This window comes from Streptosporangium minutum, from assembly GCF_002149035.1.
GTDB lineage: Bacteria > Actinomycetota > Actinomycetes > Streptosporangiales > Streptosporangiaceae > Streptosporangium > Streptosporangium minutum.
This window is the reverse complement of the sequence record NZ_NGFP01000001.1, coordinates 57,059-107,883: the sequence shown is the minus strand read 5'-3', so window position 1 is coordinate 107,883 and position 50,825 is coordinate 57,059. Positions and strand designations below refer to the sequence as shown.

33 protein-coding genes and 1 pseudogene (1 of these 34 cut by a window edge) are annotated in these 50,825 nt (G+C 68.1%); 6 read left to right on the top strand and 28 right to left on the bottom strand.

The genetic code is table 11. From position 1 onward, the window contains the following. Positions 1-894 precede the first annotated feature (894 nt). Positions 895-1,149 (top strand): hypothetical protein, encoded by a 255-nt coding sequence (locus tag CA984_RS45760; RefSeq protein ID WP_165781047.1) that lies wholly within the window; start codon positions 895-897, stop codon positions 1,147-1,149. Between the two features lie 37 nt (positions 1,150-1,186). Here CA984_RS45760 and CA984_RS00425 read toward each other — a convergent pair whose 3' ends face one another. From CA984_RS00425 to CA984_RS00410, 4 genes are all read right to left on the bottom strand, one after another. Continuing rightward, on the bottom strand, positions 1,187-2,746 hold the full coding sequence (locus tag CA984_RS00425) for an MFS transporter (RefSeq protein WP_086566524.1): 1,560 nt from the start codon (positions 2,744-2,746) through the stop codon (positions 1,187-1,189). Positions 2,747-2,881: 135 nt separating this feature from the next. Next, on the bottom strand, positions 2,882-3,688 hold the full coding sequence (locus tag CA984_RS00420; RefSeq protein WP_086566522.1) for a DUF2267 domain-containing protein: 807 nt from the start codon (positions 3,686-3,688) through the stop codon (positions 2,882-2,884). Positions 3,689-4,240: 552 nt separating this feature from the next. Continuing rightward, positions 4,241-4,513: a GlsB/YeaQ/YmgE family stress response membrane protein gene (locus CA984_RS00415; protein WP_086566519.1), complete on the bottom strand. Its 273-nt coding sequence runs from the start codon at positions 4,511-4,513 to the stop codon at positions 4,241-4,243. 99 nt (positions 4,514-4,612) lie between these two features. Beyond that, on the bottom strand, positions 4,613-5,737 hold the full coding sequence (locus CA984_RS00410) for an epoxide hydrolase family protein (protein WP_086566516.1): 1,125 nt from the start codon (positions 5,735-5,737) through the stop codon (positions 4,613-4,615). Positions 5,738-6,104: 367 nt separating this feature from the next. On the opposite strand from CA984_RS00410, the gene CA984_RS00405 reads away from it, so the two are divergent. Further along, positions 6,105-7,460 carry an NsdA family TPR-like regulatory protein gene (locus CA984_RS00405; protein WP_479725524.1) on the top strand — a complete coding sequence of 452 codons (1,356 nt, stop codon included), beginning with the start codon at positions 6,105-6,107 and terminating at the stop codon, positions 7,458-7,460. 185 nt (positions 7,461-7,645) lie between these two features. Here CA984_RS00405 and CA984_RS00400 read toward each other — a convergent pair whose 3' ends face one another. The 9 genes from CA984_RS00400 to CA984_RS00360 form a co-directional block, all read right to left on the bottom strand. Next, positions 7,646-8,485 (bottom strand): GNAT family N-acetyltransferase, encoded by an 840-nt coding sequence (locus CA984_RS00400; RefSeq protein WP_086566511.1) that lies wholly within the window; start codon positions 8,483-8,485, stop codon positions 7,646-7,648. Next, on the bottom strand, positions 8,482-9,273 hold the full coding sequence (locus CA984_RS00395; RefSeq protein ID WP_086566509.1) for a class I SAM-dependent methyltransferase: 792 nt from the start codon (positions 9,271-9,273) through the stop codon (positions 8,482-8,484). Before CA984_RS00395 ends, CA984_RS00400 begins: the two co-directional genes overlap by 4 nt. A 69-nt stretch (positions 9,274-9,342) precedes the next feature. Then, complete coding sequence (locus tag CA984_RS00390; RefSeq protein ID WP_086566507.1) at positions 9,343-10,314, bottom strand: 3-oxoacyl-ACP synthase III family protein; 972 nt, start codon at positions 10,312-10,314, stop codon at positions 9,343-9,345. Between the two features lie 2 nt (positions 10,315-10,316). Then, positions 10,317-11,156 carry a TauD/TfdA dioxygenase family protein gene (locus tag CA984_RS00385; RefSeq protein ID WP_086566505.1) on the bottom strand — a complete coding sequence of 280 codons (840 nt, stop codon included), beginning with the start codon at positions 11,154-11,156 and terminating at the stop codon, positions 10,317-10,319. A gap of 15 nt (positions 11,157-11,171) precedes the next feature. Continuing rightward, positions 11,172-12,374, bottom strand: coding sequence for a 5-aminolevulinate synthase (gene hemA / locus CA984_RS00380; protein ID WP_086566503.1), 1,203 nt, complete (start codon positions 12,372-12,374; stop codon positions 11,172-11,174). 312 nt (positions 12,375-12,686) lie between these two features. Continuing rightward, complete coding sequence (locus CA984_RS00375) at positions 12,687-13,904, bottom strand: MFS transporter (protein ID WP_086566501.1); 1,218 nt, start codon at positions 13,902-13,904, stop codon at positions 12,687-12,689. Between the two features lie 319 nt (positions 13,905-14,223). Next, a complete protein-coding gene (locus CA984_RS00370; protein ID WP_086566499.1) occupies positions 14,224-15,390 on the bottom strand; it encodes a glycosyltransferase family 4 protein in 1,167 nt (388 codons plus the stop codon). Then, on the bottom strand, positions 15,387-16,259 hold the full coding sequence (locus CA984_RS00365) for a sulfotransferase family protein (RefSeq protein WP_086566497.1): 873 nt from the start codon (positions 16,257-16,259) through the stop codon (positions 15,387-15,389). Before CA984_RS00365 ends, CA984_RS00370 begins: the two co-directional genes overlap by 4 nt. Positions 16,260-16,390: 131 nt before the next feature. After that, positions 16,391-17,614: a DUF2804 domain-containing protein gene (locus CA984_RS00360; protein ID WP_341351693.1), complete on the bottom strand. Its 1,224-nt coding sequence runs from the start codon at positions 17,612-17,614 to the stop codon at positions 16,391-16,393. 228 nt (positions 17,615-17,842) lie between these two features. On the opposite strand from CA984_RS00360, the gene CA984_RS00355 reads away from it, so the two are divergent. After that, the gene (locus CA984_RS00355) at positions 17,843-18,259 is read left to right on the top strand and encodes a hypothetical protein (RefSeq protein WP_086566495.1); all 417 of its coding nucleotides are present in this window, start codon (positions 17,843-17,845) and stop codon (positions 18,257-18,259) included. Positions 18,260-19,215: 956 nt separating this feature from the next. After that, positions 19,216-20,004 (top strand): DUF2637 domain-containing protein, encoded by a 789-nt coding sequence (locus tag CA984_RS00350; protein WP_165781046.1) that lies wholly within the window; start codon positions 19,216-19,218, stop codon positions 20,002-20,004. Between the two features lie 400 nt (positions 20,005-20,404). On the opposite strand, the gene CA984_RS00345 is transcribed toward CA984_RS00350, so the two are convergent. The 6 genes from CA984_RS00345 to CA984_RS00320 all read right to left on the bottom strand — a co-directional run bounded on the left by CA984_RS00345 (position 20,405) and on the right by CA984_RS00320 (position 37,522). After that, entirely contained in the window at positions 20,405-20,647 is a 243-nt protein-coding gene (locus CA984_RS00345; RefSeq protein ID WP_133061490.1) for a hypothetical protein, read from the bottom strand. A 495-nt stretch (positions 20,648-21,142) separates the two neighbouring features. Further along, the gene (locus CA984_RS45265) at positions 21,143-22,024 is read right to left on the bottom strand and encodes a hypothetical protein (RefSeq protein WP_133061489.1); all 882 of its coding nucleotides are present in this window, start codon (positions 22,022-22,024) and stop codon (positions 21,143-21,145) included. Beyond that, positions 21,933-26,660 (bottom strand): hypothetical protein, encoded by a 4,728-nt coding sequence (locus tag CA984_RS00335; RefSeq protein WP_133061488.1) that lies wholly within the window; start codon positions 26,658-26,660, stop codon positions 21,933-21,935. The genes CA984_RS45265 and CA984_RS00335 overlap by 92 nt, the downstream gene beginning before the upstream one ends. After that, entirely contained in the window at positions 26,624-28,198 is a 1,575-nt protein-coding gene (locus tag CA984_RS00330) for an AAA family ATPase (protein WP_133061487.1), read from the bottom strand. The genes CA984_RS00335 and CA984_RS00330 overlap by 37 nt, the downstream gene beginning before the upstream one ends. Before the next feature lie 650 nt (positions 28,199-28,848). Next, the gene (locus CA984_RS00325; protein WP_133061486.1) at positions 28,849-33,462 is read right to left on the bottom strand and encodes an ATP-binding protein; all 4,614 of its coding nucleotides are present in this window, start codon (positions 33,460-33,462) and stop codon (positions 28,849-28,851) included. A gap of 388 nt (positions 33,463-33,850) precedes the next feature. After that, positions 33,851-37,522, bottom strand: coding sequence for a hypothetical protein (locus CA984_RS00320; RefSeq protein ID WP_086566543.1), 3,672 nt, complete (start codon positions 37,520-37,522; stop codon positions 33,851-33,853). Between the two features lie 309 nt (positions 37,523-37,831). On the opposite strand from CA984_RS00320, the pseudogene CA984_RS00315 reads away from it, so the two are divergent. Beyond that, positions 37,832-38,386, top strand: a pseudogene (locus tag CA984_RS00315) (transposase); the annotation flags it as partial. A 318-nt stretch (positions 38,387-38,704) separates the two neighbouring features. On the opposite strand, the gene CA984_RS00310 reads toward CA984_RS00315, so the two are convergent. The 9 genes from CA984_RS00310 to CA984_RS00275 form a co-directional block, all read right to left on the bottom strand. Beyond that, a complete protein-coding gene (locus tag CA984_RS00310; RefSeq protein WP_086566477.1) occupies positions 38,705-41,065 on the bottom strand; it encodes an AAA family ATPase in 2,361 nt (786 codons plus the stop codon). Between the two features lie 87 nt (positions 41,066-41,152). Further along, positions 41,153-42,094: an ISAs1 family transposase gene (locus tag CA984_RS44340; RefSeq protein WP_341351692.1), complete on the bottom strand. Its 942-nt coding sequence runs from the start codon at positions 42,092-42,094 to the stop codon at positions 41,153-41,155. Between the two features lie 26 nt (positions 42,095-42,120). Further along, positions 42,121-43,239, bottom strand: coding sequence for a hypothetical protein (locus CA984_RS00305; RefSeq protein WP_086566474.1), 1,119 nt, complete (start codon positions 43,237-43,239; stop codon positions 42,121-42,123). Between the two features lie 16 nt (positions 43,240-43,255). Then, positions 43,256-45,304 carry a methyltransferase, FxLD system gene (gene fxlM / locus CA984_RS00300; RefSeq protein WP_086566472.1) on the bottom strand — a complete coding sequence of 683 codons (2,049 nt, stop codon included), beginning with the start codon at positions 45,302-45,304 and terminating at the stop codon, positions 43,256-43,258. Positions 45,305-45,340: 36 nt separating this feature from the next. After that, on the bottom strand, positions 45,341-46,402 hold the full coding sequence (locus CA984_RS00295) for a lanthionine synthetase C family protein (RefSeq protein ID WP_086566470.1): 1,062 nt from the start codon (positions 46,400-46,402) through the stop codon (positions 45,341-45,343). After that, entirely contained in the window at positions 46,399-48,423 is a 2,025-nt protein-coding gene (locus tag CA984_RS00290; RefSeq protein WP_207620608.1) for a lantibiotic dehydratase family protein, read from the bottom strand. Before CA984_RS00290 ends, CA984_RS00295 begins: the two co-directional genes overlap by 4 nt. Before the next feature lie 62 nt (positions 48,424-48,485). Beyond that, positions 48,486-48,659, bottom strand: coding sequence for an FxLD family lanthipeptide (locus CA984_RS44335; RefSeq protein WP_108724510.1), 174 nt, complete (start codon positions 48,657-48,659; stop codon positions 48,486-48,488). A gap of 68 nt (positions 48,660-48,727) precedes the next feature. Then, the gene (locus tag CA984_RS00280; RefSeq protein WP_086566464.1) at positions 48,728-49,048 is read right to left on the bottom strand and encodes a hypothetical protein; all 321 of its coding nucleotides are present in this window, start codon (positions 49,046-49,048) and stop codon (positions 48,728-48,730) included. Between the two features lie 960 nt (positions 49,049-50,008). Beyond that, the gene (locus tag CA984_RS00275) at positions 50,009-50,452 is read right to left on the bottom strand and encodes a recombinase family protein (RefSeq protein ID WP_207620606.1); all 444 of its coding nucleotides are present in this window, start codon (positions 50,450-50,452) and stop codon (positions 50,009-50,011) included. Positions 50,453-50,609: 157 nt separating this feature from the next. Between CA984_RS00275 and CA984_RS48990 the strand changes: the two genes are divergently transcribed. Next, positions 50,610-50,825, top strand: the beginning of a protein-coding gene (locus CA984_RS48990; RefSeq protein ID WP_341351691.1) for an ElyC/SanA/YdcF family protein. The gene runs 1,569 nt beyond the window's last position; 216 of the gene's 1,785 nt are visible here — the first part of the coding sequence; its start codon is at positions 50,610-50,612; the stop codon falls past the right edge of the window.

Below are 50,825 nucleotides of genomic sequence, written 5' to 3'. Positions count from 1 at the left end.
GCTCTTGCCCTCGGGGGCCGGGACGGAAGGCGTCGGCGGCGGGGGGACCACCGCCTGCCAGCCGGTGTCGGAGGGCTGGGGGGTGGGATTCGCGACCAGGGCCTGGGGTTCGGAGTGGTCTCTCGTGGCGAGCCAGAGCCCGGCTCCGGCGAAGATCGATAAAATCGCCCCGGACAGAATAAGCTTCCGCCAATCGAATGCGGCAAGCCGCTCGGGGTGCCAGTCCGGCGACTGGTCCGATTCGCGCTCGGGGGAAGCGCCACCGCGGCCAGAGGGCCCAGCCTGTCTATCTGGGAAATCTGATGCACGCCATGACATAGGTCCAAATATTAGACTGACCGTGATCTATTGGGAAGGTAAAGGGGCTGAGTAATTGGCACTTATGGCTATTGGTTTATAAATAATACATAAGCCACGATAGGGTCTGTCCGAAATTAGACCCGCGCCGACCTGTGGTTGTGGCGCTAACAGGCCATATCTGGACTTCTCTAGAGATTTCCATGCATCCCGTGCTCTCGACCGGTCTTCCGTCTTTCCTGTTGATCTGTTATTTCCCTGGGGCGGGGTTGGTGTTCGCCTCATGTTGAGTTTCCGGTTCCCTGGCCAGGTGTCAAGAGGACAGATCGTGCGGGCGGAATCGTTTTCGTGGAGCGGATTGCCGCCGGCGCTTGCCGGTGTCCGATATGAATGGCCTTCATGTATTCCTCCCCCTCGGTAGCGCGCCCGGGGTGGGTAATAGGGACGCCGTCTTTCCGGGGGGCATGTGTGCTCGAACCCGGGTTTCGGACAATCCTTCCGCCTGATCCGGCGCACGGGGACCGGACGGGCGCGGCGTAGTCTGGAAGACGGCGCCGAGCCACTGCGCGGCGCCCACTCCGCCTGGACGGCAGATCAATGGTGAACAGTGAGCCCACGTGCGAGCTCCACCTCCGAATGGCCGGACAGGCCCACGACCTGATGCTGCGCCTGCACGGCGACCCGCCCACCGAGGACGATCTGGCGGGATGGATGCAGAAGGGATCGGTGGTCCGGCTTGAGGTCTCCGAGCAGGGCAGCCACCAGATGGCGCACGTCATGCTGGTGAACTTCAGCGGTGTCGTCTTCGCCTGGCTCGTCCCCTTCAGATCCGGCAGAGGCGTGAGTTTCTGACCCCCGCGGGAATCGGCCGGCGGGTGCCCGGGGGCGGCTACCGGGCCGCGACGGGCCCGTCCTGGGCTCTGCCCTGGTCGTCCAGGTCCACCTCGGCGATCACCTTGGGGACGCCGCGCAGGGCGGCCGGCGCGGCCACCGCGAGGAGGGCCAGCAGGACCGCACCGGTCATCACGGTCATCTGCATGCTGTCGACGAACGTCTGCCGGGCGGTCTCGGCGACCGTCTCCGCCAGCCGCGCGGGCAGGGCGGCGGCGGTCTCCAGCGCCCCGCCGAGCGACTCCCGGATCTGGTCCGCCGCATCGGCGGGCACCTCGGCCGGGAGCCGCAGGTTGTTGCGGTAGGCACCGTTCAGCACGCTCCCGAGTACGGCGATGCCCAGCGCTCCGCCCATCTCCTGGGCGGTCTCCGCGATCGCGGACGCCGCGCCCGCGCGCTCTCTGGGGACCGAGGCGAGGATGGTGTCGTTGGTGACGGCGAAGGTGAATCCGGTGCCCATGGAGGCGACGATCATCGCGGTCACCATGTACGCGTAGCCCGTGGCCATGTCCACCTGGCCGTACAGGACGAATCCGGCGGCGCTCAGCCCCAGCCCCAGGGCGACGACCCGCGCCCGGCCGATGGCGGTGACCAGCGGGGCCGCCAGGGCCCCGCCCGCCGCCGCGCCCAGCCCGCCGGGCAGGCCGGCGAGTCCCGACATGAGAGGCGACCAGCCCAGGACGAGCTGGAAGTACTGGGCGAAGGCGAGCGACGCGGCGAGCATCGAGAAGATGCACACGACATTGGCCCCGACCGCTCCGGAGAAGGCGCGGTGGCCGAAGAGCCGGACGTCGATGAGGGGCTCCGCCAGCCGGGTCTGCCGCCGGGTGAACAGGACGAGCGAGACGAGGCCGGTGGCGGCGGCCACCCAGACGCCTGCCCCGGCGACGCCGTCGTGGGCCGCGGACTTGAGGGCGTAGACGGCGGCGACGACGCCGACGACGGAGAGCGGCACGCTCACCAGGTCGAGCCGCCCCGGCCGCGGGTTGCGCGACTCGGGCAGCACGACGGATCCGACGACGACGATCAGCACGGCGACCGGCACGTTGACGAGGAAGACGGAGCCCCACCAGAAGGAGTTGAGGAGCGCCCCGCCGACCACGGGACCGAGGGCGAAGCCCAGCGCGGAGACGCTGCTCCAGACGCCGACCGCGGCGGTCCGCTCCCTCGGGTCGGTGAAGACGTTTCTGATCATCGACAGGGTCGACGGCATGATGGTGGCCCCGGCGACGCCGAGCAGCGCCCGTGCCGCGATGAGCCACTCCGGAGTCGGCGCGTAGGCCGTCAGGGCGGAGGCGGCCCCGAAGGCCGTCATACCGACGAGCAGCAGCCGCCTCCGTCCGATCCGGTCGCCGACATTGCCCATGGTGACCAGGAGCCCGGCCAGCGCGAAGCCGTACACGTCGACGATCCACAGGAACTGGGGGGCCGAGGGACGCATCTCCTCGACCAGTTTGGGCGCGGCCTGGTGCAGCACCGTGAGGTCGATGGCGAGCAGCAGCATGGCGAGGCAGGCGATCACCAGCGTGCCCCACTTGCGTGGTGAGGGAACGGTCATGCACGGAGCTTCGACCACCGCGTTGACGGAGCGCTGACCGAACGCTGACGGTGCGGCCGGTCCGGTGGACGCGCGGGGGCGGCGGGCGTGAAGGCCGCGACACGCCGCCGCCCGGCGCGGGTGGTCCTGACGAGGTTAACCCGGTTGCAGCAGCGGCCGGTACTCGTCGGGGAGCCGGGCGATCGCGTCGTGGTACCCCTTCTCCCCGACGGCTCCGCGCAGCACCGCGAACACGGCTCGCACGTCCTTGGTCGCGTTCCCCCGGGTGACCCCGGCGCGCTTGGCGACATCGTGCAGGAAGACGTCGGGCGACAGCGGCACCGCCCCGCCGCGGCTGCGGGCCCCGCCCCGTCGCAGGGCGGGACGGAACTGCAGGGGCAGCAGCGGCAGCAGGTCGTCGGCCTGGCCCGCGGACAGCCGCAGGCCGAGCATGTCCAGCACCGCCTCTGTGGCGCGGTGCGCGTGGTCGCGGTCGGTCGCGGCGAGTTCCGCGACGCGGTCGAGGAACTCGTCGTAGGAGAGGCCGCCCGCGAACGGCGGCTCGTCCTCGGCCGGCGGAGGCGCCGCCGCCATCGCGGTGTCCATGAGCGGACAGAAGTCCTTGGGCAGCTCGGAGCGGAGGTCCTCGAACTCGTCGGGGCCCACCGCCCTCCACAGCGCGGCGAGCACGCCGCGCGCCTGCTCCGCGGCGGTCCCGGCGTCGATCCCGGTGTGCTCCGCGACACGCCGGACGAACTCGTCGACGTGGAACCTCTCGGGGGGACCGTCGGGTTCGAGGCACGGGCGCAGCCGCTCCGGAAGGCGTTGACCGAGAATTTCGGCCTCGCCGGGAGTCACGCGCCGTGCGAGCAGGCGGAGGGTCAGGCAGGCGACGCTCTCCGCCTCCTCGCCCGAGATGTCGGCGACCTGCTCGACGATCGTGATGAACTCCTGGTAGTCCATGGTGTCCTGCCTCGGCCGCGGGGCGGCTGTCGGAGAGGGCCGGCCGACGGTGGCGGCCGGTGTCACTGAATCCGGGGATCGCGGGGTCCCGTGCCCGTACCGCGGCGTGGGCGGCGGGCCACCGCGAGGACCACTGCGACGGGGTCGTCCACCGGCGCGCACGGCCACCTCTCACACCGGGGTCGTGCGGCACTCCAATCCAGTTAACGCCTCCGCCCGATACGGGAGCAAGTGGGTCGGCACCGCCGCTGACCTGCCATCCCGCAGCCCGGTCCCCGCCGCCGCGTCCGCCGCCGCGTTCCCGGAGGCACCCGGTACGGCGGAGGCCCCGGGTCCGTGCGGATCCAAGGGGCCGTGAATCGCTCCCGGTACGGCGGAGGCTGCGGCCCGGTCGTGAATCGCTCCTGGTACGGCGGAGGCCCCGGCCGGGTCGTGCATCGCTTCTGGCATGGCGGAGGCCCCGGTCCGGGCGCGAATCGCGTCCGGTCCGGGGCCGCCAGATGCCGCCGATCGGTCGTCCGTCCCACGGTCACCCGTGGTGCGGCGGATCCTTTAGCGGACGTGGCGCCTGCCGTACAGGCTCACGGTCAGGATCACGCCGACCGCCGCGAGACCGATCTGGATGAGCAGCTCGATCCAGTCGATGCCGCTGGTCGAGGCCACGCCCAGGGCGCCCGCGATGGCGGTGCCGATGAGTGCGGCGACGATGCCGATCACGATGGTCAGCCAGATCGGAATGTTCTGCTTGCCCGGGACCACCAGACGGCCCAGGGCCCCGATGATGACTCCGATGACGATGGCGGTGATGATGCCGGTAACCGTCATGTTCACACTCCCTGTAGGTCGGCGTAGGTCGGCTGACGGACGAGTGCCCTGGGAAAGGGAGCTGACACGTAACAGATCGGTTGCGGCCGTGTTCCGGCGTCAGCCGAGCTTGCCGAAGAACTCGCGGATGTCGCTCACCAGCAGCTCAGGCTGCTCCAGGGAGAGGAAGTTGCCGCCGCGCTCGAACTCGGTCCAATGGACGATATTGCTGTCGCGCTCGGCGAAGCGGCGGATCGCGACGTCGGTGGAGAGCGCGACGGCCACTCCGGTGGGGACGGTTCCGCGCTCCTTGGGAGCCCACGCGCTGGGGTCGTGAGCCATCTCGTAGTAGAGGTTGGCCGAGGAGCCCGCGGTGCCGGTGAACCAGTAGACGCTGACGTTGGTCAGCAGGTGGTCGCGGCCCACGGCGTCCTCGGGCAGCTCGGCGGCCGCGTCGGTCCACTCCTTGAACTTCTCCGTGATCCAGGCGAGCTGCCCCACCGGCGAGTCGTGCAGGCCGTAGGCGAGGGTCTGCGGGCGGGTGGACTGGAGGACGTTGAAGCCCATCATGTCGTCACGGAAGTTCTGCAGCCGGGCCAGGCGCTCCTGCTCGGCCCCGGTCAGGCCGGCGAAGTCGGCCGGGTCCTCGGAGGGGAAGGTGACCAGGCCGTTGAGGTGGACGCCGATGACGTGGCCGGGTGCCTGGCGGCCCATCTCGATCCCGATCCAGGCGCCTCCGCCGCCGCCCTGCACGCCGTAGCGGTCGTAGCCGAGGCGGGCCATCAGCTCGACGAACGCACCGGCGATCCTGCCGGTGTTCCAGCCGGGGCCGCTGAGCGGGCCGGAGAAGCCGACACCCGGAGTCGAGGTGACGATCACGTGGAAGTCCTGCGACAGCGGCTCGATGACGTCGGCGAACTGCGTGAACGAGCCCGGCCAGTCGTGCATGAGCAGCAGCGGCGTGGCGTCGGGGTTGGCCGAGCGCACGTGCGCGAAGTGGATGTCCTGCCCGTCGATCTCGGTGATGAACTGCGGGAACTCGTTCAGGCGGGCCTCGGCCCCGCGCCAGTCGTAGCCGTTGGCCCAGTAGTCGGCGAGTCCCTTCAGGTAGTCCACCGGCACGCCCCGGCTCCAGCCGGCGCCGGGGATCTCGCCGCTCCAGCGGGTGCGGGCGAGGCGCTCGCGAAGGTCGTCGACATCGGCCTGGGAGATCTCGATGCGGAAGGGGCGGATCTCGGTGCTCATAAATGTTCCCTTCGAAGCAGTCTGTGCTGACTTCAGTCTATCAGAACGGAATACTTCATTCCACAACTTTGAGCCCGTCCGGGCGGTGTTCCGCGACCTGTCTGGGCGGCGGTGGCGGCCGGGGCGGCGCCCCTCCGGCCGTCGCGGGGCCGGAGAGATGTCCGGCGCGGAGGCGTCTGGCCGGAGCGGTGGCCGGCGAGGGGCCGGACGGCGTCCGCGGGGTCCCGGATGTCCGCCGGTGGCGCCGCCTTGCACCTCGGGAGCTTTTCCGGAACCGTGCGTGCCCGGCGGGAAAGAGAGCGGGTGTCGATCCGTATCAAGATCGAGTAATCTATACTAAACCGGTGGGTTGTGTCCGGTATGCTGGATGTGGATTAAGCTCACGGTGCGGCAGCGGTGGGTGAATCCGGCAGCAGCGCAGGAGGAGGCGTCTTTCGTGTGCGCTACCACGCAGCTCCAAGGCTTCCTGGACCGATTGGGCTGGTCGCCTGAGCAACTCGCGCGAGAGATCAACCATGTTCGCGGCAGCGAGGGCGTCAGCCCGAAGGCGCCCTATCACTGGCTCAGAGGGGCTTTCCCGCGCCGCGACATACCTCACGCGGTGGCCAAAGTCCTGTCCGAACGTCTCGGCGAGACGATCGACGTCAGCATGATCTGGCCTGACCGATTCATGTCAAGCCTCGGCTCCCGGGTGATCGGGCCTTCCGGCGACCCTCCGGGCGCTTCCCCGGACCATTCCGATCTCACGCCTTTGATCAGGGATTCCTGCGATTCGATCAGGCTGGCCAGGCGCGTCTCGGTGACCAATATGGACGAGGCCGCCCTGGAACGGGTGGACAGCGAGCTCACGGCCATCTCCGTCTCGTACTTCCACGTGCCGCCGAGCTCGCTCATCCACCGGGCGGTTCTCCTGCGCGACCGCATCGCCACGTCCCTGGCGGGGCCCCAGCGGCCCTCCCAGAAGCGGGAACTGCTCTCACTCGGGGCGAAGAGCTGCGCGCTGCTCGCGTGGATGGCCGACGACCTCGGCGACCCGAGGGCCGCCCAGAACCACGCCTCGGCCGCGTGGGAGCTGGCCGAGCTGGCCGACCACCATGAGGCGCGGCGCTGGGTCCGCCTCACGCAGGCCAGGCAGGCCTTCTGGATGGGCGACTACATGGAGGCGGCCCAGCGCACCGCCGAGGGGCTGACGTACGGGGCGGACGACGGCCTCGACGCCTTCCTCAAGCTCCTGCGGGCCCGCTCGTGGGCCGCCATCGGGCAGGAGAAGGAGGCCCAGCACGCGATATCCGGCTGGATGGACGTGCGACGCGACGTCCCCGCGCGTGAGGGCGGCCTTTTTGTGCTGCAGAAGGACAGGCAGTCCTATCTCGTCGGCGCCACCTACCTCGCGCTGAACCAGCCGGACCGGGCGCTGCAGGGGTTCTGCGGCTTCTTCGACCACTTCGAGGCGCTCGCGCCGAACCGGCGCTTCTACGGCGTGGAGGCCCTCACCCGCATAGACGCCTTCCGCGCCCACCTGCGGTATGGAGAGGTCGACGAGGCGGCCGGGGCGGTCGGGCCCGTCTTCGACCTGAAGCCCGAAAAGCTCATCAACATGATCCGCGTCGCGCTGCAGGAGACACTCGGCGAGCTCGGGCGGCACGCGGGCGCGGCCCCTCGCGTCCGGGCTCTCGCCGGCCGGATGGAGAGCCTCCTGTCCCAGCCCCCCGTGACGCGCTGACCTCCGCGACGCGCTGCCCCCCGTGACGCGCTGCCCCCCGTGACGCGCTGACCTCTGCGACGCGCCGGCTCTCCCGTAGCGGCGCGCCGCCCGGGGGCTCCTCGTCTCGCCGTCGCGAGGAGACCCCCGGGCGCGCACACCGTCCCGGCCGCACCCCGGGACGTCTCTCGCCCGGACCGCGGTGATCAGCCGATCGCCCTCGTCACCGGTGCGAACAGCCGGGCGCGGTCGCCGGGAGGGTCGTCGCCGTAGACCATGACCGTCGTGCCGCCCGCATCCCGGAGGCCGTGCTCCTCCAACCAGGCCCGCAGCTTCGGCCGGTGGCCGTAGAGGTCGATCCGTACCGGACCCTCGATCGCCGGGGCCAGGCCGGACAGCAGGGCCGCCGCGGTGTCCGAGTCCTCGGCGATCACCGGCCCGACGACGGGACCGTCGACCCCGCGCCAGACCCCCGCGAACCCGCGGATGCCCGCCGGCCCTCCGACCAGCCGGATCTGCTCGGCGACCGAGAACAGGCAGGCGACCACCTCGGTACGGCGGGCACCGAAGACCTCGGCGTCCAGGGCGATGATCTCCGGAAGGTCGGACGGCTCCGCCTCCCGCGACCACCGCCCCGGCTGATCGCCCGGCCGCAGGTGCCCGGCGTACCTGGTGCACGTGCCGGTCGCCCGGAAGCCGAGGCCCTCGTACATCTGCCGGCCGTACTCGGTCGCGGTCAGCCAGACGCTCGCGGTCCCGGCGCGTTCCGTCGCGTATCTCATCAGCAGCCCGCCGAGACCCCGCCGGCCGTGCCGGTGCGCGACCAGCAGGCCGCCGAGGTTGGCCAGCCGGTCGCCGTACCGGACCAGCGCGATCACCGCGGCCAGCCCTCCGCCGGGATCGTCGATCCCGTACACCTCGCCGAAGGCGAACAGCAGATCCCACGCGCGGTACTCGGCGGGCCAGCCGCGGTCCTGCGCCAGGGCGAGGCAGGCGGCGAAGTCCTCATAGCCCAGCCGCCGGACCGTCTCCTGCGGGGCCGTCACGGCACGCGGCCCACGACCGACGCCACCACGCCGAACCACTCGGCCATGTGCGGGCCGTCCTCGGCCTCCAGGAACCGCTCGACCTCCTCCGCGGTGACATAGCCCTTGCGCACCAGGGTCGGCCCCGTCTGCCGGATCGTCGGGCGGATCCACTCGTGGAGCTGCTCACCCCACCCCTCCCACCCCGCGAGCGAGGGCGTCAGCCGCACGCTGACGTCCGTGAGCCCCAGGCGGGCGACGAGTCCGGGCAGGCGCCGGGTCCAGCGCATGTCGCCGCCCTGCGAGTTCATCTGCTCGACGATCGCCCGCAGGACCCCGCCCCACTCCGGATGGGCCGTGTCGTCGGAGGGGAACCAGTAGCCGTCCACGATGGCCAGCCATCCGCCCGGCGCCAGCCAGTCGGCGAAACGGGCCAGCACCTCCTCGCGCTCGGGCAGGTGCTTGAGCACGGAGCGGGCATGTATGAGGTCGAAGGAGCCCTGGGGGAAATCCTCCTCGCGGATGTCGAAGGTGCGCACCGTCAGGTTCGGCGCACGCTCCCGGTCGAGGTAGCGCGGGTCGATGTCCGCCGACACCACGCTCCCGCCCGGGTAGCGGTCGGCGAGCCAGTAGGACATGGAACCCGCCCCCGACGCCATGTCCAGGCATCGCGGGGTGGAGCCGAGGGGGAGTTTCTCGATGGCCGCGATGCTCAGCGGGTCCAGGGCGTTCTCCAGCAGCTGGAGCCGTCGCAGTTCGGTCGGGATGTCCTTGCTCAGGACGCCTTCACCATAGGGATCGTGTCGCATGTCCAACCTTTCTCTGCCGTGGGAGGCCGGGCTCCGTGCCGTGGGAGGCCGGAGCCGGTCCCGCGAAGATCACACCTGACTGTGCGGCTGGTACTCCAGGGCCGTGATGCCCCAGCTGAAGCCCATGGCGCTGGTGGCGAGCAGGACCAGGTCGCCGGGGCGCAGCCTGTTGTCGTCCATCAGCCCGCGGAGCGCGATCATGGTGTCCGCCCCGCCCATGTGACCCAGCCGGTCGTAGTTGAAGACGCTGCGGTCCGCCGGGATGCCGGTCTCCCGCAGGAGCCGCTCGTGCATGGCACGGTCACCCTGGTTGATCAGGAAGAAGGCCACGTCCGGCACCTCCCTGCCGAGCGCGCCCAGCGTCTCGCCGATGAGCGAGGCGAAGTTCTTCACATAGGCCGCGGCGAGACCGCCGCGGTGCCCGGCACGGCGGATCACGACCCGGTCGGGCCGGTGCTCGCCGACGTAGTAGTCCGACCAGCTCGGATCGGTCCGCATGGCCGAGTGCAGCACCTCGAACGCGTAGCCGTCGCGCGCCAGGAGGACCGCCGCGGCGGCGTCTCCCAGGTTGAACAGCGCCTTCGAGGCGGGATCGCCGTAGTCGACCATCGTGCCCAGACGGTCACCGATGAGCACCAGCGCGTACCCGGCGCCGCCCGCCGCGATCCGGTCCAGTCCGACCTGGATCGCCGTCATCCCGGCGTTGCAGAAGTTGGCGATCTCGAAGCAGTGGGCGCGCTCGACGCCGAGCTCGGCGGCCACTCTGGCCGCCGGTGACCAGAACGGGACGTCCCACTCGCCGGAGCCGGCGAATATCACCTGCCGGATGGCGGCGGGCTCCACCTGCGTGCGCTTCAGGACCGCTCTGGCCGCCTCGAGCGTCAGCTCCCATGACTGCTCGCCCGGGCCGAGGACCGGGAAGTCCCCGGTATGGGTGATCTTCAGGATGTCGGGGACCGGGACGCCCGACAGGGCGGACATGTGCTGCGCGCTGACGCGCGAAGCCGGGAAGGCCACCTCCAGGCCGGCTATTCCGCCCACGGCTACTCGGCTTCGATGCTGACTCGGTGCACGGTCCGCGAGACGCCGGGTTCGACGTCGGTCGCCGCGTGCAGGGTCGTGGCGGTCTTCCACACCACGAGGTCCTTGGGGGTCCAGCGGTGGGTGTAGACGTGCTCCGGGTCCTGGATGAGGCTGTCGAGCAGGGTGAAGAAGGCCTCGTTCTCGTTGGCGTCGAAGCCCTGCACCGCGTCCAGGTACTCGGGGGCGCCGTACAGGTAGCTCCTCTTGCTGAAGGGGTCCCGCCGTACCAGCGGGTGCTCGACCTTCGGGTGCCTCTCCTCGATCCAGGCCTTGTACTCGGCCGTCGACAGCCCCACGTGCTCGCTGCGGATGCGCAGGCGCTTGACCACGGTGTGCCACGCCTTGCGGCCGTCGATCTTCTCCTTCCAGTCGCCGGGCAGGCGGTCGTAGACGTCGACGGCGCTGGCGAACAGGGTGTGGCCGCTGGTCTGCGGGACGTTCACACCGTGCAGCATGGTGTACTCGGCGGGCTTCGCCACGAAGGACGAGTCCTGGTGCCAGAAGTTGCCGACCCGGGCCACGCCGATGGACTTGTTGTCCCGCACCTCGTTGGAGGAGATCATGATCTCCGGCAGCTCCGGGTACCGGTACTGCTCCAGCACGAAGGGGATCGGCTTCCCGATGCGGGCCGCCAGGTCCACGTGCTGCTCCGGCGTCAGCTCGATCCCGCGGATGATCACCAGTTCGCGCTGGTGGAGAGTGTCGACGAACTCGTCGAGAACGTCGTCCTTCCGCAGGTCCTCATAGGTGACGCCGGTCAGTTCGGTGCCGATGGAGGGGATGAGGTCGATCTTGTCCACTGCCGTCTCCTTGATTCACGCGCGGGCGAGGCACGATTCCAGGGCGTATGCGAAGTGCTCGATCTGTTCGGCTGTCCGGTACGGGGCGACGGTGACGCGCAGCCGCTCCGTCCCGAGGGGGACGGACGGGAAGTTGATCGGCTGGACGTAGATGAGGTGGTCCTCCAGGAGGAGGTCGGCCACCTTCCTGACCCGGTCGCCGCCGGGCACCGTCACCGGGATGATGTGGTGCTCCCCGTCGATGAACGGGATGTCCGCCGACCGCAGGGCGGCCTTCATCCGGAGCGAGTTGTCGGTCAGCGCCCGGCGCAGGTCGGTGCCGTGCCGTACGAGTTCGAGGCCCTTCAGCGTGGCGTCCATGCACGCCTGCGGAAGGGAGGTCGTGAAGATGAAGCCGGGCGCGTAGGAGCGCACGTAGTCCAGGGCCGCGTCGGGCCCCGCGACGTATCCGCCGACCGTCCCGATGGCCTTGCCGAAGACGCCCTGGACGAAGGTCGGCCGGGTCTCCCCGATCTCCTCGCAGATCCCCGCGCCGGTCGGGCCCTTGACCCCGATGGCGTGTGTCTCGTCGAGGTAGGTCAGGGCGTTGTACTTCTGCGCCAGGTCGCATATCGCGCTGATCGGGGACGCGTCGGCGTCCATCGAGTACACCGACTCGAACACGATCATCTTGGGCCGCGACCCGTCGTACTCGGCCAGGCAGCGTTCGAGCTCGACCAGGTCGTTATGTGGAAATATCCGTTTTTCGCAGCTCGCTCGGCGGATCCCCTCGATCAGGGAGCGGTGGTTGTTCTCGTCGGAGAGGACCACCATGTCCGGAACCGCCGACAGCAGCACGCTGAGCGTCTCGAAGTTGGCCACGTAGCCGCTGGAGAAGATGAGCGCGCGCTCCTTGCCGTGCCAGCCGGCCAGCTCGGACTCCAGCGCGACGTGCGTGGTGCTCGTGCCGCCGATGTTGCGCGAGCCGCCCATGCTGGTGCCGTGCAGCGCGGTCGACTCGATCTGCGCCCTGATGAGATCCGGGTGCTGGCTCAGGCCGAGATAATCGTTACTGCACCACACCTGGACCTCTTCCCCCATGCGCAGCGTCTGGCCCGGACTGGCCGCCATGTGCGCGGTGGGGAGGTAATGCCGGTACAGGCCGTTGCTTTTCAGCTCCCGGAGCCTGTTCTCGATGGTTTCGAAGACGTGGGGCCGGGTGGAGACTTTTGTGAGCATGCGTATCCTTCGCTGATTGTCCTTCGCCTTCGCCGCAGTCGAATTCGTCGCTGCGGAAATCGGGCGAACATTGTCGGAGTCGGGCTCGCTGGGGCTGGCGAACGCATGTGACCGGACAGCGTTGGAACAGGGTCCTGGCCGGGAGGACCGATGATCTGCGAGACGATGCGGGCGTACGGATCCGCGGCACGGGGCCCGCCGCGCGGGAGGACCGCCGTGCCGTGATGTGTCGGAAGAGGGCTACCGGGGCTGTCGCCCGTGTCGGGAGGGGATCGCCGGGGGGCGTCGCCTCTGTGTCGTGTCGGAAGGGGGCTACCGGGAGCCGTCGCCCTGGGAGGACGCCGGGACCGGCTCGCCGCCTTCCGTGACGAGGTCACCCCGTCGCCCGCCGCGCTTGTCCAGCGCGCCGGACGCGACGGTCAGCGCGAGCGCGGCGGCCGCCATGATCGCGCCGATCCAGTTGGGCGAGGTGTAACCGAGGTCGGCGTCGATGCTCAGGCCTCCGAGGTAGGCGCCCAGGGCGATGCCGACGTTGGAGGCGGAGACCGTGACCACCGCCGCGAGGGTCGGCGCCCCCTCGGCCTTGCTGATCACCCGGGTCATCAGCCCCGGGACGGTGGCGAACCCGGCGACGCCCAGCAGCGCGAAGGTGATCGCCGCCGGCACCTGGTAGCCGGCGGTGAAGGTGAACACGGCCAGCACGGCCGTGAGCGCGGCCAGCGCGGTGGCGAGGGTGGGGATCAGCGCGCGGTCCGCGTAACGGCCGCCGAGCGTGTTGCCCACGACCAGCCCGATGCCGAAGAGGGCGAGCAGGGGGGTGAGCGCCTCCTCCGAGTAGCCGGTCACCTCGGTCAGCATCGGCGCGACGTAGGTGAAGGAGGCGAACAGCGCGCCGAGGCTCAGCGCCGTCATGGCCAGCGCGAGCCCCACCTGCGGCCGGCGGAAGACCGCCAGCTCCCGGCCCACCCGGGCGTCCGCCCGGGACGGCTGCCTGGGGATCAGCCGGGCGATGCCGGCGAGGCCGACCAGCCCGATGCCGACGAGCATCCAGAAGGTGACACGCCACCCGAAGTTCTGCCCGACCCAGGTTCCCAGGGGCGCCCCGACGACGTTGGCGGCGGCACCCCCGGTGAAGACCATCGCGATCGCGCGGGCCTTCCTGCTGTCGTCGACCAGGTCGGCGGCCACGACGGAGGCGACTCCGAGGAAGGCGCCGTGGCAGATCGCGGTCGTGACGCGTCCCAGCATCAGCAGCGCGTAGCCGGGCGCCAGGGCCGACAGCAGGTTGCCGAAGATGAAGATCAACATCAGGATGAGCAGCATGCTCTTGCGGGGCATGCGTATGCCGGCCGCGACCAGCAGCGGTCCCCCCACGACGACGCCCAGCGCGTATCCGGAGATGAGGAAGCCGGCTGTCGTGATGCTGACCGACAGATCGCCGGCGACGTTGGGAAGCAGTCCCATGACCACGAATTCGGTGGTCCCGATCCCAAAAGAACTCAACGTGAGCGCGAGCAGGGCAAGCGGCATCCCAGCGGACTCCTTCGGTACGTTACTGAATGACGGGCCCCGGATATCACGGAGACAGGCGGTGGCATCCGGGCGCGCGAAGAAAGAGAGAACGAACGCTGCTTTTACCGGAAAAACTCACTCGGGCGCGGATTCAATCAGGCCGTTCGGCCGTATCGATTTCCTGCCGGCTCATGCAGATCACTCTTTAATAAGTGAACCTCACCCTCATCCTTCCGTGCAATCTGCACGGCGGTCAGTTTGGTCAGAATGAGGTCAGTTTGGTCAGAACTGTTAACTTCGAGTTCTCATGACCACGCCGCCCCCGGAGGGCGGGCGTTCAGCGCTCCGCGGTGGGGGGCTCGGCCCGCAGGAGTTCGGTGAACAACCTCTCCCACAGCGGGGTGACGGCCTCGGGGGCGTAGTCCCGCGCGGTCCGCACGGCCGCGGCGCCCATCCGCCGCCGCAGTTCCCGATCGTCGATGAGGCGGTTGACGGCCGCCGCCAGCGCGTCGACGTCCCGGGGCGGCACGAGCAGCCCGTCGACCTCCTCGGTGATGACGTCGCGCGGACCGGTCGGGCAGTCGAAGGCGACGACCGGCAGCGCGTGGGACATCGCCTCGATCATCACCATCGGCAACCCCTCGAACCGGGAGCTGAGCACGTACAGGGAGGCCTGGGCCAGTTCCTCGTCCAGCCGGTCGCTGCGCCCCATCAGGGTGACGTTGTCGGCGAGACGGTGCTCCTTGATGAGCGCGCGCAGCTCGGCCTTCTTCGGGCCGGTGCCGTAGATGCGCAGCCGCCAGTCCGGATGGTGGCGCACGACCTGTTCGAACGCCGGGATGAGCAGGTCGAACCCCTTCTGGGTGACGAGGCGCCCGGCGGCGATCACGAGCCGGTTCTCCTGTCGCGACGGCGTCTGGTCGAGGGTGTGGACCGCGTTGGGGATCCGCACGACCGGGGTGCCGGGCAGCAGCGCCTGGTAGTCCTTGCGGTCGGTCCCGGTGAGCACCGCGACCGCGTCCAGGCGGCCGTAGTGGCGGGCGATCTCCCTGCGGACGCTTTCGGGGTGGGTGGCCAGGTTCATGTGCTCCTGCGCGATCCGCACCACGCTCGCGGGAGTACGGCGGGCGGAGATGAGGTTCAGTGCCGGGCGGGTGGTGACCAGGATGCCGTCCTCCAGCGCGGAGACGTAGTCGATGACGGCCCGCTCCACCCGCTCGGTGAAGTAGGACGCCGCGAACTCGCCATGGGGAACGATCTTCCCGCGGACCCGCCGCCAGACCCTGCGGCCCAGCGAGTCGGCGCGCACGCCGCCGCGCTGGTCCGTCAGCGCGGTGACCTCGACGCGCGGGTCGATGCGGAACCTGGGGGTGTCGCGGCGCCGTACCGCGCTGACGATCTCGACGTCGTGCCCGGCGGCGGCCATCGCGTTGGCCTGGTTGACCACGGTGCGGATCGTGCCGCCCATCCCGTAGGCGTGCAGGAGCATGTAGCGGATCCTCATGAGCCCGCCAGGTAACCCCAGGTGACGGAGATCGGCCGCAGGATCTCGGGGATCTGCTCGGACGTCGGGAGGTCACGCCCTCGCTGCACGACCCCCGACTGGATCTTGTCCTTCCAGTCGCCGAGGCCCTTCTGGATCACCGCCTGCTCGCCGTAGGAGAGCATCCCGGGTTCCCACGGGACGTCGAGGAAGTCGCAGACGCGCCGGGTCTCGGTCTCCGGGTCACCGGTCAGGTCCTCGTAGCGGACCGTCAGGCCGGTGAGGGCGCGGCGGGCCCGCTGCACGGCCTTCATGTAGCGCAGGGCGTCGGCGGCGGCCTCCTCCGCGTTCCGCCGGTCCGGGGCGGCCTCGTGCCAGGACCTCGCGACGGAGGCGGGGTGGCGCAGCAGGAAGACGAAGCGGGCGTCGGGCCAGCAGGTGGCGATGCGTTCGAAGGCGAAGGCGTTGGCCGGGGTCTTGTCCACGACGAAGGACTTACCGCTGCGCACCAGCTCCCGGTGGAGCACCCGGTCCCACAGCAGGTGCTCCAGGTCGGCCCGGTTGTGGCCGAGGGCGTCCATCGCCTTCTCGGACAGCGAGGTGCCGAAGCCCACGGTCAACCGGCGCACGTGCAGCTCGTGCGGGGCGTGCAGCATCGAGTGGGCGTTGAGCACCGCCCGCAGCAGCGTGGAGCCGGACCTGACCGGAGAGAGGATGAAGATCGGCGCGGTCAGCAGCCGGTCCGCCGCCGGGTCGGCCGGCGGCCGTACAAGAGCCTTCTCCGCACCGGCGGGGGCCGCGGCGGGCGTGGGTCCTGCTTTCCCTACCCGGTTAAGCTGGAATCCGGTGAATCTGACCAGGGCGTTGTTGACCGTACGCTGCCAGTTCATGCCGGAAGAGGCTACTCATCTTTCCTGACAGTTCACTGTGTGTTCAAGTCAACACCCGTGCGAGAGGGCGGCTCGCACGCCCGCCGGCCGGAGCCTGGCCGGCTGCCGGCGGCGGTTCTCACGTGGTCCGGCTACCAGCGGTTACGGGCCTCCTCCGCCCAGCCGACCAGGCCGTCGAGGTCGACCCACGTGCCGTCGTCGGTCCGCGCCCGCCCGGAGAAATGGCCGAAGCACTGGTGCGTCTCACTGCCCACCACACCGAGGTTGGTGCGCGCCACCTTCTCGTGGAAGGGGTGGAACTCCACCTCGACCCGTGAGCCGGTGATCCGCCACGGACGCAGCCAGTCCGTCCGGTCGTAGCTCCAGGCCAGCTCCTCGCCGATCTTGTGCAGCCGTCCGTCCACGAACAGCGCGTTCTCCGTCATGCCGGTGCCGTCGGTCCACTTCCCGCCGAGCTGGATCGCCCTGCCGTGGCCGCTGCCCGCGGCCCAGTTCCAGGTGATCGAGTACGGCCACTTGCCGCGGCCGTGGTCGAGCACCGCGAACGAGTCCGTCTCGCTCACCGCGTACTCGCCGGACTCCAGCCGGATCCGCCCGCGCACCGGGCGTCCGACGTCCTTGACCGTGTACTGGAACCGGCGAGGCCCCCAGGGGACCACCACGCCGAGCGACTCGTGCCCCTCCGGCAGCGGCACGTCGAGATCCACCTCGACGCCGGGCGCGACGGCACGCAGCGAGGTGCCGTCGGGACGCTGGTCGATGTCGATCGTCACGCCGCCGCCGCGGACGGACGCTCGCCCGGCGCCGCTGCGCTCCGGCAGCACGGCACCGCGTGCCAGCGGCACCACGACGTCCTTGACGGTCTCCACGCCGGTGGCGCGGTCCAGCACGTAAACGCCGTGCAGCCCGGCGTAGTCCAGCGACGACGCCACGAGCCCGACCACGTGGCCCGGGGTGACGATCCCCCAGTATTCCCAGCGCTTGTCCCTCCCCCAGCCGCGCAGGTTCGCCCGGTGCAGCGGACGCCGCGTCCAGCCCACCGCCCCAGGGTTGAGCCGCCCGTCCGGAAGGCACAGGTCAACGGGGACGGTGATCTCCCCTTCATGGGTCAACATAGCCAGAGGGTAGCGGCCGGAGATCGTCATGTCGTGGCGGGGCGTCCCCTCCGCCCGTACCGAGACCGCCTCCGCCGCGCCGGGGCCGAGGGCCACGGCGCGGCGGAGGAACTCAGCCGGCTCCTGGACCGGCCGCCGCAGGCACTCCACGCCGGACTCGCTGTCGCCCCGCAGGCCCGCCGGGGTGTGGCAGTGGACATCGATCGCGGCACGCGGGGGCGCGCCGTAGTCGTTGATCACGCCCAGATATCCCGACCGGTCCAGTGGTCTGCAAAGAGATCGTCAAGCGGGAAGGCGTCCCTCATACCCCAGCAGGTAGCACCCGGCGAGGCCGTTTCGGCGCTTACCTAATACGCCATAAATCCCCATACGCCATAAATCCCCCTGTATATGATCATGGGGCCCTTCGTCCCCACGAGGCTCACGGGTCTCGTGGGGCGGCAATGATCGACAGAAGGAACGAACCCCATGAGAACTCGGAGCAAGATCGCAACTCTGGCGAGTGCGGCGCTGGTCTCCACCTGGCTGGTGGCCGGCGCCGCTCCGGCCAGCGCGGCCGGTCCCTGCGGCGGCGGCTACAGCCGCGTCGGCGTCTACGCCATCCCCGCCAGCGGTGCCAGGACGGGCACCCTGGAGGTCTACTACAGCTCCAGTTCGGGCAAGAACTGCGCCCTCGCCTACGGCTACGGTTCCTACGCCGGCCGGGTGACCCGCAAGGCGGTCGCGCTCGGCCTCGGCGGAGCGACAGCCTGGGCCGGCGCCGACAACGGAATGTTCGCGCACTACGCGGGTCCGGTGTACGTCTCGGCCCGGGGCAAGTGCATCGACGTCCGGGGGCAGGTCGGGGCCAAGGTGCGGCATCTGAACAGGGTGCACTGCGGCTGAGTGAGCGGGCAGTCGCACGACACCCGCGTTCGCCGGTGTGGTGCCGGGAGATCGGCGCGTCGGCGGGTGAGGTGTCCGGTCGACATGGGAGTCGGCCACGGTCTTCTCAAAGTTAGTTGATCACGGTTTGGCTGCTTGTCCGCTGTCGGCCCCGCGCCCGTGGGGATGGTCCGGCTCTGAGGCGGGCCATGGCCTCCTCGTCCTCGTCGGTCCCGTGCCTGCGGGGATGATTCCTGGACACCCTCGTCGTCGCCCAGCGGGTCGATCCTCCGGAGGCCGAGGCGCCTGCCGTCGCCTGGCGGCAGGTCGCCGAGTCCGGCCAGAGTCCGGCCCGGCACCGGGTGGCTCTGGAGGCCGGGGCCGATCCGGCGGTGGTCGCGGGCTGGACCCAGGAGGAGAGCAGGCAGGGAAGGCGGAGGCGGAGCGGCGGCTCCGGCGTGCTCCGCTGCGCTCACGCCGGCTCGACCGGGACGGGTCGCCCGAGACGATGCGTGCGCTGGGCGGCATGGTGAGGATCTCGGGCGAAGCGGAGACCGCCCGCAAGACGAGGATCTACGCGGATCGGGCCTCACGCTCACCTGCCACCTTGAAACCAGAAAGGTGCTGACCAGCTCAAGAGCCGACCAGCACCTCATAGGTGAACCAAGTGTGTCCGAGGGGGGACTTGAACCCTTCGCCCATCTCCTGAGCAGCACCGACGCTCCGTGGCTGGACCTCTCATGTCCGGAATAGGCGCGCAGAGAGGGGGCGGTGCCCACACCCACCTCAACGAGATTGGGTCCTACCTTGCGGCACACGCCCATGCCGGGGAAGCTCAGCAACCGCCAGTTCAGGATCCTCAGCAGACGATCTCAACTGCGCTCAGGGCAGCGGTGGTAAGGGGGCAGGAGCTCGGTGATCGCAGCACCGAACTCCTTCCTGCATCCCAGCAATCTGATCAACCCGGAAGCCAGGCCGTGCGCAGCGCCTCGACACCAGAAATTGCCGAGGAGGTGGTTCTGGTCGAAGGGGCTTGGGTCGAGCGTACTCATCGCGATCGGATTGGGGACCGGGTCATCCTGGGCTTTGCGGTGGTTGTCCTGCTGGCGGCTGCCGGCGCGGCTGCCTACGTCTCGTACCACCACTTCTACGGTCTGGCGATCGCTTTGGGTGAGCGGCACGACATGGCCATTCTGTATCCGGCGATGTCTGACGGTGTGATCGTCATGGCGTCGCTGGTGATGGTTTATTGCTCGCGTCGTCGGCTTCGCGTGCCAGTGCTGGCGTGGGTGGCGCTCGCCCTGGGAGGTGCGGTGACACTGGCGGCGAATGTGGCGCACGGCTGGTCCGGTGGACTTGGATCGCGGCTGATCAGTGCCCTGGCACCGCTGGCTTTCGCGGGAGCGTACGAGCTACTGATGTGGATCGTTCGCAACAACCGGCGACCATTGGGCGAGGTCAAGGCGCAAGAGCACGTGTGCCAGCTCATGGAGACCGTGGTCGAGGTGGAACGGGTGGTACCGGTGCTGCCTATCGACCGGCATGAAGCGGCGCGGCTCAGCTACATCGACAGCCTTGGCGAGGGTAAGCAGCGCATCGGTCGGCGCCCACTGATGCGCCGGTGGGGATTGGAGCAGCGCGAAGCAGAGGAGATCATTGCTGAGGTGGAGAAAGAAAGGACACAATCCGCCGATGTGGAAAGGAGTGAAGCGTCAAATACGAAGGACCAGATGTCGTTGAACCCCATGTATGAGGACGGGGCGTAAAATGCAGCTGACCGCTGCAATGTGCGGATGTTGTTCTCGCCTGTGATCGCGAACACCGCGACCGGTAGGTCCGCGTTTCCCTCTCCACCGCTTTGGTGGAGAGGGAAGTGAATTCCTACTCATCCGTCCGTGTCGAAGTTCCAGGTTCGCGGAGGGGACGTCAAGGGTGGCATGCTCCGGAACGTAATGCCCGGCCTGGATACTGCCCGATACTCTCGGACGTTCCTGGAAACCCACCAGGAAGATCGACAAAAGATGAATCCGCCTGTGACCTGCTGTCAGCTCGTGGAACTGCAGTACTTCGATGGGCTGCTCATCCCTCGATATGCGGGCGGCACGACGTTGTCGATCGGATAGACCAGCTCACGGAGCCGCTCATTTATCGCGGAATTCGGTGGGGTTAGGCCGCGCGGGAGCGCCGACTGCGGCGAGCCGTCTCAACAAAATTGAGCATTGCGCGGCCGAAATCTTCGGCCTGATCCACGGTGAGCTCTACGTCTCGGACCCCCCACAGGTCGATGAAAGGCCCTTTATCGTCGTAATCCGGGGTGTTGAACATCTGGATCTCCCCGAAGACCTGGCTGGAGTGCATGGCAACGCAGTAAGCGTCCTGAGGCGACATGCCGCCGCTTTCATGCTGCATTCACCATGCCTGGCAGGCCGTGGAAAGACGATGAAACCTCATCCGCTTGACCATTGGCTATAGCCCCTTCCTGATCGAGCCCAGGAGTCGCTGTTGCCGCACTACCCGGGGTTTCTTCGGGCCGATCTTGCTCGACGTAAATCCGCGTCATGAGATCAGCAGTGCCCGGACGATAGATCTCCTGGCCGATGTCGATTACGCAGAAACCAGACTCTCGCACGGCCTAGTCAGCCCGAGTCGTTTAAGGACGTAGCGGGTCAAATATGACAGCCCTCAGGTTGCCGAATGTGCACCTGGAGTATAAGCATATGCATCCACCTCTCGCCGACCGACTGTTTCGAATGCGGAGGGGTGCGTGATAACAGCTCGACGTACGTGTTCAGGAGCCCTGCCGTAGCTGCCACCCCCTCGTCTCATACGCATCGGCAGATTACGGCCCGCTCCTGGCCCGTGGCTGGTAATCACGTTTCATTCCGTTGATCTTGTGTACCGCCGTCAGCTTTCCGCCGCAACCAGGTCAGGGCCGCCTGATCGGTTGTTTTCCCGCACTGCAGCGTCCTCCTTGGTGGCGTCATCGGACGCAGTTCCGCCGGGTTCGCTGCCGGTGCTCACCTCCGCGTGATCGTCGCTGCCATTAACACGAGAGCAGAGGTCCAAAATGGCCTGACGGTAGTCATTGGCAAGGACAGCGAGCGGATGGAGCGGGGCAGGTGCGGCATCGGCCACATCTGCCTCGCCGGCGTCGGTCGCCTCTCCGGTGGTGATAACGGGTTGCCGGGTCTGCTGCGCCATCCCGACGCCAAGACGGTCGAGGCGTTGTTCGGCCGTTGCGGCGCGGGTCAGCATTGTGACCTCGTTCGGAGTGAGCTTTTCGCCGAATGCGGCGAGCCAGCCCTGCTCAAGGTTCTCCTCGCCGACGACTATGAGGTCGAGCAGCGCGGCCAGGACGCGGTGGTGAAGATCCTGGAGTTGGTCGAGGATGGTGCCTCGCTGCCAGCGGGGAGCGTCGAGGTCGGGAACGTCGTTGAGGAGTTCGACGAGCCTGACGGCGCGAGGTGGGGGCCATCCCGAAGGCCAGGACGAGCGGTAGTCCCAGAGTTGGAGGATCGCCGTGCGAGCGTCGGCGGCCTGAGCGGATGCGTCCGGTTCACCGGCCGCTTTGGCCTGTTCGGCGGCGTGGATGAGTCCAGCGGTGTGGTGGGCGAGCCATCGGGTGAGAGTGTTGTTTGTTCGAACTTCGTCGAGGTCTTTGAGGATTTGCTCGCCAAAGCGGACGACGGGGTCCTCATCGGCTAGTGATGTGGCCGTCAGGGGTGATGAGGTAGACGCGGCTTCGGGGGAGCCGGTAGTTGTTAGCGGAATTCCGGCGTCGTCCAATTTGGACCTCCACGATGAGGGTCATTCCGGCCTTGGAGAGGAATCGCAGCAGCGGCTCTGTCGCGACATGGAGGCGGTAGCCGGAGGAGGTGGCAACGTTGGTGTCGTCGTCAGTCCTGCGGTCGGTCCATTGGATGGTGCGTGCGATCTCGGCGCCGTCGCCGAGGAGAAGGGTGATCCCCTTCGCGTCCGGGGCTGCGCCGGTCATCTGACGAAATAGGCGACCGGGCAGAGGACACTGCGCGTGCAGGTCGTAGGCATACGGGTCGTGCTCGTCCAGCCGGTCGCGGTCGCTGCGGGGGGCGGCGAGCCAGCCGCGCAGGACGAACGGGCCGTGGTCGACCTCGAATTCGTCCTCGTCTTCTTGCGGGAGCTTCCAGTCGGTCGGATTGGCCGCCGCGGCGAGCGCCCGTTGCAGGTCGGCAGCGCGCTCAGGGGCGACGAGCGCCGACCAGATAGATATCTTGCCGTAGGCGCCGGACCGGTTTACATGAGTGTGGCCGGCGACGACGGTCCTGTCAGGGACACGCCCATCGACCAGGCCGAGCGCGTCATCGTAGTCCTGGTCCGCGGGAGTGTCCCAATCATCGAGCGGCGGCAAGTGACCGAACAGGCTGGGTTCGGCCGGCACCGGGTGGCCGAGATCGGAAACCCAGGCATTGACGCTGCTGGGGAGGTGCGGGGCCAGCCAATCCCACCACGGGTCTTCCGCGTCGTCGTATGGAGGGATGTGGATCGGCAGGCCAGCATCGACGAGTTCACCCGCGACGACCATCATGGCGTGGTACTCCAGGTACAGGCGCAGGTTCTCCTCGGGGGGAATCGATCCGTGGCGATGCGACATCCGCCGGTAGGAATTTCGGTCGCGTAGCTCGCGGTCGTCGCGCCACCAGTCGTCTTTGGCCATCCCCCACTTGTCGATAATCCAGCGCTCAGCGCGGTCGGCGATCTCCTGGATCGGCCGGTTGAACGCGTGAGCGAGCGGCTTGTACCAGTAGGGGATGGTGTCGATGTCGTCGAACTGGTAGCGGCGCCCGTTGGCCAGCTGGCGGTTCTCGCTTCTGTTGCCGTCTGTGCGGTGGATGGAGCAGGTGGCGGGCTGGTTCGCTACCCGGAGTAGGTCGGTGTCAGGGCCGGTGGGTCCGGCGAGCGCCAGGGCGGTCTGACGGGCGAGTTCGCGGATTTGGACGTGCGGGAACTCGCGGTTGGTCGCATGCTGGATAAAGTCAGACAGGTGGGCGATGAGCACGCTGGGGCGTTCAGCGGCGACGCGCTGCAGGGCGACCAACAGTCCGGTAGCAGCTGACATGTAGTAGAAGAGCAGCGTCGGATCTCGGAACGGCCCGGCGTCGGTGCGGTCCAGGCAGGTGACGAGCTTGCCGGCGAACTGGCGGGCATCGGCGGGGGTGGAGTGCTTCAGGAGGTCGCGCACGGCGTGGGCGGCACGCCAACGGATCGCCCGGCGAGGATGACCGAAGGCGCTCCACAGTAGAAGGACTACCGGTTCGGCGGGCGGAGTTACCGCGGCGGCTTCACCGTCTTCGGCGGTGGGGAGGCGGTCGTGGAGCAGGGCGATCACGGCTTCGGCGGCGCCGCCACGATCACACAGTCGGCCAAGGAGCGCGGCGATGTTCTGCCAGCCGAACGGAGTCAGGTGAGGCCGTGCATCAGGGAGTGCGGTGAGCACAGCGCGCCGGATGGCGTCGTCATCGGCGAACGTACGGAGTTGTTTGAGCAGCGCGTCGGTGTCCTGCGACCAGGCGAGGTCCTGCAGATGCCCGGTCAGCAACGTCGGCAGCGCGGCGGCGGCCCAATCCTTGACTCTGGGCCAGCTACGCCATTGTGTGAGGCAATGAGCCAGAACCGGGAGAACGGTCTGGACATTGGCCGCCTGGCACAGGCCGGCCACCGCCGTGAGCGTGGCCACTCGGTCCTGGGGACTGACGGACAACGCCACCCTGGTGATGTACTCGCGCATCCGCTCGCCGTACACGCCCGCTTTGGCGAACTCCGCGACATCCTCGGCGAGTGTGGCCATGCTGGCGCCGGACGGATTGACCTCCGAGGGTTGTTCGCTCACCGATAGGTCCAGGCCAGGCCATCGTTCGTCCGTGTCAGAGTCGTTGAGGCCCAACTGTGCGACCGGCTCCAGGTCGGACCTGATGGGCCCGCCGAGACCGCACCCTGCCGCCCAATCAAGGAGCTGTGTGGCCAAGGCGGGCTGGGCGCGGGCGGGCACGTCACGGCGGATCCAGTCAACGGTGCGCTTCAGCTCGACTCGGGCGTCGGCGGTACCTGACGCGTCTTTCCTCAGTGTGTCGATGATGGCCAAGCGGTACTGCAGGCGGGCGTTGTCGTCCTCGACAAGGTGGGCCAGCCTCAGCGCCTGGGCACCCGGGACTCCGCCTCCCTCAACGGCCCCGACCAGGGCCCGGGGCAGCGTCTCGGACAGCCGGACTCGTCCCTCGTCGTCCCACCGGCTCACGGCCCCCAGCGCGACCCCGGCGCTGAGGCGCCCTGCGGCCCCGGCGATGACCTCGTACGGGACGACTCCGTCAGCGGAGACGTGCAACGCGACCGTCTCCGCTGCATGGACGAGCCGGGCAGCGACCTTCGGCCGATCGGCCGCATTGATCACCGCACGGTCGGCAAGGTCGGCGTACACCGATAGCAGGCGAGCGGCATCATCGTTGATTCCGGTCGCCGCATCGACCGCCTGGTGGAACAGCTGTCTGCCCAGCTCGGGTGCGAACTTGTCGGCGAGGTCGGCGGCGTCGGCAAGCAACTCGAGTCGCTCCGCCGCCGGGTACGCGCTCGCCTGCACATGCTCCGCAGCTCGCCCGCACAGGTCGACGGCAAGGCCGGTGTGTCCGCCGCGGATGGCGACACGAGCCGCCAGGTTCAGCCACAGTGTGGGCGCGGCGCTCCCCAGCAGCGCAGGGGCCGCGTCGGCCAACTGGCCGATCAGACTGAGGTCAGCGGCAGCATCGACGATCGCCTCGGCGGCGAGCGCCGCCCATGCACGGTAGGAGGTGTCGAAGGTGAACCAACGATGCCCGGCCTGCTCGGTACGTTCGGCGAGCTCGGCGACAACGAACGCGGTGACCTCATCACGGTCCGCCTCACCAATGGCACAGCGGGTGGCAAGCAGGGCTGCCGTCAGCAGGGGTTGAACCATCTCGGCCCACTCGCGCCGGTCATGAGCGCGGGAATCGTCAAACGTCTGCTTCCCGGTGTCCTTGTCTTCCGGCTGCAGCGACGGTGGGACCAGGTCGTCGATGGTGATCTCGGTTCCACCGAGTATGGCGGCGACCGCATGGCAGCGGAGGGTAGTGACACCAGCCTCATTGCCGTTGTTGAAAGCCCAGCGGTGAGGAGGCAGCAGGCGGGCCCAGTGCTCGGCAAGCGCTGCAGCCGCCTGCCGGTCGCCGTGTCGCGCGGCGACGGAGATCAGTCGATCGTGCCAGAGTTTCGCATTCCCTGGATCTTCGGCGAGAACCGCGGCGATCACCTCGTCGAGCCAGTCGCGGTCGGGAGCAACCGCGGGCGAGGTGGCGTATGCCAGGAAAGGTGCCTGTGTCGCGGCTGGGACATTCTGCGCACGCAGGGCATCCTGGGCCGGTCCCGGCCCGACCTCGGCGGCGATCTGTGCGGCCAGTGCCGCCGCTATGTCGGGCATGGACTTCGCGGCTCTCCTCCTCAATGGTGGCTCCAGTGGCGCCGCCATGTCGGGCGCAGACTTCGCGGACTTCCACCTCAATAGTTCGCGAACGGCCGCTTCCATCCCGTCAAGCCTGTATCGGGCCTCGGCAGCGGACGCCACGTCGTGCGTATGCAGGCTCCAGCCGTGGGCTTTCTCCGCCCCCTCGGCCTTCCGTCGGCGGAGCCACGCATCGGCGCGATCCAGTTCGGCACGCGCATCGGCATGCCGGGCTGGGTCACGGGCCAACACAGCAGCCACCCGCATCTGCGTGGGCGCGTGCCACCCATCGTCGGAGGTCTGACGCCGTGCATGCCGGCGCAGGTCATCAATGTCGGTATGCCGTATGACCAGGTCGAAGTGGGATTTCACCAGGGACGACAGTGTGTCGAGCCGGGACGCGGTGTTGCACCCGCGGACTGCCACACGAACCGCGGCCGCGGCACCGCCGATCGTTGCGGCGGCGCGTGCAGCCAGGTCGAGCCGTCGGCCCTGCACCTGGGCGCGCCGGAACCCATCGGGGATCGCCTCCGGCCAGTCCTCACTCAGCACAAGTGTCAGCACGTCGTCTAGCCGACCCGCCTCGACGAGGTGGTCAGCGACATGCGCTGCCGCATCCGCGTCGCTGCTCCGTGTGGTCAGGAACATCTCCGCGAGCCGATCATGTGCCGCGATCACATCCGCCGAATCGACGCGGTCCCGCACGTACGTCTCGAAGTCCTCGTCGCGAAACTGGATTGCCCCATCCACCAAGGTGACACCGGGAGCAAGCCCACGTGCGAACGCGACGACAGCCGTTGGATCCACGCTGAGCGCGGCAGCCAGAGTGGTGATGCCGATCGGGCGGGAGAGCGCGAGCATGGTCCCGAGCCATCGCTGCCCGCCCGCGTCGGCGCCGCTCACCTGCAGTGCCGACTCAAGCAGCATCTGGAACAAGGGCTCGGGGTGCGGGCGCAGGACTCTAGGAGGGCTGTCATCTCCCACTTGTTCGTCTCGGCCTGTGTCAGCGCGTAGTACTGGGCGCGGGGGTTTCCGTCCGTTCGGTGATGAAACGCGGTCGCGTCCGCAGGTGAGGCGTCTGACCGATAACGCCGCATGTGCGCAGTCGATGTCGTCTGGTCGAATGGCGCCAGTTCCACCTGAGGTGCGCCGGACGCATCCAATGACTTCACCCGGTGGCTTCGTGTGGTGAGCACAACCGTGGCGCGCGACGGCAGCGGCAGCCCTGTGAGCCCGGCCAGGAATCCGCGGTCGCCTCTCTTGTGGGCTGCGAAAGCCGCGTTGTCCGCCGCGTCCACCGCCAGGACGAGGACAGCGCCCGGGTCGAGTGCTTTGACAGCGTCTTCCAGCGCGCGGCCTAGCCGACGCCACAGTTCCTCGTCGGCCGCCGGCGGGCGGATGAGGAAGGGGCTTCCGCACTGCCGGGCCAAGTCGTTGATCGTCTGGGTGATGAACCGTTGTGGTGTGTGGCGCTCCTCGCCGGAACTGAGGTACTCACCGCCGCCGTAACAATCGAACAGGGTAACCACCGACCCCGATGGCAGGTGGTCACCGAGTTGCCGGATTGCGGTCGTCTTCCCCGCTCCCGCCGGACCGTGCGCCACGACGATCGCGCCCGGATGCGCGAGCAGCGTCTCCGCGATGACGCGTGCGCCCGGTGCCGGCAGCGGGTTATCCAACGGGGTCAACCGGGCGGACGCCGGATACAGATCCAGCGGATCGGCAAGGCCAAGCGCGGCCAGGACATCCTCGGCACGGATGCCTCGCCGCGTAGACTCAGGCAGAGCCTCCCTACGGACCAGTTCAAACAATCGTAGGGCTGATTCGTCGTCTCGTCCCGGTGTGAGGCTCGCCGCTCGGGCACGGACGCCGCGCGCCAGCGCGGCCCGGCCGAGCGAGCCCGTCCTTGACAGGTCGAGAACCGCCAGAAAGTCACAGAACTGCTCACTGGTGAGCACCTGGCCGACAGCATCGGACAGCCTTTTGACCACGTCGGCGTGCTGCGGGTCTGTTAGGGCCTTGAGCAGTGCGGGGCGACCCTCTCCGGGACGTCGTGAGCGCGCCCAGTGGGCAGCTGAGGCGACGGCCTCCTGCACCAGCGGGTTGCCAGGCTGGTTGCTGACGAGATGGATGTATACCTTGCGTTGGATTTCACTTCGGTCGAGCTTTTTGAGCAGCTGCAGATAGACGCCCGCGAGGTCCGCGATGACGGACCTTGTCGATGACGAGCCGCCATTAGCCGGGCGTCTAGTCCGTTTCTCGCACAAGCGGCTGACGGTCCATGCCGTCCCTGGATGCTTGGTGCTGTACTTGAGCTGGGACAGATTCACAGCAGAGGCAGCCTCGAGAGTGTCTCCGCCGAAGTACTCGGCGACATCCACCGCCTCGTAGCTCTCGTCCGGATCATCGACATGGCTCAGACCTTCGATGACGACGACTGTCTTGTCCGTGCCGGGCTCTATCAGTTCCAGCACGCGAGTCCCGGACCACCAGAAGTGGAAATCGTCCCCCGCGTTCGACTCTGGCGCTCCCAAAACCCTACTTCTCCTGCTGTCCTGTCGGGCGGCCAAGGACGATCACTTAGCTGAACCCAGCCTAGTCCCGTTGGCGTAGCGCAGGACGCTGTCGAACGGTGGCCGACCGGCCCCCGCCCTGGTCGACCGCCACAGATGAAGTCGAACAGCCCACCCTGGAGTCCGCCAGCGTCCCTTCAGCTTGCGAAAAGGACAATGTCAAAGTGATAGCAACCTGCCTCTCATCCATTTGACAAGGCAAGTTCGGTCGATCATGACGACGTGCCCGTGGTCCTCCTCAAGCGCCGGGTAGGTGAATCGGGCAGAGGCGACCAAGACTCGTACGGCCAAAGCAACGGCAATCATTCGTGTGGACACGTCATCGACAAGTTAGAGTGGCATGCCTGGCCGCCATCTCCTCGAATAGCACATGCTCCACATCGGGGGCGCCGGGAACAAATCCCGAAAGGTCCAGGTCCGACCTCGGACCAGTCGATGTGCACAAGTGGTGCGACCGCGTCGATGGCGGCGCGCCGTAATCGACGCAGGCGAGGAGTTCGACGGCGTTAAGTCCAGCTACGCGCCAGCCACTCGCCGATGATGGGGCTTGGTCAGCGGAAGATCTGTTCGATGCCGTAGACGAGGCGGTGGGCTTGAGGCCAGCCGGCTTCGATGAAGGTGTCGCAGACCTCGCGTAGCGCAGTCAGGTTCTCGGGTGTGTGCAGGGTGCTGCGGTGGTCGGCGAGGATCCTTTCGACGAAGCGCACGCATATGGCGATGCCGAGGGAGTCGCCGGTGTAGCCGCTTTGTGTGCCCGCCTGGGAGAGGACGTCCCGCACGGCGAGTAGGGCCTGCTGGGGGCAGCAGTCTAGGACGTGCTCGTAGATCTCGATGAGGTGGTGTACGACGCTGGCCACGGGGACGGCCGTGAGTGCTCGGAGGAGGGGGGTGGCTTCGTTGACGAGCCGGACCTGTTCGAGCGTGGGAGGTTGTTCGGTGTTATCGCTGGCGCCGCTGGCGGCGTACAGCTGGAAAGCGATGACGTCGAGCAAGAACAGCTCACCCTGGAGACACTCAGTCTCGGCTTCGGCCAGGGGCGACTCCAAACTCAGAGCATGCCGGACGTTGGACAGTGCGAGATCGGCCAGGCTCGTGAACAAGTCCAATGCGCGCTGACGCACGGGGCGATCAGAGTGGGTGAGGGCTCCGGCGTCCCGAAGTTCGTGGAGACAGGACGACCAGGTGCTGTTGTCGGTCCAGGTGCTGGTCATATGGTTGAGCGCGGTGTCTGCTCCTGGCGTGGCCCGATAAACCCACAGCAAAGCGGCAGCTGTTGCGCAGGTCTCCGCGGCGGAGTGGCGACCCTTACCCGGCGTGACACGTTCGATCACACGCTTGATTAGGCCGATTCCGCGCTGTGCGTCGCCCATTTTGTAGCAGGCCGACTGCACGGTGGCGGTGAGAACTGCGTCGTCGCTGTCGCGGGTGGCGAAGCCGTCCAGGAGTTGCCAGGCGGTGGTGGGGTCCGTGCGGCTGAGCATCCAGGGGGCGCGGGCGATGCTGTACCTGACCCATCCGACGGGGTCTTCGGCCAGCGTCTTGAGAGCGTCTGCGACGGGTGGGGTGTAGAGCTCGGGTATGCGGCTCACTTGGAGCAGGCCGCGTGCCGCCTCCCCTCGGGGCCCTTCCGGGATGCCCACGTCAAAGTGGGCATTGTCGGCGGTCGGCCGGGGCCGGGGGCTAGTTGCCAGGGCGAGCAGGATGTCGCGTGCGCAGGTCAGGGCCTCCACACGTGCCTCTGTGTTGCGGGTCCAGATTTCCGCTGCGTGTGCGAGTACGTCCTCGGCCTCGGCACGCGCCTGGGCGTCGGCCTCCTCCAGGGTGTTTTGGAGGGCGGCCACGGTGCCTTCGCACGCGCTGATGGCTGCCGTGTCGGGTGTCTCGTTGAAGTAGGTGGCGGTGAATTCCTTCAGCTGGGCGGTGAGGGCTCGCACTTCTGTGTTTGCGTTGCTGTCCTGGGTGCCTTCGCTGCCTCGTATGGCCTCTTCGCGTGCGGCCACTTCCCCTTCATTGTCCGTCCGTAGGTAAGGATGGGGTGTCTGATCGGCGCGCAGCGTCGGGGTTATGATGTGATCAGGAGAAAGAGCCTTTAGGAACATGCGGTAGCGCGTGAGGGCCCCGGCCGTCTGATCGTCTGTGCCGTCATCCTCCGTGTTCGCAGGCTTGAGGGCCAGGATTGCTCCCTCCAGCGCAGTCCGGTCCGGGGGTTCGAGGGTGGGATGCACGCCATGGACGAGGGCGGAGGCGGGACCCATAAGGTCCGGGGCCAGCAGTTGGGTGACGATGGTTTCCGGCTGCGGAAACAGCGCCTGCCGCAGTGTGGAGTTGCTATAGGCGGCCTGAAGGAGGCGGCGCCACACACTCGCCGACTGCGGGGCTGATGTGACGACGTGAATCAGGGCCTGGGCAACCTCCAGGTCCGCGGCAGAGGCGTGGCTTTGGATGGAGTCGAGCAGCCCGGCCAGATCTTTACTAATGTACCTGATGCTGTAGTCCCACAGGCGCGAGTCGTCCAGGACGATCTCCGCTGCTGTGCCAGCTAGGACTATCTGATGCACAGGCAGGTTCGTGCGCCCTCGGCAGCTGAGCGCGGTCAGAATCGCTACTGCCTGATTCATGTCCCAGCGTAGGACTTCCGGAAAGGCTCTCACGAGTTGGTATTTGGAGGCGTCGAAGTCCTGGCGGCGAGTGGACTGCATCGACATGACGACACCGGGTCCCATGCGGGTGGGGGCAGTCGACTCCTCCTGGTAGCTCATTGCTGCGACGTACAACTCCGACACCAGCCTCGGCAGCCGCATAATCAGCTTCGGTACGTCGGCCAGAGCGAGCAGGTCGTTGTGGCCGCGTTCTTGCAGTTGCGCCGGTTCAAGCGCCCGGCGCAGAAGGACGTAGGCGGCTTCCTGGTCGCTTGAAGCGGTGGCGATCACTGTTGTGATTGCCAGGCGGGTCGTTCCAGTCGATGGCTGGGTCCACACGTGCTCCAGCAGCCGGCGCGCCGCCAGGCCGCACGGCGCCAGAGCCTCGGGAGGCAGGCCATCGGCATCGGCGGCCAAGTCAGTCACCAGGATGCCCAGGGCAGGGCCAGCGCTGTTTGCGTCCCGGGATAGCCGTTCGGCGATGCTGGCCCACACCGCCCGGTCGACCGGCACACCATCTTTGATCGCCAACGAGACTGCGATCGCCGTCGCAACGGCGGTCCGTCGAGCCTCATCGGAGCCCTCGGCCACGCGCGCAAGGAGGGGTTCCAGGTCGTCCGGCCTGCTGGTGCTACGGGCCACGACGTCCGCGACTGCGGTTCTTGCCATCGGCGGCAGCTGAGGCGTGGCCAACTGTTCCGCCAGGGTGCAGAACGTCTCCGGTCCCTGTTCCCATGCCAGTTGCAGGAAGATGCCGACACTGGGGCGGGCGAACAGCACCAGGTCGGGATCGGCGCTCAGGCAGCCAACCAGTCCCTGGCCGGAAGTTCGGTCGCTGAACGAGACGAAATGGGTCACGGCCACGGCGTAGTCGAACAGTACATGGTGGGCGAACTGCACCGGGCCAAGCCCTGCTCCCGCTGCGACGCCGGGCACAGGAACCAGCACCGAGCTGGACAGCAGGCTCTGCAGGGCAGGCTCCGCTGCGCTGTCTCCCTCCAGCAGGCGCAGGGCGGGAACGGTCAGTCGGCGTTCGGACACCGCCTCGGCGCACAGTCGCCCAAGGACTGCCGCCCGGGCGAGACCCCCGTTCCCGCTGATGACTCGCATGTGCCAGTAGCGCTCCAGCAAGTCCAGTCGGCTGCCGAGACCCACGAGTTCGCTTGCGGTGGTTCCCTCCAGGAGGAGTTCGGCCGCCAGTCGGAGATTGAAGGGGTTGCGGAGGAGTTGCCGCTGCGGGGTGGTGGAGTCGGCCAGGAGGCCTGCCAGCTGGGGGAAGGCGTTTCCGGCTTGGTCCAGCTCCTGATCGCTCAGATCTCCCACATGCGCAGGTGCGGTCGGAAACAGCGCTCGCCACTGCCGGGAATGCTGCAGGTCCCAGGTGCGAATTGAGGCGATCACCTGCCAATGTGGAAGCCGTCGGCGCATCTCCGCAATCACCGAGTACCACAGCTCGGCTGCTGAATCGGCGCGCGCCGCATCCAAGGCGTCGATGATCAGCAGGCCGCTGCTACCGGGCGACCACTGTGCCAGCACGTCCAGCAACGGATGCTGGAGATCCAACTCAACCTGCAACGAGCCGCTGCTGGTGGCTGCGAGCCCACCTACCGCGATGAAAAGAACCGGACGCTGCGCATCGATGCCGGCTCGGGCAAGTTGGTGCAGAATTACGGTCTTACCCCCACCTGGGTCACCTTCTACCAGGAAGGACTCCTCTGCGGAGCGCGAAATGAGTTCCGTCGCCGTGCCACGCTGGATCGCTATCTGGCCCTGCGGTGCCGGGATGGTGGTGAGTCCATCCTCGAGCCGATCGAGCCCCTCCTGGGTCCAGCGCGACAGCCGCTCCACGTCCGCAGTGAAGTCCCGCATGGTGGTCAGGGCGATGCCGGAGGCGGCCAGCGACTTCTGCAGCCGCTCTTGGTCGGTATCCGTGTGAGCGATGGCCAGTTCGGCGCATTCGCCCAACAGCACCTCCCACGCAGCGCTGGCATGGTCGGGGTCGGTGATCACCATGGTGCGGAGCCGATCCAGCGCCTCGCGCTCGCCCGGCATGCCCCTCTCCACGTCCAAGACCCAGACATGGCACACCCGCAGAAGGCCTTCAAGCTCTGCAGCGGTGGGGTGAACGCCGCGCTGCTGCTTCCACGCCCTCTTTGCATGAGTGACGAATTTGTCGTGGGCGTTCCGTAGGTCTTGGCTGAGTCCGAGGAGGTCCACATGAGTACCCGCTGCCGTGCCCTGAAGGAGGGCCAGAGCTTTTCTTAGGTCGTTCCTGACCGCACCCGACGCCTCGGATGTCGTCACCAGGACAAGCCGGTCTTCTTTGTGGCCAGCGGTGAGGTGCTGCTGTACGAATTGCCTGATTGTCTTGGCCAGCTCGCTCGATTCCTTTGAGGACAGGCTGATGGAACGCTTGGCCTGAATCGCCAGTGCGGTGCCGTTGACAGTCTCGACCCGGCAGTCATCGACGGGGTCGCCGGTCTCACACGCGATCCGCCGTACTTGGCCTGACCACAAGCCGTTCACCGGAGCGGCACCCTGACCTGCAAGGGCGGCCACAGCGAACCATGCGGCAACCCGGTCTTGGTAGCGGAAGCCCCCGGCCCCTGCGCTGCCACCCACATCTGATCTCACTGACGCGCGCTCGCCCAAGAGACCCGGACCTCCTCGCAGTCGAAATGCATACGAAATCTACCGGTGACCACCGACAACCACTGGTCGTACAGCGCCTCCCACGCGCAGGCCGCAGAGCCAGAGCCTGAACCGCATCCGCGGCTTCATCTGCGTGCGAGAGAGACGGCAGGTCGTCTCGATGCGCGGAGCCCGGGTGGGACTGCTGGCCGACAGCCTGCAACGTTGCGACAGGTGCGGTCGTTACGTCACCGGCCTGAGCGATTTCAGCGCGTACTTCGGTTCATGGTCCTGAATCGGCGATCGCGTTCCATCCCGGGTGTGGGTCGGATCTGCCGCTCAGGATCTGCGCGAGCTGGTCGGCGGTGGTGAAAGGGACCGCCGGGTCGGTGGTGAAGGCGGCTGGGGTGAGGTCGCGGGTGACGAGCAGGGGTATCACGCGCCAGGTGCGGGCGTTGTGGACGCCGCAGGCGCCAGCAGCCGGGTTGGAGTGGGCGGCGATCACTTTGGTTTTGGCCAGGAGTTTGGTGCGGTAGGTGTCGAACCGGTCGAGGTGCTGGGTGAGGTTGTGTGGGGCGATGGCGCCGTGCGGGTTCTTGGCCTCGATCACCCACAGCCGCTGATGTTGCTCGTCGGCGATCAGGAGGTCGATCTCGCCGGGCAGGCCGGGGATGCCGAGCCGGGCGGCGGGCCCGACGTCCAGGTGGGCGCGGTGTGGTAGTCCAGCTCGCTCGGCGATGGTCTTGAGGTCGAGTTCGAGTTGGTCGTTGTGCTGCCGGCGGTGCCGGTCGAGATGCTGGGTGGCTTTGGCCGGCACGTCCGGGCGGGGTAGGCGCGCGTCGGAGAGGTAGGCGGCGTACAGGTGTTGCGCGGTATGGATGAGCCAGGGCAGCAGAAGGATCTGGCCGTCGTGGGCGATCAGCGGGTGGGTGGTCAGGCGGGTGCGGCGTTCCACCTCGGTGTAATGGTGGGTGCGGTCGTCGGCGGCGTTGCCCGCGTCCAAGAGGAGGCGGCCGATGGCGGTGCGCAGGTCGGCTTCGGGCAGGTGTGACCAGGTGGCGGCTTCTTGGGCGATCGTGGTCTCGGTGGTGGTGGCGGTGCCGTCCGGGCCGGTGGGCCAGTCGACGGCGGTGGCGAGGACGGCGGCCAGTGCGTCCAGGCCGCAGCCCCACTGCTGATGCAGGACCTGGTCGGCTTGGGCTAGGTGGCTGCCGGGTGGCGGGCAAAGGGGTGTGAACGGCACCGGGATGCGTCGCTGGAGCGCGAAGAGGGCCTCCGGGGCGACTGGGGCCGGGACTGTGGCGCGGGCCCGGCTGATCCAGCGCTGCTCCCGGGCTTGGCGGTAGGCGTCGAGGTCGAAGCCCAGGCGCTTTTCCCCACCCGTCCTGTCGGAGACGGGAACGGCGGGGGCGGGTGCGCCGGTCAGGGTGAACAGGCCGGAGTCATGGACTTCGAGATGTAGGTCGTGCAGGCGCCGGCTGCCGGTGACCGCGGTCACGCCGACGTGCAGCAGGAGTTCTGCGAAGGCGAGGAGTTCGGCGACGGCCAGGACGTCGGCGGGCTGCTCGCCGACAGGTGGGGTGGCGATCGCCTGCTGCAGTAGCAGTTGCAGGGCGGTTGTAGTTGCAGCTCCATCGGCTTCACGTCGCCGGGCCTCCTGGGCCCACACCTCACTGCCTCCCGTCGCGAGATTCACGACGGCTTCCTGGCGGCCGCGGGTTCGCGTGCACAGCGCGGCGTTCAGCTGGTGCGCCAGCACCGTGGTCAGGTCGGGATGGTGCGCGCGGATCTGCTTGGCGAACTCCTGCTCCAGCGCGGTCAACAACTGCTCGGCGGCCCCGCCCGGGCGCACGGCGTCGGCGCCGGTGAAGGCACCGGCCGAGACCTGGGCGCTGCGGACGGCGGCGGCTGCGGTGCGCAGCGCCCGGGCGTGGACATGGCGGGAGCGAGGGACGGCATACGGGGGAGCGGGGGCGGGCTGGGAGCTGTCGGCGACGTGCAAGGTCAGCACCGGGGCGGACGCGTCCCACGCCGCAGTGAACGCCTCAATGGTGGTCGCTTCTCCGGCGTTGCGGGCGCGGCGGATGCGGCCAGCGCAGTGGTGCAGCAGCTGGCCGAGGACCTGATGCCCATCGTGGGTGAAGCGGGCCAGGAACGCCGGATCCAGCTCGATGCTGATCACGGCGCGGTCGGCGTCCATACCGACGCTCAGCGCCAGCATCTGGTTAGATGCGTGGCGGTCGGCGTCCGGCGGGGGCTGGCCGGGGTCGAGAATCTCGAGCGTCTCGGTCGGGTGCAGGAGCCAGGTCGTGCCATCGGGGAGGGTGAAGTGCGCGGTGAGCGCCGGGTGCCCGGCCAGGGTGGCGCGGATACCAGCGGCGAGAGCGGCGAGCGCCGTGGTGTCCAGCAGCGCACGCTCGTCGGACAAGGCAGTGGCGAGAATCGCGACCGGAGGGCTGGTGCTCACGCTGGCGAGCAGCGGTCCGGCATCGTCGTTGGGGCGAAACAGATCGGCCCACTGCCCTTCGCCGGTTTCGGCGGCGACCAGCCAGGCGGTGCGCCAGGTCAGAGCCGGTGGAAGGCTGGCGGCGGCGAGCACGTCGTTGGTGCGGGCCCAGGCGGCGGCCCGGTCCCAGGACAGGTCCCGGCCGTAGGGTGAAACCAGGGCGACGCCCTCGGTAGGTGGGCAGGGCGGCAACAGCATCCCCTCGCGGTGCCAGGCCACCCAGGCGTCCAAGACGTCGTAGTAGGCGATCGCCTCGGCTCCGGGATGTTCCGTCATCTCCAGGACCCACCAGGCCAACGTGGCCAGCTCGCCGCTGGCGTCGGCGAGGATCTCGGCGAGCTCCTCAACATGCACGTACAGGGTGTCGGTGATCACCTCTTGTCCCAGCACCCGCGGGCCCCCGTAGATGACCAACCGTCCGGTGCCGGGTGCTGCGGTCTCGGCCAGGTCGGTGCGGGCCCTCTCGATGAGAGCGGGCAGGATGCCGTCGGCCAGCGCGGTCACGACGGCGAGTTCCAGGCGGTGTGAGGTCAGTCGGATCCGACACATCGTCTCGAGCTGAACCGGTACCTCTCGCAGGTCGAGTAGCTGCGCGACGCGCTCGATGGTCTGTTGGTGAAGGCGCATCTCGGCATTCGGGTCCTTCATGGTCGCCAGGAGATCGCCAGTGGCGGCCGCGAGACTGTCCAGCGCCACCGAGGCGGGTACCGGCACATGTCGGCCATGCGCGGCCACGACTAGGACGGCCCCGAGCAACGGCGTGTCGGGCGTGTAGCGCAGCGGCAGGGTGCGGATGTCGGCTGTCAGATACGCCAGGGCTTTGGCGGCGCGTTCGCGGTACGGGCCGGTTGGTGCGAGGTGGTCCAGACCGAGCGCGTCAGCCGCGGCGACCTCCGCCTCGGTCACTGTACAGGTGAACTCCTCCTCCGGCTGCCCGGCAGGTGTGGGCCATGCGGGCGCGAGGGCGGCGACGGTGTGGTGGGTGTGGCGCAGCACGAGCTCCAGCAAGTCAGTGAAAGCGAAACCCACCCCTTCGTCGTCGGCGACGAAGGCGCGTGCCGTGGCCTGCACAGCGCGCAGGAAGATGAGCGGATGGTCGAGCTCGCCGGGATGCAGCAGCCACCGTTGTCCGTCGAGGTCGACGTGGACTTGGGCGCGCGCATCATTCGGCTCCCGCTCGGTTGTCACTCCACGGCCAGGTGCCGCGCGCAGCGCGGCCGTCAGCAACGCGGGCAGGTCACGGGCCGCAGCGGTCCGCCCCGGCTGGCGCGGCCGGCGCAGGACTCGCGTCCACGCCAGCAGCAGGTGGTCGTGGAAACGCGCACAACCGGGCGAGTCGAGGGCGGCGCGCAGCAGCGTCAGCAGCGAGTCGCTGGAGAACCGGGCCAGTGCTAAATCCAGTATCCCCAGCCGCTCGGCTGAGGGGGACTGCGCGGATAGGGCGGTCATCAGGTCGTCGCTCCTCGAGATGTGCTCCACGGACAGCGTGGCAGTTAGCACCTGCTCCGGTACTAGAAATTGGCGCGGAGCCCGGAGGCGGCCGGTGTGCTGCGGGGTTGTGAGTAGAAGCAGTTGCCATGCCCTCAGCTCGGCCGCCCCCAGGCGTGGAAGCTGTAGAAGCCTTGGTCAGCGGTCAGCAGCATCTCCTTAATCAGCTGCTCATAAAAGGAGAACGCGGTGGCCTGTTCGTCGGCCTAGGAGTGTCCTGAAGATCTTGGTGGTCTTTTCAGAGTCGGGCCGGGGGTTCGGACTCGGGTCATGATGGGCCGTCGGACCGCTCCGGCCGGGCCTGAGGTGTGGGTCGTGTGCCTGGAGTTGATCCCCGTCGGGAGTGTGTTCGCGTTCCTGGCCGAACATCGGCGGGTGCTGTTCCCGCCGGAATCCTTCTCCGACATGTACGCGCCGGTCAACGGGCGCCCGTCGATACCGCCGGACCTGCTGGCGACCGTGGTGGTACTGCAAGCGCTGCATGGGCTGTTGGATGAGGAGGCCGTTGCGGCGCTGCGGTTCGACCTGTGCTGGAAGGCCGCCTGCGGGCTGGGGTTATACGAGCGAGGGTTCGATCCGTCGCTGCTGGCCTATTTCCGACGCCGCCTGGCCCGTTCTCCGCGTCCGGACCGGATCTTCCAGATCGTCCGGGAGGTGATCGAGCAGACCGGGGTGCTGGCGGGCCGGACCCGCCGGGCGCTGGATTCGGCCGTGCTCACCGACGCGGTCGCCACCCAGGACACCATCACCCAGTTGGTCGCCGCGATCCGCCGGGTGGCCCGCCAGGTTCCCGGCGCCGCCGCGATCGTCACGGCGCACCTGTCACGCTGTTCACCGAGCGGAGGTCGTCGCGCTGGCCTGGCAGGTGGTGCTGCCGGCCCTGCTGAGCCTGGTGCCGATGGTGCCCGCCATGGCCGACGGCAGTTATCTGCGGGCCCACGGCGACACCCGCTCGGTGATGGTCGCGAACGTCGCCGGGGACTCCTGGTGCTCATCCCGCTGGCCTGGCTTCTCGGCTTGACCGTCGGCTTGGGTCTCTCCGGCATCTAATTGGCCTGGATCGCCTTCACGGTCGTCCTGGCCTGTCTCCTGAGGTTTCGCGCCCGCTGGCCGGTCAGGGGCCCGGCGGGGGCGATGGGCTGACTAATTCTCCTGGACCTGGTTGACCTGGTGATATACGAGCATGTCCAGCGCATCTCGGAAGGCCTTGAAATCCGAGATCGGCTCGTTCGGCTCGTCGTCGAGTTTGAACTCGCGCCTTATCGTCCGGATCTGGCTCTTGACATCCTCGGCCGCCAACGAGTTGTCGAGTCCGGCCTCGATGTCCTCAAGGTGGAGGGTCGCCTGTTCCCGCGTCGCCCCGACGGGGTGATCCAATAGGAACGACCGCTTCAGCCTTTTGATCCTGGCGCTGATTTTCTCGGTGGTGATCTCTCGTAGCGCTTGCCGCTGCCGACGCCCGAGTTCACGGAAGAGGATGCGGAAATTGGCRTCCATGATCGCGGCCGCTTCCGTAAGGTCGTCGTCGCGGTTGACGACGTCCACAACGCTGCGGGCAAACCCGACCTTGTCCAGGTGGAATCCTTCGACCCTCGCCGCCGCCGCTCTTTCAAGAGCATCGTGAGTCCCGGAGGTGTCGTCGAAAGAAACGTCCTCGGGAGTGAGGGCCTCCAACGCGGCTGCTTCTTGGGGAGCGAGGAATTCTTTGGCGTACTGCTTGACGGCTGGAATGGCGATCGTCAGCGGGATGAGGTCCTCGATCGCCACCACACCATCCGGGTAGGTGCTGATGAGTTCGTTCGAGGGCAAATCGCCCAGTTGCAGGACGAACTTCTCGTCGATTGCCGGCTTGCCGTTCGGGCCCTTCTTCAGTGCCTTGACCGCTTGGTCGCCCGACGAATCGCTGTCAAGCAGCACGATCAGTGCAGGCCGATCGACATCCCGGCCACGAGCGAGGTAAACGAGGTACGGAATTTGAGATGCTGATCCCGCGGGCACGAGGGTCAGCGTGTTGAGGTCAAGGTTGTCCATCGAGGCAACCCTCTGCCGACGCAGCCGCGCGGACATGCTGGCGAGCATGACCTGGTCGGACATGCCTTCCAGAACCAGGTTGCAGTTGCTGATGAAGGTCGTCTCCGCGACGAAGCTGCCGAACGCCGAACGCAACGGCTCGTAGTGGTTACGGGCGGCGTTCCGCACCACTCGGGTCCCCTCGTCGCCGTCGCCCTTCTCCAGGACACGGATACGCTCACCGTGGTTCTTGTCGATCAGGAACGGTGAGTGCGTCACGTAGACGACCTGGCAGGGCTGACGGTCCGGATTCTGCGGATTGGCGAAGTCCTCGAAGATGCGAAGCAGGTCCTGTTGGCCCGCGCTGGACAGATACGCGTCCGGCTCATCCATCAGAAGGATCTCGGGGACGGCGGACTTCGGCGGCTCGTGGGCGAGGTACTGCACGAAGTAGCTGAGAAAGTATTTCAGCCCGCCGCTGCGCTCATCGGCGGAGTACTCGGTGCCCGTGCGGTCCCGGATGGTGAAGACAAGATCCTGGTCCCGCAGGGTGAGCAGCAGTTGGAATTGGTTGTCCTGGGACCACCACTTGGGGAAGTTCAGCGACGCCGCAAGCGTGCGGTTCATCCGCTCGACGATGCCATTGGCGAAACCGTCCCGGCCGCTCTCGACGGCCTTGAGCAACTCCTGAAAGGCGATACGGCTGATCGTGGCGACCTTCAGCAACAGGTCGTCGGCGAGTGCGAGTTGACGATCGTGCGACTCTGTGGATTGGTTTGCCGCTGCGAAAGCGCTCGCGAGCGTGGGCGCTACTGAGGTGTCCCGCTCGGAGGAGGCTCCGAACAATGAGGGAGCATTCTCCATGATCAGCTTGATGAAGGAATGGCGTTCCTTGCGTGGCCCGGTCTGTGCCGACGACTTGCCTTCGGCGAGGTACCTGATCGGCACACTGTCCGGCAGCGCCACGTTTGTGTCGATCTCGAACCAGTGTGGCAGGAGGGTGTTCAATGCCTTCTTGTCGTGGACAGTGTGCCGTTCCCACCCGTTGTTCTGCGGGATGTAGACCTCGGGGTCTTTGCCGTTGATGCGGAACAGTATGAAGGTCGTCAGGCCCTCATCGATAGTGATCTTGCAGGCTTTGGCGAGGATGGTCCGCTCGTTCTCCTCCAGGTTTCGGAATTCGAGTCCGAAGTCGGGGAAGGCCATCGACCTGTTCACCGCGAAGAACTGCGAGTACCGGCAGAAGTCCCCTCGCTCGATACCCACGCCAGTCAGTGCGCACTTGATCGCGGAGAGCAGTTGACTCTTCCCCGACTCGTTGGCCCCGACCACGGTGGTCACGGTGGCTTCCAGCGGCACCCTGACGAAGGGGTACTGCAAGTCGTCTGACTCCAGGACATCCCAGGGGGCGGGGGTGAAGTTCTCGTGGGCCTTGCGGAGGTAGTCGAAGTTGAACGAGCGGAAGAACCGAATGAGAACAGCAGAGATGATCATCTATGGCCTTTCGGCCTGGAGAAACCCTTAACGGACGGTCAGTCATGCTAGCGGGGAGGTACGACACTTTCTGCGTCGCAGCTTGAGTCACTTGGATGGCTGGTGACCACGGACAGGCCAAGGCTCCCGGTCCGGACGCATACTTCCATCCATAAAACGAGAAGATGAAAGGTAAAAGTAGATCCATCCAAAGATATCAATCAACGCAGGAGCGGCATTCGGAGATCGAATTGTTATATTCTCGGTGGGCGTGTATAGCAGGGAAGACAAAAGACACGAAATGTCTTGAATGTCAACATTTGCTGCCTGGTGGTCCTGGTGAATCGCCCCCTTGCGATCAGGCACCCCGCTTACTCGTTGATGCAGGCAAGCGTCTTGGGGTGGCGGCCAGGGCCCCGGCGTTAATTCGCTATGTCCAATTCCGGCATGTTGATCAGGTGCTGTAGACGGCGAAAGCGGCATCGCGGTCGAAGAGGTCACGGCGAGCGTGGGCGATGTTGGCTCGATCGGCCAGGCGCTGGTGCTGATCGCCAGATTCCGGAAGCTGGCCAGGGCTCTGGGCGCGCTACCTGTTCTGAGCTGGGAGTGATCCTCCCGGAACGTTACGTCGCGGACCCAGTGGAGCCGGTTTTCCACGCCCCAGTGCGCGCGTTCGTAATGGTTGAGGCGGGCGGGGCTGGCCGCTTCGGCGGGCAGGCTGGTGATGCTGTACACGATCTCTTTGCTGGTCCAGGCGCCGTCCAGGTCACCGACGTCGCAGCGGAGCTGGAAGGCTTGGCGGGCGCCGGGGAACAGCGTGTCGTCGGTCTGCACGGTGCAGATGGTCTGGCGTTCGGTGCGGCCATGCCCGTGATCGTCGTCGATGGCGGTGTTCTGGGTCCAGTCGGCGTTCGGGCCCGACAGAGGGCCTGGGCGGCGGCACGGGCCAGCGGCTGGTGGCTCTCCAGTAGCGTCGTCCCACGGCCGCGCCGCCCGATTCGGGCCTGCGCCGGGCGGTTGCCGTGATTGGAGTGCGGGGTTCGCAACCACGGCCGGAGTAGCGATCCTAGGTCGGCTCAGGCCGCTCCGTGTAGCTCGGTAAGCAGGGCGCGCAGGTTGTCCTCGCCGTGGCGGACTGCGGCAGTAAGGGCATCCAGGTGGGCTGCTGGGAGGTACCCGGCGCCGAACCCCGAGGCGGTGAGTACGCCGGCGACTTCCTGTTCCTGCTGCGGGGTCATGCGGGAGCGCATCCCGTGGTGTCCCATGACCTCTCGGGCAGCATAGGCGTCTGTGCAGGCCACGCCGACGACAGTGGACCGCAGGTCGGAGTCGTGTGCCGTGGGTCGGTCGGCGGTCAGGTCGAGCATGGTCAGGGCGAGCCGAGTCCGGAACGCTGCGGTCATCGGGTCGGGGGCGGTGATCAGCGCGAGAGTTTCCCACCCCGCATGGTCCAGTTCGTCCTGTGGTGTCGGCGTGGTCGGAGGACGGCAGTAGACGCGCAGGATGGCGGCGACGGCGTTCTCCCAGGGCTCCGTAAGAACGCTGGAGTCGATCATGGTGGCGGCCTGCTGCGGGAGGCCCTGTTCCATCAGCGACATGATCGTGAGCTGGCGGCCGTCGAGAAGCCGCTGACCGACGCCGCGGTGCGCGGCCATGGATTCGGCTGCCTCGGTCCAACGGCCGACGCTCGCGAGGGCTCTGGCGCCGTCGATCAGCAGGGCGACCCACAGCTCCGTACAGATCGTGCGATGGTCTGCGACGGTCCGGATCAACGGCGACAGGTCGACGGCGTGATCGCGGATGACGGTGGCGCCGCGCTGCTCGGCGGCCCGGTACAACTGCTGAAGCACCGCGAAGGCAGCGCTGCCTTCACCTTCGCGGATCAGGAGCCGGGCGATGTTCACCAGCGGCATCAGCGACATCACGGCGATGTCCTGGTCCAGGCTCTCGGCTTCGGCGAAGACCTTGTGCTGCCGCCAGCACAGTTCGGCTGCCAGGTCGGGCATGCCGCTGTCGGAGGCGATGAGCGCGGAGAAGTTGAGGACACCGCAGGCGCGGGCCACCCGCTTGGAGTGGTCCGCGCCGGGTGTTTCGGCGGTCAGCGCGGTGAGCTCTGCAATGCGCTTGTCCAGTGGAAGCCCGGGGGGTTTGGGTCGGCAGACCAGCGGGATACGGGCGGCGTTCGCAGGGTTCATCACGCTGCTCCCTTTCCTACGGCCAGTCGATGACGAGTCGGCTGTTGGTCTTGTCGATGACGAAGCGTGAGTCAGCGGCCTTCAGCAGGTCGCGGTTGGCGGCCATGGCCATGCGGAAGCCGGGGGCCGGGGCGTCGTTGCCGTAGTCGCGGTCCCATTCCTGGATCGCGGCGGCGACCTGCTCGGCGAGGTCGGCGGCGCGCGGGCCGTGACCGATGACGCCGATCTCCCAGAAACGGCTCACGGTGTCTTCACCCTCGCGGACGGTCAGATAGGCCAGGCTGTCGCCGTCGAGCGCCGCCATCGAACCCCACCCGAAATGCGGGGTGAACCCGGGCCGTCGGCCAGGTACCCGAGACAAGCCGTTGGGCAGGACGCACGCCAACCACAGATAGACCCACTCCCAAGCTGAACCCTGCCGGAACTTCACGCCCGTGTAGACCTGGTGGGAGGGCTCGTCCAGGACGGTCCGCATCGCCTCCCGGTCCACGAGCTGCTCACCGTAGGTTTCCAGCCGGACGTTGCCCTCCCCGGCCATGGGGACCACGGTACGGACGTCATCACACACGCCCTTACGCAGCGGGACGAACGTGGCCATTTCGCAGGAGACGGTCTTCCAGGTCTCGCCGTCTCCGTCGCGCTCGAAGGCGAAGGAGCGGGAGATACTGCCGCGGATCCGCATCGGGATGACGAGACGGCCGTCCGGGGCCAGTTGATTCAGGACGGGGAGGGGGATGTCACCGGCGCCTACGGTGAACTGGATCCGATCGAACGGGGCATGCGCGGGCAGACCGGCCGCGCCATCGGCCAGCAGCGCGGTCACGTTCGATGCGCCGGCAGCGGCCAGATGCTTCGCGGCGGTGTTGACGAGGTCAGTGTCGACGTCCACCGTCCACACGCGGCCGCCGGGGGCGACGAGCCGCCCGAGGAGAGCGGCGTTGTAGCCGGTAGCCGCCCCGGCCTCCAGGACCTTGTGGCCGGGCTCTGCGCCCAGTTGCTCCAGTTGGGTGGCGACGATCGACGGCGCGGAGATGCAGGAGATCATCTCGCCGTCTCGGTCGTTCTTCACCGACACAGCGTCATCGACGTAGGCGGCGACGACCTCGACTTCGGGGATGAACCGGTGGCGCTCGACGTCCCGGAAGGCGTCGATGATCTCAGGGGTGCGCAGGTGGCCGGAGCCGGTGAGCTTGTCCACCATGGTGTTGCGCAGCTCGGCGGGGTCGGTCGTAGTGATGGTGCTCTCCATCCTCTTGAAAATAAGGGTCACGGGTGCGGACTGACTGCTAGACACGGTGGCTGGATTGCCGTCTCCGAAGGCGACGTTCCAGCCCAGCCAGGCCGCGGCAGCCTGCTCGGCCACGGGTGTGGCCGCGCGGTTGAAAGCGAAGATCGCATGGTGGGCGAGGACCGCGCGCAGCCCCCGCCGGAGTTGCCCACTGGTCGCGAGCCGGGCCAGGCGGCGGCCGGCGTCCTCGAACGCGGCGACGCGGTCAGGCCAGCCGGGTTCGGTGGTGTCCCGCTTGGCGGCGTCGGCGTGCACGAGGCGCCGCATGGCAGTGATCGCAGACGCCTGGTAGGCCACCTGCGGTGGGTCGATTGCCGGGCGGAGGTTGCCGAATGTCGCCCACACGTCGCTGATCTCGAACGGGTCGAGGCCCGCCGCGCGGTTCATGGTAGAGAGCAGCAGGATGCACCGCTCGCGGGCGTACGGGCTGCCGGTCTCGGCCAAGGCTGCGGGGCTGTCGGCGCACCACACCTCGTGGGCGATGGCCATACCCTGCTCGCCGCCGAAGGTTTCGATCTCCGGTTCGTAGATGCCACCAACCCAACCGGCCGCGACCTCGTCGGCGACGAGCTGATCGAGCAGGTCGGCAGCGGGCCTCTCGGTGCGCAGCCGGAGATTGCCTTCCTTGCGCAGGAAGTGGAAACGCCAACCGGACAGCGCGGCCGCGAGTGCGGTCGCAGCCTTTGGGGTCGCTCCGGCATCGCCGGGAAAGCGGATGGTGGCGTGCCACCACTTCGGTTCGTCGGGCAGCGGTAGGTTCTCGTCGTTCCAGTCCATGTCCTCGGTTCGCTCCTGCTCGGTTGTGGTGGCGGGTCAGTTGATCAACAGGGCGCGGGTCCAGCCGGTCACGTTGGAGCCCTTCAGCGCCATGACCGCCCCGGCTCGGCCTTCCATGAACCCGGGCTTGGACAGTGCCGGGATCCCCGCTTCTAACCTCTGGCGGGTCTGCCGGATGGGCTCGGCGAACCGGTCGGGGGTACGGCTGTCGGCGGCGAGGGCGGTCGTGACGGTCAGCAGCCCGGCCCAGCCGTGGCAGAGGGACGCATCGGTGACCCGGCTCAGGCGGGCCGGGTCGGTGAGGGCGGCGAGGGCGAGTTCTTCGGCCTTCTGCCTGCGGGCGTCGTCGCCGAGCGCGCAGGCTGCCAGTTGCAGCGTGCGGGCGATACCAAGGTCCCCGTAGCACCAGGAGGGGCGCAGGGGCAGCGCCTGCAACGCCTCAGCGGCGAGCGGGGCCAGGGTGATCCAGTAGAAGGAGCCGAACTTCTCCAGCCAGGCCGTGAACGTCTTGATGGCGCCTATCTGGCCTTCTACCAGGAGGCCGCGGCGGGCGGCGAGAGATAGCAGCGCCAACGGGCCGGCGATGCCGTGGGCTACCCCGTTGTTCGCGTGGCCACCGGTGATCTCCTCATGCGTGGGGCTGTCTGGCGACCACCACCCGGGCAGGACCTGGGCATCGGCTTCGGCCGGGACTGCCAGCGCCACCAGATAGGCCAGCACTTCCTGCAGCAGCGGCGGCGGCGAGCCTGCTCGGGCAAGCAGCACCACTCCCAGCCCGGTGAGCCCCCGGATGAGATCGAACTCTGCCAGTGTCGGGAGCCGGGTCGCCTTTCGTCGGCAGCGGGCCGCGGCGAGCCGGGCGGCCACGACCCGGTCGACGGCCGTCTGAACGGTCTGGTCGGCGCGCCCGACACGGCCAAGCACGAACTCCAGGGCCGGGGCGCCGTGGAACAGAGAAGCGTTGGAGCCGGTGCTGACGCCGCCGGCGACCGCCTCGGCCAGCAGAGGCCGGGCTGCGGCAAGGTTGCCGCGCTCGATGTGCAGCAACGCTATCCCCAGCGCGCCCTCGGCCAGGGCCTGCGTCGTGGGCGGGCTCATCGGCCCGCCCTTACCGCGACGACGATGCTGTGGGCCCGCCCGCCGATCCATCCATCCGCGTCCGGCGGCGGCGCCTCGTAGAGCACCGCGATAGGGGAGCCGCACAGGTGCGTACGGAGCACGTCCAGGTTCATCTCCCCGGTGAGGTCCAGCAGCAGGCGCTGATCGTCCATGGCCAGGAGCACACGGTCAGGCACACCCGCTCGGCCGCGCCAGGCGTGCAACTGCGCGGCCCACTCCTCCAGGGATGCCGCACGGCCGGGCAGGGCGCGGGCCCGAAGCTGCCAGCGGGCGGCAACGACGATGCTGCGCCGATAGTGCAGCCCCGGCGTGAACGGCAGCGTCCACGCCGCACCCCAGTCGAACCAGGTCACCTGCGGAGTTGCGGCACGGCTGATCTCGGCCAGGAACCGGGCCAGCGGCGGGGTGAAGTTGTTCCACATGAAGTTGAGCGCGGTCGGCGCGATCAGCTCCAGGCGCTCCCCGGTGGCGGCCACCGCGAGGTAGAGGTGGCTACCGTGCAGGCCTACGACCAGATCAGAGGGGACGAACACCGTGGCGTCGCTGCCCCGGTGCTCTCCGACGCTGACCAGCTTCGGCAGGACTTGCGGGGTGCGCGTGAGCAGGTCGGCCTCGACGCGGGAGGGATGGAACGATAACTGAGCCAGTTCCGCCACAGGGTCAACCGTGGGAAGGGCTACTTGCTCGGCGGCCTGCGGGAACAGGTGCCGGAATCGTCCCGTCATCGTGCCTGCCGCCCTGGAGACGGTGTGAACGCGGACGCGGAAGTCGCCTCGGTCGAGCGCTGGGAGGGAACGGGCTTGGACCTGTGCGCACACCTCGAAGTGCGGGGCCAGGGCGGTGGGTTCGCCTGCGGCCGCCTCCAACTCCTCGATGAGCGGCTCGGACAGGATCACCGTCCGGTGGCGTTCGACGGCGGCGGTCCCTGCGAGATCCAACAGCAGCCGGTCGCGCCGTGACATCGGTCGTGGCGGCTCGGACACCGAGCCGAACCCGTCAGGCAGGCCCAACCCGTTGTCCGGGTCAACGAGCTGCTCCAGGCCGACCTCGGCGTCTTCGCCCCATCGGGCGGCGAACTGCTCGGTGTAGCTCCGCCACGCCCGGGTGCCGGTTGGGTTGGCCGCGAGCCTGGCCAGCACGGTTGCTACGGTTTCCATCTCGACCGCGACGGTCTCCGGCAGCCGAACCGTGGCGTCCAGCCGTAAATCCACGTACGCCTCCCGATCGCGGGCGTCCAAAGCGACGGCAGGCAGGACGGCTGCCGGGTCAACGACCGTGGCGGGGGCACGCAGCGCCGACAGCAGCAGCCGAAGCCGCAGCAGCTCCGCGAGGAACACCGCCTGGCGGTGTCCTTCCACCTGCGGGAACTCTGCGGCGAGTTTGCCCGCGAGCGCCGCATACCGGATGGGTGACTTGGCCGCCTGGAGAACGAGCGTCAGCGCAGGCGTCAGCGCGAGGGAGAACTCCGACGCGCCCTCGGACGGCACGAAGACGCGGCCGCCGCGCACATACGCCAGGTTGTTGACGCACACCTCGACGGCCGCCATCGACACGCCGTCGGCCTCCTGGGCACTGATCAACTTGTCCAGCGCCCGGGGGTCGGCTCGGGTAACGATCTCGTGCTCATCCCCGACAAGCACGGCGGATGTCTCGCCGAAGTCGACCGGGCAGACGCCGGCGAACAGGCCGAATGGCGTGGACCGGTGCTCATACCTGATGGCGTACCGGGCGACCGCGAGTGCGGCGCGACGCGCCCGGCGAGCGTTCGACAACCGCCCGTCCAGAACTGCCTCCACCTGGCGGGCCAGGTCCAGGCTGGCACTGGAGACCGCGCGCCGGAACGTGTCATCGGCCCAGATCGGGCCGAGCCAGGAACGCCACTGCTCGGGGGACGCGGCGGGCCCCGGCCACTGCGGCAGGGCGGGGGCGGAAAGGTTCACCGCCGCGCGCAGCATCCCGGCGCCCGTGCACCGGTACAGGGTCCGCCGCGACCGCGTCATCACTCACGCTCCGTTCTGGGGAAGAAGGGGGCGCGGGCCCGTACGGACCCGCGCCCCGCGGACTACGAGGTCGTGCAGGCGCTCGGGCAGGAGGTTCCGCAGTTGTCGCCGGTGGTGCACATCAGCACCGTGTCGGCCGCCGGGGTGTTCTCGATGAATTCGATGTTGAGCGCGAACGGGTCGAACGTCTCTCCCGTGTCGACCGTGGCCGTCTCCTCCGGGGTCAGAGTGCTCATGTCTCTACTCCTTGTCCTGTTTCGGGTTCCTGACGTGGGGTGTCCACGCCAGCCGGGCAGGGGCATAGTCAGCCCGCTTCCGCCTGGTTCATGTACGGGTCGGCCTCGTACCATTCGCCGCGGCTGGTGTGGTCAAGGTGGTGCTTGCGCACTAGGGCGGCGTACATCTGGATGACGTCGCGGTAGGCCCGGCCTCGGCTGGTTTGCTCGTACCCGCGCCTGCCGGCGGGACGGAGCACGAAGAACTCGCCGCCCTCCGACGCCAGTTCATACCGGCCGCAGCACGAGGTGTGTCTGACCCGGAGGATGGCGCCGTGTGACGTGTACGGCTCCCACTCGGGGGTGGGGCCCTCCTGCTTGACCGCCTGCGGCTGGCGGGTTCTCGTCATCCTCGTCTGCTCTCTCCACGGGGGCGTACGGCCCGCTGAGGGAAGGCGGACAACCTGCACTCCTCGACAGGGTGGCCGCCTTCCCCCGCCTGGCCGACCCGCTGGCGAGCCTGCGCGCTCGCCACGTGGGAAGGGTCCGGCCAGGGTCTGGAGCCCGCCGCCCACGACGGCCTCCCGGGGCACATCGTGGGCGGCGGGTCGTAGGGGGCGCGGGGCAGCATGGGCGCTAGGTAGGGGCATGGGCCCGCGCCGGAGTACGTGGACGGCCGCACATTGTGAGCCTGCTCGGCTGTCCACGCCAAGACGAGGAGGAGCAACACGGCCACCCGGCGGCCGCCAGGAACGCGTCACTGTACGTGAACACGATGCGCTCCCGCCTGGTGTGGTCTGGGGCCCCGAGGTCTTCCGGGCCGGCGGGGTGCTGCCGGGTCCGGTGATCGTCTCGGGGCCGCCTCTGGCAGATCCTCACGGCCACCCGGGACGGGTGTGGTGGGTGGCCGGTCCGCGGTCATGGCGCGCGGGGAGGCCCGCCAGAGATCAAGTTCAGCTTCCTGCATGCGCTGCCACAGCTCGGTGGCACTGCGCCCCATGACGGTGCGACATAGCCTCGGGTCGGAGCACTCCCACGCCTGCAGGACCCGCCAGTACGGGCGCCACAGGACAACCCAGCGGGGCGCCCGCGCCTGTATCAGTTTGGCGGCCTCGACGGCGCCGGGGTCATACCGGGGCTGCATCGAGCACTTCACGAAGGTGTACGGGGAGGCGACAGCCCGCGCGATAGCCGCTGCGTTCTCTTGGACGACCTCGGTTACCCCAGGAATCGCCCCCTTCAGCTTGCCGGCGGCTGCCCGGTCGGCCTCGAAGCCGTCCTTGCCGGAGCCTGCGAGCGCGGCGTACGTGCGATCTACCGTTGGCACGTTCGGGTTGAATTCGCTGCCGGGCGGTGGTGCGACGAAGGTGTCAATCATCATGGGGTCCTTGGCGAGTTGGTTCGAGTTGGCCATGGGGAACGGCGCGGGCCAGAGCCACGACCGGTCGGCCGGCGGAAGAGCCAGTGGTACGGAGGGCTCCCCGCACGACCAGCAGCCGCGCCCCAATCGCGTTCAGCTGTTCCCGCCGCCGAGTCGCGACGGGCTTCTCGCCCAGGTGGTGCGTAGTGGGCAGAACCACCCCGTAGGCGCCGGACATGAGAAGGACGTCCAGCAGGCCGGCGAAGGCCGGGTCGTCCGACGATGCGGCCCCTCGATCGGTGAAGATGCCGCAGAGCTGCAGTTCGTGCTGCTCGCAGTATTGGGCGAGGGCTACCGTCAGGGCGGCGTGCCGCTCGGGCGTCGAACGATGCAGCCGCAGGTACCCGTAGACGATCGGGCCGTCCACATCGTGTTGTTCGGTGAGTGTCCACAAGGTAGCCGTCCTTACCGTGGCCGGGGCTTACGGCCCGCTCTTTGAGCATGGCCAGCCCCGCCCCCGCTGGATACGACCCGCTGTCGCACTTGCGTCGCACTTCCGGAGGCCCTCGGTACCTCTGCGTGCTTCCATGGCCGTGGAAGGGAGCAGCGACGTGACGACCGTGCATGAGTGGACCGGTCTCGAAGCGCGTGCACTTCGCCGAGCCCTGCGGATGAGCGTGCGGGTGTTCGCGCAGCACCTCGGCGTGGCTCCCCGCACCGTGGCGAAGTGGGACCAGCTCGGTACCGCTACTCGGCCACGTCCGGACACCCAAGCCATCCTGGACACCGCGCTCGCCCGCGCGAATTCGGCCACTCACCTGCGGTTC

Coding starts and splice junctions, on each gene's coding strand:
- CA984_RS00405 (WP_479725524.1), top strand. CDS start 6,105: ATGTGGATTAAGCTCACGGTGCGGCAGCGGTGGGTGAATCCGGCAGCA.
- CA984_RS00415 (WP_086566519.1), bottom strand. CDS start 4,513: ATGACGGTTACCGGCATCATCACCGCCATCGTCATCGGAGTCATCATC.
- hemA (WP_086566503.1), bottom strand. CDS start 12,374: ATGCTCACAAAAGTCTCCACCCGGCCCCACGTCTTCGAAACCATCGAG.
- CA984_RS00410 (WP_086566516.1), bottom strand. CDS start 5,737: ATGAGCACCGAGATCCGCCCCTTCCGCATCGAGATCTCCCAGGCCGAT.
- CA984_RS00295 (WP_086566470.1), bottom strand. CDS start 46,402: ATGAGCCCGCCCACGACGCAGGCCCTGGCCGAGGGCGCGCTGGGGATA.
- CA984_RS00375 (WP_086566501.1), bottom strand. CDS start 13,904: ATGCCGCTTGCCCTGCTCGCGCTCACGTTGAGTTCTTTTGGGATCGGG.
- CA984_RS00425 (WP_086566524.1), bottom strand. CDS start 2,746: ATGACCGTTCCCTCACCACGCAAGTGGGGCACGCTGGTGATCGCCTGC.
- fxlM (WP_086566472.1), bottom strand. CDS start 45,304: ATGGACTGGAACGACGAGAACCTACCGCTGCCCGACGAACCGAAGTGG.
- CA984_RS00355 (WP_086566495.1), top strand. CDS start 17,843: ATGAGAACTCGGAGCAAGATCGCAACTCTGGCGAGTGCGGCGCTGGTC.
- CA984_RS00305 (WP_086566474.1), bottom strand. CDS start 43,239: ATGAACCCTGCGAACGCCGCCCGTATCCCGCTGGTCTGCCGACCCAAA.
- CA984_RS00280 (WP_086566464.1), bottom strand. CDS start 49,048: ATGACGAGAACCCGCCAGCCGCAGGCGGTCAAGCAGGAGGGCCCCACC.
- CA984_RS00370 (WP_086566499.1), bottom strand. CDS start 15,390: ATGAGGATCCGCTACATGCTCCTGCACGCCTACGGGATGGGCGGCACG.
- CA984_RS00345 (WP_133061490.1), bottom strand. CDS start 20,647: ATGCAGCATGAAAGCGGCGGCATGTCGCCTCAGGACGCTTACTGCGTT.
- CA984_RS00365 (WP_086566497.1), bottom strand. CDS start 16,259: ATGAACTGGCAGCGTACGGTCAACAACGCCCTGGTCAGATTCACCGGA.
- CA984_RS44335 (WP_108724510.1), bottom strand. CDS start 48,659: ATGAGCACTCTGACCCCGGAGGAGACGGCCACGGTCGACACGGGAGAG.
- CA984_RS00290 (WP_207620608.1), bottom strand. CDS start 48,423: ATGACGCGGTCGCGGCGGACCCTGTACCGGTGCACGGGCGCCGGGATG.
- CA984_RS00420 (WP_086566522.1), bottom strand. CDS start 3,688: ATGGACTACCAGGAGTTCATCACGATCGTCGAGCAGGTCGCCGACATC.
- CA984_RS45760 (WP_165781047.1), top strand. CDS start 895: ATGGTGAACAGTGAGCCCACGTGCGAGCTCCACCTCCGAATGGCCGGA.
- CA984_RS00320 (WP_086566543.1), bottom strand. CDS start 37,522: ATGACCGCCCTATCCGCGCAGTCCCCCTCAGCCGAGCGGCTGGGGATA.
- CA984_RS00395 (WP_086566509.1), bottom strand. CDS start 9,273: ATGCGACACGATCCCTATGGTGAAGGCGTCCTGAGCAAGGACATCCCG.